Here is a 55,132-nt window from a genome sequence, read left to right as displayed (position 1 = left end):
CCGCGACTTCCGCGGGCTCAATCCGAAGAGCTTCGATGGCCGTGGCAACTATGCCATGGGCATCAAGGAACACATCGTGTTCCCGGAGATCAACTACGACAAGGTTGATCAGATCTGGGGCATGGACGTCATCGTTTGTACGACTGCGAAGACGGACGACGAAGCCAGGGCATTGCTCAAGGCCTTCAACTTCCCCTTCCGCCAGTAACGGCAGCGAGAAAAGGAAAATCTGAAATGGCAAAGACCAGCTCAGTCGAGAAGAACAACAGGCGCCGCAAGCTTGCGGACCAATACGCTGCCAAGCGTAAGGTCCTCAAGGCGATCATCATGGATCAGTCCAAGCCGATGGAAGAGCGTTTCCGCGCTCAGTTGAAGCTTGCGGCACTGCCGCGCAACTCGGCCAAGACCCGCATCCGCAACCGCTGCGAAGTCACGGGACGTCCGCGTGCCTACTATCGCAAGCTCAAAGTATCGCGCATCGCGCTTCGTGATCTCGGCAACAACGGCCAGATCCCGGGCCTGGTCAAGTCGAGCTGGTAAGGAGGACATAACATGTCATTGAGCGATCCTCTCGGCGATATGCTGACCCGCATCCGCAACGCATATGGCCGCAAGAAGTCGAGCGTTTCCACGCCGGCCTCGCGCCTACGTGCCCGCGTCCTCGACGTGCTGAAGGCGGAAGGCTATATCCGCGACTACAGCCAGACCGACTTCGACAACGGCAAGTCCGAAATCGAAATCGAGCTGAAGTATTTCGACGGTGCGCCGGTCGTGCGCGAAATCGCCCGCGTCTCGAAGCCGGGCCGCCGCGTGTATGTTTCGGCGAAGTCGATCCCGCACGTCGCCAACGGCCTCGGCATCGCCATTCTTTCGACGCCGAAGGGCGTGATGGCCGACCACGAAGCGCGTGAACAGAATGTCGGCGGGGAAATCCTCTGCCAGATCTTCTGATTTGGCTGACCTGAAACAAGAGAAGTGACGAGGACAACAAAATGTCTCGTATTGGAAAGAAACCCGTTTCGCTGCCGCAAGGCGTGACCGCGACCGTCGACGGCCAGACCGTGACGGCGAAGGGCCCCAAGGGTGAGCTGAAGTTCGTGGTGAACGACGAAGTTCTGGTCAAGATGGAGGGCAGTGAGATCGCTGTCCAGCCGCGCGACCAGACCAAGACCGCCCGCTCCAAATGGGGCATGTCGCGCACGCAGATCGTCAACATCCTGCAAGGCGTCAAGGACGGTTTCGAAAAGAAGCTCGAGATCACCGGCGTCGGCTATCGCGCCGCCATGCAGGGCAAGAACCTGCAGCTGGCGCTCGGCTTCAGCCATGACGTCGTCTACGAAACGCCGCAGGACATCACGATCACCGTGCCGAAGCCGACGGAAATCACCGTGACCGGCATCGACAAGCAGAAGGTCGGCCAGGTTGCCGCCGAGATCCGCGAATATCGCGGTCCCGAGCCGTACAAGGGCAAGGGCGTCCGCTACGCTGGCGAGAAGATCGTCCGCAAGGAAGGCAAGAAGAAGTAATTTCAACGCCGCGGGGAGCGGCCGCGGGAGGCTTGTCCTACCGCACAGGGTTGCCCCCGTTTTTTGAAGGCAAGGAACTGATATCATGGGCTCGAAAGAATCCACACAACGCCGCGCCCAGCGCGTCCGTCGCCAGATCAAGAAGGTCGCGGGCGAGCGTCCGCGCCTGTCGGTCCACCGCACGTCGAAGAACATCTACGTCCAGCTCATCGACGACGCCAAGGGCCACACCATTGCTGCCGCTTCGACGTTGGAGAAGGATCTCAAGGGTTCGCTCAAGACAGGTGCCGACACAGCCGCTGCCGTGGCAATCGGCAAGCTGATTGCCGAGCGCGCCTCGAAGGCTGGCGTCAAGGAAGTCGTCTTCGACCGGGGACCGTACATCTATCACGGCCGCGTCAAGGCGCTGGCCGAGGCTGCCCGTGAAGGCGGCCTGAGCTTCTAATTCCGCCCCGGCAACCCGCAGAGGTGCCGGATATCATCATCAACCGTGCTTCCGGAAAAAAACAAGGAACAGGATATGGCACAGGAACGTAGGGATGGCGGCCGCGGCCGTGATCGCGAAGAGCGCGACGACGGCATTGTCGACAAGCTCGTCCACATCAACCGCGTCGCAAAGGTCGTCAAGGGCGGCCGGCGCTTCGGCTTTGCGGCACTCGTCGTCGTCGGCGACCAGAAGGGCCGCGTCGGCTTCGGTCACGGCAAGGCGCGCGAAGTGCCTGAGGCGATCCGCAAGGCGACCGAATCGGCCAAGCGCGACATGATCTTCGTGCCGCTGCGCTCGGGCCGCACGCTGCATCACGACGTCGAGGGACGCTGGGGCGCCGGACGCGTTCTGCTGCGCGCCGCCAAGCAGGGTACCGGCATCATCGCCGGCGGCCCGATGCGCGCCGTCTTCGAGACGCTCGGCATGCATGACGTGGTGGCCAAGTCGATGGGTTCGTCGAACCCGTACAACATGGTTCGCGCCACCTTCGACGCGCTGAAGAGCCAGATGCATCCCAAGGATGTGGCTGCCGCGCGCGGCATCAAGTACTCGACCCTTCAGGCCCGCCGCGGCACCGCCGTCGCGGCCGAAGAATAGTCTGATCTGACCAGGGATTTTGACCATGGCCAAGAAAGCAACCAAGACCATCACCGTTGAGCAGATCGGTTCGCCGATCCGCAGGCCGAAGGAGCAGCGCGCGACACTGGTCGGCCTCGGCCTCAACAAGATGCACAAGCAGCGCACGCTGGAGGATACGCCCTCCGTGCGCGGCATGATCGCTGCCGTCCAGCATCTCGTCCGCGTCGTGGACGAGGGCTGAACCAGAGCGCAGGAGAACCCAGATGAAACTCAACGATCTGCGTGACAAGGACGGCGCGACGCATTCCAAGAAGCGTCTCGGCCGCGGCATCGGTTCCGGCTCGGGCAAGACCGCCGGTCGCGGCGTCAAGGGCCAGAAGGCGCGCTCAGGCGTCGCCGTCAACGGCTTCGAGGGCGGCCAGATGCCGCTCTACCGGCGCCTGCCGAAGCGTGGCTTCAACAACATCTTCGCCAAGAGCTTTACCGTTGTGTCGCTGGCCCGCATCCAGGCCGCGCTCGACGCCAAGAAGCTCGACGCCAAGACGACAGTGACGGCCGAAGCGCTGGTTGCTGCCGGTGTCATCCGCCGCGTCAAGGACGGCGTGCGCATCCTCTCCGACGGCGACATCAAGTCGAAGCTCGCGTTCGACGTGGCCGGCGCCTCCAAGGCTGCCATCGAGAAGATCGAAAAGGCCGGCGGTTCGGTGAAGCTGCCGGAAAAGGCAGTCGCCGAGTAACGTCGATTTGAAGCGCGATCGGCAAAAAGTGGGCACCGTTTCGCTTTCGACTGCGCTTTGATCCGACCAATATGGCGGCCGCGTCAACGCGGCCGCTTGCATGTTTGCAGTCCGGAGCTTATCTCGTGAGCTTCGGTGACACGCGCCGCCTGAGCTGCGGGCCATCGAGCGTGACCAAGCGGAGAATCAGGCATGGCTTCGGCTGCTGAACAACTAGCCTCGAATCTGAATTTCTCGGCCTTCGCCAAGGCGGAGGATCTGAAAAAGCGCATCTGGTTCACCATCGGCGCGCTGCTCGTCTATCGCCTCGGCACCTATATCCCGCTGCCCGGCATCAATCCCGACGCTTTCGCCCAGGCCTTCTCGTCGCAGAGCAAGGGCGTGCTTGGCATGTTCAACATGTTCGCCGGCGGCGCCGTGGAGCGCATGGCGATCTTTGCCCTCGGCATCATGCCCTATATCTCCGCCTCCATCATCATGCAGCTGATGACGTCGGTCATCCCGTCCCTGGAAGCGCTGAAGAAGGAAGGCGAGCAGGGCCGCAAGGTCATCAACCAGTACACGCGCTACGGCACCGTGCTTTTGGCGCTGGTCCAGGCCTACGGCATCTCGGTCGGATTGGAAGGCGGCAACGGCATTGTCAGCGATCCCGGCATGTTCTTCCGCATCTCGACCGTCATCACGCTGGTCGGCGGCACCATGTTCCTGATGTGGCTCGGCGAGCAGATCACCGCCCGCGGCATCGGCAACGGCATTTCGCTGATCATCTTTTCCGGCATCGTCGCCGGCCTGCCGCAAGCCATCTCCGGTACGCTGGAACTTGGCCGCACCGGCGCGCTGTCGACCGGCTTGATCCTGGCGATCATCGTTCTGGCCGTTGTCGTCATCGCGCTGATCGTGTTCTTCGAGCGCGCCCAGCGTCGCTTGCTGATCCAGTATCCGAAGCGCCAAGTCGGCAATCGCATGTTCCAGGGCGACACGTCGCACCTGCCGCTCAAGCTCAACACCGCCGGCGTCATTCCGCCGATCTTCGCCTCTTCGCTGCTGTTGTTGCCGGCGACGGTCGCCGGCTTCTCGCAGACCACCAACATGCCTGCCTGGGCCAGCACTGTCCTGGCCGCGCTCGGCCATGGCCAGCCGCTGTACATGGCGTTCTACGCGGCGATGATCGTGTTTTTCGCCTTCTTCTACACGGCGATCGTCTTCAACCCGAAGGACACCGCCGACCAGCTCAAGAAGCATTCGGGTTTCATTCCGGGCTACCGTCCGGGCGAGCGCACCGCCGATTACATCGACTATGTCCTCACCCGCATCACCGTCGTCGGCGCCATCTATCTGGTGCTGGTGTGTCTGCTGCCCGAATTCCTGATTTCAGCGACTGGCGTACCGTTCTACCTCGGTGGCACATCGCTTCTGATCGTGGTCAGTGTAACGCTCGATACGGTGGCGCAGATTCAGGGTCACCTGATCGCGCACCAGTATGAGGGCCTGATCAAGAAGTCGAAGTTGCGCGGGGGGAAGAAGGCCAGATGAGGTTGATATTGCTTGGGCCGCCAGGGGCGGGCAAGGGGACGCAAGCACAAAGACTGGTAGAAAAACACGGCATACCCCAACTCTCCACGGGCGATATGCTGCGCGCTGCCGTCCGGGCCGGCACCGAAGTCGGCAAGCGCGCCAAGGCGGTGATGGACGCCGGTGAACTGGTCTCCGACGCCATCGTCAATGCCATCGTGGCCGAGCGTATCGATCAGCCCGATTGCGCAAAGGGTTTCATCCTTGACGGATACCCGCGTACCCTGGTGCAAGCGGACGCGGTTGAATCAATGCTCTCGGATCGCGGCCTGAACCTCGATGCTGTCATCGAACTTGTCGTCGACGACAAGGCTCTCGTTGGTCGAATCGTCAAGCGCGCCGAAGAGACCAAGGCCGCGGGCCTGCCGGTGCGCAAAGACGACAATCCGGCGGTGTTCGAAGAGCGCCTGAGGGAGTACTACAAGAAAACCTCGCCGCTGATCGGCTACTATTATGCCAAGGGCAAGCTGAGAGGTGTCGATGGCATGGCCGACATCGATGCGGTGACGCAACAGATCGAATTGGTGCTCACGGCCGCGACCCAAGGGGCGGCCCAAGGGTCTGCGTACGGAAAATAGACGATTGCGCTTGACTGGAGCGGTTCGCTGGGGTATGGCGGCCCGTCTTCCTATCAGGCATGAGGCTTGCTTGCCCGCAAGGGCAAGGCAGCCGCTTTGAACTGGAAACTCCCGCATGGGCCGGCCTCCACCGGACGCGGGGCAACTTTGATAGCGCCGGCTTGTCCGGCCCATATGGAGAAGAGAAGAACATGGCTCGTATAGCCGGCGTTAATATTCCGACCAACAAGCGCGTCGTCATTGCGCTTCAGTACATTCACGGCATTGGCAAGAGCTTCGCCCAGGAGATCGTCGACAAGGTCGGCATCCCGGCCGAGCGCCGCGTCAACCAGCTGACCGACGCGGAAGTGCTGCAGATCCGCGAGACGATCGACCGCGACTATCAGGTCGAGGGCGATCTGCGCCGCGAAGTCTCGATGAACATCAAGCGGCTCATGGACCTTGGCTGCTATCGCGGCCTGCGTCATCGCCGCTCGCTGCCGGTTCGCGGCCAGCGCACGCATACCAATGCGCGCACCCGCAAGGGCCCGGCCAAGTCGATCGCCGGCAAGAAGAAGTAAGTGAGCGAATAGCGATTAGTTCCTAGCGAATAGGGTTCCACTCACTATTCGCCACTCACTATTCGCTTTTGCTGGTGGAGCCGCTGGCATTACGGCGGTGTAGAGATCAACTGAAAGGACCATCATGGCCAAGGAAGCCACTCGTGTTCGCCGTCGCGAACGCAAGAATATCTCGTCGGGCGTTGCCCACGTCAATTCGACCTTCAACAACACGATGATCACCATCACCGACGCGCAGGGCAATTCGATTGCCTGGTCGTCGGCGGGAGCCCAGGGCTTCAAGGGGTCTCGCAAGTCGACTCCGTTTGCTGCCCAGATGGCTGCCGAGGACGTTGCTAAGAAGGCTCAGGAACATGGCATGCGCATGCTCGAGGTCGAGGTCTGCGGACCCGGCTCCGGTCGTGAATCGGCGCTGCGCGCGCTGCAGGCGGCCGGCTTCACCATCACCTCGATCCGTGATGTGACGCCGATCCCGCACAATGGCTGCCGCCCGCGCAAGAAGCGCCGGGTCTAAAAAATTACCGAACGCCGCGCGAACGCCAGCAGCGTTCCTCCGCGGCATTCCAGGTCGCCCGCCGCGATTGGATGGTGGCGGGTCAACGGAAGGAAAGCATCATGATCCAGAAAAATTGGCAGGAACTGATCAAGCCGAACAAGATCGAGTTCTCGTCGAAGAAGAAGACGCTGACCACGCTGGTTGCCGAGCCGCTCGAGCGCGGTTTTGGTCTCACCCTCGGCAACGCGCTGCGTCGCGTGCTTCTGTCTTCGCTGCGTGGCGCGGCTGTGACCGCCGTGCAGATCGACGGCGTTCTGCATGAATTCTCGTCCATCGCCGGTGTGCGCGAGGACGTGACTGACATCGTCTTGAACATCAAGGAAATCGCCATCCGCATGGAAGGCGACGGCCCCAAGCGTATGGTCGTGCGCAAGCAGGGCCCGGGCGCCGTTCTCGCCGGCGACATCCAGACGGTAGGCGACGTCGAGATCCTCAACCCCGACCACGTCATCTGCACGCTGGACGAAGGCGCTGAGATCCGCATGGAGTTCACCGTCGATACCGGCAAGGGCTACGTGCCGGCCGAGCGCAATCGCGCCGAGGACGCGCCGATCGGCCTTATCCCGGTCGACAGCCTCTACTCGCCGGTCAAGAAGGTTTCCTACAAGGTCGAGAACACCCGAGAGGGCCAGGTCCTCGACTATGACAAGCTGACCATGACGATCGACACCGACGGTTCGATCTCCGGCGAGGACGCGGTGGCTTTCGCCGCTCGCATCCTACAGGACCAGCTTGGCCTGTTCGTCAATTTCGACGAGCCGCAGAAGGAAGTCGCGGCCGAGCAGGTGACCGAGCTCGCCTTCAACCCGGCGCTGCTCAAGAAGGTCGACGAGCTCGAGCTTTCGGTGCGTTCGGCCAACTGCCTGAAGAACGACAACATCGTCTATATCGGCGATCTGATCCAGAAGACCGAAGCCGAGATGCTGCGCACCCCGAACTTCGGCCGCAAGTCGCTGAACGAGATCAAGGAAGTCCTGGCGGCGATGGGCCTGCACCTCGGTATGGAAGTGCCGGATTGGCCGCCGGAAAACATCGAAGACCTCGCCAAGCGTTACGAAGATCAATACTAAGTTTGATCCCGAACCGAGGGTCAGCGCAGCAAAAAGTTGCAGACTTTTCGGATAAGATCATGCGGCTAACCAACTGAGGCTTAAGCCTCTTGAACCCGGAATGAAGGAGAAGAGCCATGCGCCACGGATTTAAAGGCCGCCGGTTCGCCCGCAGCATAAGCCATCGCAAGTCGATGTTTGCAAACCTTGCCGTGTCGCTCATCGAGCACGAGCAGATCGTGACCACATTGCCGAAGGCGAAGGATCTGCGTCCGATCGTCGAGAAGCTGGTGACGCTCGGCAAGCGCGGCGATCTGCATGCCCGCCGCCAGGTGATTGCCCAGATCGGCAATGAAGGCGTCGTCAGGCGCCTGTTCGACACCATCGCGCCGCGTTACGCAACCCGCAATGGCGGCTATCTGCGCATCATGAAGGCGGGCTTCCGCCACGGTGACAATGCAGCGATGGCGGTCATCGAGTTCGTCGATCGCGATACCTCGGCCAAGGGCGCCGGCGACCGTGCCCGCATCGAGGCCGAAGGCGTCGACGAGGAAGCCGCGGCCGCATAAGGCTCGGCTGTTCCTGAAAGAGTTCAAAGGGGCCCGCGGGCCCCTTTTTGCATTCCGGCAGCGCCAGGGAGCATTTGCGGTGATTTTCCAGGCTCGGCGCATGCCTTTCCGGGAAAATAATTCAATTTCATCGCCTTAGCCTTTCATTTTGCACAATCGTCGGGACAATGGCGCCCGACTTGGAGGATTCGGAATGCGCGTCAAACGGCTGTCCCTTGTTCTACTCTGTGCCTTGATGGCGCTGGCACTCGTGCCGGCGGCCAGGCAGGCGCTGGCTCAGGACACCAAGGCCGATCCCGGTCTGTCCGATGTGCTGACCGACATGCTGCGCGGCGCCGAAGGCGAAAATGCCACCTCCGGTCCAGACAAGCGCGTGCCATTCGGCCGCGAGGAGGTGCAACTGTCCTTCGCGCCGCTGGTCAAGGAGACGGCGCCGGCCGTGGTCAATGTCTACGCCTCGCAAACGGCCAAGATGAGGTCGCCGTTCGACGGCGATCCGTTCTTCGAAGAGTTCTTCGGCCGTTCGCAACCGCGCGCGCAGTCCTCGCTCGGCTCCGGTGTGCTGGTCGATCCGACAGGCGTCGTGGTCACCAATTTTCACGTGGTCAAGGACGCCGACCAGGTCAAGGTCGCGACTGCGGACGGGCGTGAATTCGACTCAAAGGTGCTGCTCAAGGACGAGACGCTTGACCTCGCTGTGCTCAAGATCTCCGCGGACAAGCCTTTTCCGGTCGTCGCCATCGGCGATTCCGACGCGCTCGAGGTCGGCGACCTGGTACTGGCCATCGGCAACCCGTTCGGTGTCGGCCAGACCACCACCAGCGGCATCGTTTCGGCGGTTGCCCGCAGCCACATCGGCGTTTCCGACTCTAGTTTCTTCATCCAGACCGATGCCGCGATCAATCCCGGTAATTCCGGCGGCGCGTTGATCAACATGGGGGGCCAACTGGTCGGCATCAACACGGCGATCTACAGCCGTAGCGGCGGTTCGATCGGCATCGGATTTGCCATTCCCTCCAACATGGTTCGCGCATTTGCCGATGCGGCCAAGGCCGGGCGCGATTTCTTCGAGCGGCCCTATATCGGCGCCGAATTCGAGCGCGTGACGCCGCAGATCGCCGAATCGCTCGGCATGGAGACCTCGACCGGCGCGCTGGTCTCGTCCGTCGAAGAAAAAGGGCCGGCGGCCACGGCGGGACTCAAGGCCGGCGACGTCGTGCTGTCACTCAACGGCACGCCGGTCGAGAGTATCGAGGCGCTGGATTACCGGATGGCGACGCTGTCGATCGGCACCAATGCCAGCTTCGCCGTCCTGAGCAAGGGCAAGCAATCGACGTTCGACATCGCGCTGGAGCGCGCGCCGGAAGGGACAAAACTCGCGGAAGTAACGCTGCGCGGTCGCAGCCCGTTTTCCGGTGCCAAGGTTGCGGACCTGTCGCCTCGGCTCGCCCAGCGGCTCGGCATCCGCACGGACATCAAAGGTGTTACCGTGGTCGACATCAATCGCGGTTCGCCCGCGGCCGGTTTCGGCTTCCAGCCGGGCGACATCGTGCGCGAGGTCAATGGTTTGACCATCGACACGGCCGCGACCCTGGAAGAGGCCGCCAGCCAGGAAACGCGCTGGTGGCGCTTTACCGTCGAGCGTGGCGGGCAGATACTGCGCCAGGTGTTGCGGTATTGAGCTCGAACCTCGATCTTCGGACGAGATCGCGCTCCAACGAAAAAGAAGCGCATGGCCGATCTGTTCAGTGTCGACGAACCGGAAAAGGCGCCGCCCGGCAGGCCGCTGGCCGATCGACTACGCCCGAAGAACCTTGGCGAGGTCGTTGGCCAGGAGCATCTGACCGGACCCGACGGCGCACTGACGCGGCTGATCGGCTCCGGCTCGCTCGGCTCGATGATCTTCTGGGGGCCGCCCGGAACGGGCAAGACCACGGTCGCGCGGCTGCTTGCCGGCGAAACCAGCCTTGCCTTCGAACAGATATCGGCGGTGTTTTCTGGCGTCGCCGACCTGAAGAAAGTGTTCGAGGCGGCGAAGCTGCGCCGCTCCAATGGTCGTCAGACGCTGCTCTTCGTTGACGAGATCCATCGCTTCAACCGCGCCCAGCAGGACAGTTTTCTGCCTGTGATGGAAGACGGCACCGTCGTGCTGGTTGGCGCAACCACCGAGAACCCATCCTTCGAGCTGAATGCCGCGCTTCTATCCCGCGCCCGCGTGCTGGTCTTCCATTCGCTCGGTGAAGACAGCATCGCGCAATTGCTGGCGCGGGCGGAAGAGACCGAGGGCAGGGCGCTGCCGCTCGACGACGAGGCGAGGGCGATGCTCGTCCGCATGAGCGACGGCGATGGCCGCGCGGCGCTGACGCTGGCCGAAGAGGTCTGGCGCGCCGCCAAGTCAGGCGAGGTGTTCGGCGCCGAGGGCCTGCAGCGCATCGTCCAACGTCGCGCTCCGATCTACGACAAGGGCCAGGACGGCCACTACAATCTGATCTCGGCGCTACACAAATCGGTGCGCGGTTCCGACCCCGACGCGGCCCTCTATTATCTCGCCCGCATGTTCGACGCCGGCGAGGATCCGCTCTATCTCGGCCGCCGGCTGGTGCGCATGGCGATGGAGGACATCGGGCTTGCCGACCCGCAGGCACTGGTCATCGCCAACGCCGCCAAGGATGCCTACGATTATCTGGGTTCGCCGGAGGGCGAACTCGCCTTCGCCGAGGCTGCCGTCTATCTCGCCAGCGCGCCGAAATCCAATGCCGTCTACACCGCATTCAAGGCCGCGACGCAGGCAGCGAAGGAGTTCGGCTCGCTGCTGCCGCCCAAACACATCCTCAATGCGCCGACCAAGCTGATGAAAGAAGAAGACTATGGCGCGGGCTACCGTTATGACCACGACGAGCCCGACGCTTTTTCAGGCCAGGATTATTTCCCGGAAAAGATGGGCCGCCACACGTTCTACGATCCGCCCGAGCGCGGCTTCGAACGCGATATCAGGAAACGGCTCGACTATTGGGCGAAGCTGCGCGGCGAGCGGGGAAAGTAGGCTTGCCGAGCTCTTGAGTTTCGACACGAAAGATCCTCGGGGCACTCTTCAACCATCGTCCTATAGCAGCATCGGTCAGCAATCCCGTAAAACGCAATGCGAGCAATGCTGCCGGGAGGTTGAAGCAGCAGCGTCGTGCTTCGGGAGGATGAGTGAGCGGACAGCCCGCCCATCATGCGGATGTTGTACAGGCGGCCATCGCCACCAGCGATGCCGCCCGTTCAGCGCTGGTCGCCTCCTGGAGGCGCTCGCTTACATTGCATGGGCTCGATCCGGCCGAGCGAAAAGCGCCGAGACGCCTGACTGAAGGTGAGCTCAGGCAGGCGCGGCAGCGAATGGAGCCACTGCTTCGTGCGGCGGATGCGAGCCTCGATCGCCTCTACTTGGCAGTCGGCGGCATCGGTTGCTGTGTGATGCTTGCCGATCCCGAAGGTATTCCGGTCGAACGCCGAGGTGCTGCCGCGGATGACGACACGTTCGACGAGTGGGGCCTGTGGACAGGCACGGTGTGGAGTGAAGACAGCGAAGGCACCAACGGCATCGGTACTTGCCTTGCCGATCAGCGCCCCCTTACCATTCACCGCGACCAGCATTTCTTCTCGCGCAACACGCTGCTCAGTTGCATGACCGCGCCGGTCTACGATCACGAAGGCAAAGTGGCGGCTGCGCTCGACGTGTCGTCATGCAGGTCGGATCTGACCGAAGACTTCGTCAACCTGATCTCGGTGGCGGTGGGCGATGCGGCCCGGCGCATCGAGGCGGATAATTTTCGTCGGGCCTTTTCGAATGCCCGCGTTCTGCTGGCGCCGGTCGCCGAGTGTAGTGCCAGCGCTCTTATAGCTGTCGATGCCGACGATCTCGTGGTCGGTGCGACGCGTTCGGCGCGACTGGCTCTCGGCATCACTCAACAGATCCTGACGAGAGGATTGCCGGCCGCCGACGTCCTCGGCGACTTCAACGCGGCCGAAGAACTGGGCGAGGCAGAGCGCGGCGTGGTCCAGCGGGCGATCACGCGCACCGGTGGCAACGTCTCGGCGGCCGCACACAATCTCGGCATTTCGCGCGCCACGCTCCATCGCAAGCTTGCCCGGTTCGGCATTCGGCGACCGCACTGAGTTTTCCGGCGCTGACTGTCGCAAAACTGCGACAGTCAGCGTCTGCAACTGGCTGGCCAGGGCTGACAAACCCCGGGTCATCGGCAACTCTTCCTCGTGATGCGACACATTCCGTGGCGCCGTTTCCTGGGAGGAAGACAATGAACAAGGTGGAATTTTCCCGCACGGCCAAGGTTCCCTTCGCCAAGCGCTACGATAACTACATCGGCGGCAACTGGGTCGCCCCGAACTCCGGAAGATATTTCGACAACATCTCGCCGGTGAACGGTCGTCCGCTGTGTGAGATTGCCCGCTCCGACGCCGCCGACATCGAGGCTGCGCTCGACGCCGCACACAGGGCAAAAGATGCCTGGGGCAAGACGGATGCCGCCGCTCGTGCGCTGATCCTCAACCGCATCGCCGACCGCATGGAGGAAAACCTCGATCTCCTCGCGCTGGCCGAAACCTGGGACAATGGCAAGCCGATTCGTGAGACGACGGCGGCCGACCTGCCGCTCGCCATCGACCATTTCCGTTATTTCGCCGGTGCATTGCGCGGCCAGGAAGGCAGCCTCTCGCAGATCGATGACGATACCGTCGCCTATCATTTCCACGAGCCGCTCGGAGTGGTTGGCCAGATCATACCTTGGAACTTCCCGTTGCTGATGGCCTGCTGGAAGCTGGCGCCGGCACTTGCCGCCGGCAACTGCGTGGTGTTGAAACCTGCCGAACAAACGCCTGCCGCGATTATGTTGTGGGTCGACCTGATCGGCGATCTTCTGCCGGAAGGCGTGCTCAACATTGTCAACGGCTTTGGCCTCGAGGCGGGCAAGCCGCTCGCCTCGTCGAACCGCATCGCCAAGATCGCCTTTACCGGCGAGACCTCGACCGGTCGGCTGATCATGCAGTATGCCAGCCAGAACCTGATCCCGGTCACGCTGGAACTCGGCGGCAAATCGCCCAACATCTTTTTCAAGGACGTGACAGCCGAGGATGACGACTTCTTCGACAAGGCAATAGAAGGCTTCGTCATGTTCGCGCTCAACCAGGGGGAGGTCTGCACCTGCCCGAGCCGTGCGCTGGTGCATGAGAAGATTTACGACCAGTTCATGGAGCGCGCGCTGAAGCGCGTCGAGGCGATTGTCCAGGGCGACCCGCTCGATCCCGCGACCATGATCGGAGCGCAGGCGTCGTCTGAACAGTTGGCGAAGATCCTGTCCTATTTCGACATCGGCCGACAGGAAGGTGCCGAGGTCCTGGCCGGCGGTTCGCAGAACCATCTGCCCGGCGACCTGGCAGGCGGCTACTATGTCCAGCCGACTGTGTTCAAGGGCCACAACAAGATGCGCATCTTCCAGGAGGAGATCTTCGGGCCGGTGGTTTCGGTCACCACCTTCAAGGATGATGACGAGGCGCTCTCGATCGCCAATGACACGCTCTATGGGCTGGGGGCTGGTATCTGGAGCCGCGACGCCAACCGCTGCTACCGCTTCGGCCGCGCCATCCAGGCAGGTCGCGTGTGGACCAACTGCTACCATGCCTATCCGGCGCATGCGGCGTTTGGCGGGTACAAGCAGTCGGGCATCGGCCGCGAGACCCACAAGATGATGCTCGATCACTATCAGCAGACCAAGAACATGCTGGTCAGCTACAGCCCGAAGAAGCTCGGCTTCTTCTGATCGATTCCCACGCTGGAGTGCGTGGCTTCTTCAGACAGATCATACGCGATCCTTGAAAGGGCGCGGCTGCAATGGCCGCGCCCCGATCATTTTAGGATGTCAGCACGCTTGACGAAGTTTCGTCGGGGAGGTCTCCGCCACGTCGCGAATTTCCTCGACGGCTTCGCGATTTCCTCGGCCTCGTGCTCGATTTCGCGACGCTATGGGAGCGTGGCGCGACGCAGCCGACGTTCGGATACGCCATGGCCAGCCTCATTGGCGCGATCATCGCTTGTTTCTTGGTGTTTGGCTCGCAAGAAGCCTGCCTTAATGCTATTGCCCCGCTTACAGCGCCGCGCATCGCTTAGGACGCGCAAGGGACGCTGTAGCACTTTGATTTGCGCATGACCCTTTCCGAGGTCGATTTCATTTCAGGTCATGCGCTGGAAACGGGTAAAGCGAGACAATGGCAGGCATTGAACAGATCACAGTGGAGGCCGGCGAGGCGGGCATGCGGCTCGACCGCTGGTTCAAGACCCATTTTCCAGGTCTTGGCTTCGGCCATCTGCAGAAGCTGCTGCGCTCCGGCCAGATCCGTGTCAATGGTGGCAGGGTGAAGGCCGATACCCGCGTCGAGCCGGGTCAGATGGTCCGCATTCCGCCGCTCGAAGTGGACAAGAAAGGCGAGAGCCCGCTCACCGGTCACTCGATCCGCAACCAGGGCGACGCCGACGTTCTGGCCAAGATGCTGATCCATGAAGATCCGAAAGTGTTTGTCTTCAACAAGCCGGCCGGCCTTGCCGTCCAGGGAGGCTCGGGCGTCACCCGCAACGTCGACGACATGCTGGAAGCCTGGCGCAGCCAGAAAGGCGAGAAACCGCGTCTGGTGCATCGGCTCGACCGCGACACATCGGGCGTTCTGGTCGTCGCCCGTACCAGACTCGCCGCCATGAAGCTTGCCGAGGCGTTCCGAGCGCGTGAGACCAAGAAGACCTACTGGGCGCTGGTCAAGGGCGTGCCGCCCAAGCGCGAGGACAAGATCTCGACCTGGCTGATCAAGGAGCCGACGCCAGACGGCGACCGCGTGCGCGTCGCCAAGCATGGCGAAAAGGGTGCCGACCACGCGGTGTCTTACTACCGGGTCGTCGAGCAGGCGGCGCAAACCCTGTCATGGCTGGAAATGGAGCCCTATACCGGCCGCACCCACCAGCTTCGCGTCCATGCCGCACATATTGGCTGCCCGATGATCGGCGACCCCAAATATTTCGAGGCCGACACCAATTGGGATTTTCCCGGCGGCATGCAGAACCGCTTGCATTTGCACGCGCGCCGTATCGTCATCCCGCATCCCGACAAGGGTTCTATCGACGTCACCGCGCCGATGCCGCCGCATATGCGCCAAAGCTGGAACCTGCTCGGCTTCGACGAGCAGAGCGCGGAGGACTAGGGCCTGTGGGCATCGCCACCGATACACTCGACCGTCGCGACGCGGTCGACATGGCGGCGGCCGCCATCATGGTCGGACTGACCTTTTCCTGGGGACTGAACTACGTCGCCGCTAAAATCTCCTATGCCGGCTACGATCCTGTTTTCCTGTCGATCGCGCGGTCGGTCATTGGCGGGCTGTGCGTTCTCGTCTGGTGCCGCTGGCGCGGCATTGCGCTGTTCACCCCCGACGGAACGCTTGTCGCCGGCATTCTTGCAGGCGCGCTTTTTGGTTTCGAATTCCTGTTTCTCTATGTTGGGCTCGAACAGACAACAGTCGCGCGCAACACCTTGCTGGTCAACACCATGCCGTTCTGGGTGCTGGTCGGCGGGCATTTCCTGCTGGGCGAACGCATCACCGCGCGCCGGCTCGTCGGCCTTCTGCTCGCATTCGCCGGATTGGTCGCGGTGTTCTCAGACCAGTTGGGCGCCGACAATGGTGCGACACTGACCGGTGATCTGCTCAGCCTCGGCGCCGGCATTCTCTGGGCCTTGACCTACATCGTCATCAAGCGGACGAAACTGGCGGAAACGAGCGCCGAGAAATTGCTGCTCTATCAACTGGCCGGCGCTGCCGTGGTAGGCGCCATGGTGCTGCCTTTCGCCGGGCCGCCCGTTCGCAACTTCGCCGCCTTGCCGACCTTGGCTCTGCTTTTCCAGGCTGTCTACATCGTCGCCTTCACCTATGTGCTGTGGTTCTGGCTGCTGCGGCGCTATCCGGCATCGGGCCTGTCGAGCTTCACCTTCCTGTCGCCAGTGTTCGGCGTGCTGTGCGGTGCCATCTTCTTGAACGAGTCGCTGACCGTTCGTATTTTTCTGGCACTCGGCCTCATCGCAGCCGGCTTGATCATCGTGAATCGGCCGGCCCGAAAACAGATCCCCGGATGAAAGGCTCCGGCATGCGCGATATCCTCAACGACCTCGAAGCGGGAAAGCAGCTTTCCGATCCGGATCCGGTACGCCGTGCCCAGATCCAGATGAAGACGCACCTGCCGAAACGCTTCTACAAGGCCGTCTCGGTCGCACCCACTGACGATGGTTTTGCCGTTCATCTCGATGGCAAGCCGGTTCGCACGCCGGGCAAGGCGCTGCTGGTCCTGCCGACCGAAAAAGCTGCCGCTCTGGTTGCCGACGAGTTCGCCGTGCAAGGTGAGACCATCGACCCGGTGACGATGCCAGTCATGCGTCTGGTCAACACCGCCATCGATGGTGTCGCCAGCGACCCGCAAGCGGTGCTGGAGGACATCCTGCGCTTCGCCTCGTCCGATCTGCTCTGCTATCGCGCCGACACCCCACAAGGGCTGGTCGACCGGCAGAACGAATATTGGGATCCGATCCTCGACTGGGCACGGAGCGTGCTCGGCGCCCGGTTCCGTCTCGCCGAAGGGATCATCCATGTCGAGCAGCCGCGCGAGACCATCGCGGTGCTCGGCGTTCATCTTGCTCAGCGTGCCGACCCGCTGCGGCTGGCGGCCATCCATGTCATGACGTCGCTGACGGGATCGGCGCTGCTGGCGCTAGCAGTCGATTTTGGTGAACTTGACGGCGACGCAGCCTGGACCGCCGGCCATGTCGACGAGGATTGGCAAGCCCAGCACTGGGGCCATGACGCGGAGGCTGTCGCACGCCGCTCGGCCCGCAAGCGCGACATGATGGCCGCAGTCTGTCTTCTCGAGGCGCTCAAAGCCTGACCGCAATCGCCGCCCTTATTCATTTCCGCATTGCACATTAGAGCGACGTGCGTCCAGTTGGACGCATAAAGTACGCTTTAATACTTTGAATCCATGCATCGTGCTTTCCGAAGATTGATTCCGATCTTCGGGCCGATGCATTGAACCAAAGTCATAATCCCAAAGGCGGCCTGCCGCTGGGCGGCGCTTTCTGTCATTTCTTGCGGCGATAGCTGCCCAAGTTCGTGTCCATAAGGACGACACCGCGCAGAATCAAAGACAGCGAGATATGACGGAGGACGAATTCATGGCAATGACATTAACCGTCGGCGAAACAAGCCGCGGGATGACGCGGGAAGAGAAGAAGGTCATCTTCGCTTCCTCGCTCGGCACCGTTTTCGAATGGTACGATTTTTATCTCTACGGTTCGCTGGCGGCCTTTATCGGCGCCACTTTCTTCAGTCAGTATCCGGAAGCGACGCGCAATATCTTCGCTTTGCTGGCTTTCGCTGCAGGCTTCCTGGTGCGCCCGTTCGGCGCGCTGGTGTTCGGCCGTTTCGGCGATCTCGTCGGCCGCAAATACACCTTTCTTGTCACCATCCTGATCATGGGTAGCTCGACATTCCTGGTCGGCCTGCTTCCTAGTTCCGCGACCTGGGGTATTGCCGCTCCCATCATCCTGATCGCATTGCGCATGTTGCAGGGCCTGGCCCTCGGTGGCGAATATGGCGGGGCGGCAACCTATGTTGCCGAACACGCACCCGACGATCGCCGTGGCTTCTACACCTCGTGGATCCAGACAACGGCAACGCTCGGCCTGTTCCTGTCGCTGATCATCATTCTCGGCGTCCAGGCGATGTTGAGCAAGGAAGACTTCGCCGCCTGGGGCTGGCGCATTCCGTTCCTCGTCTCGATCGTCCTGCTCGGCGTATCGGTCTGGATTCGTCTGTCGCTGAACGAATCGCCGACCTTCCAGCGCATGAAGGAGGAGGGCAAGGGATCGAAAGCGCCGCTTTCGGAAGCTTTCGGACAGTGGAAGAACGCCAAGATCGCCATTCTGGCCCTTCTTGGCCTGACCGCTGGCCAGGCTGTGGTCTGGTATTCGGGCCAGTTCTACGCGCTGTTCTTCCTGCAGAACGTGCTCAAGGTCGACCTGCAAACGGTCAACATCCTGATCGCGATTGCGCTGGCGCTAGGCTCGATCTTCTTTGTCGTGTTCGGCTGGCTCTCCGACAAGATCGGCCGCAAGCCGATCATCATGGCGGGACTGGCTCTGGCGATCGTCACCTACTTCCCGCTGTTCAAGGCATTGACCTGGGCAGCCAATCCGACACTGGCTGCCGCGCAGCAGGACACGCGTGCGACGGTCACCGTGGCGCCCGGCGACTGCAAGTTCCAGTTCAACCCGGTAGGCACGGCCAAGTTCACCACGTCGTGCGACATCGCCACGTCTTTCCTGGCCAAGAGCTCGGTGCCTTATGACATCGTCACAAGCGCGGCGCCCGGGACCCCGGCAACGGTCAAGATCGGCAACGAGACGGTCGAATCCTACGACGCCACCGCTGCCGGCGATCAGGCCAAGGCCAAGGACGCTGCCTTCACCAAGGCGGTCAGCATGGCACTCAAGGATGGCGGCTATCCACTGAAGCGCGCCGCTTCCAAGGTGACCGACCAGAAGCTTGATGCCTTCGTCGCGGCCAATCCCGAACTGAACCTCGATGCAGCGGTCATCCGCGCCGGCGAGAAGGCGACGGTTCCGCTTGACCAGGCGGTCAAGGACAAGCTGCTGACGGCCGATGAGGCCGCCGGCGCCACCGATGTGACCGTCTACAACATACCGGCATCCGGCCCGTTCTCGATGTTTGCCGATCCGGCACAGGTCAACTGGACAAAGATCGTCGGCATCCTGTTCATCCTGGTCCTTTATGTGACCATGGTCTACGGGCCGATCGCGGCGATCCTGGTTGAGATGTTCCCGACCCGCATCCGCTACACCGGCATGTCGCTGCCCTATCACATTGGCAATGGCTGGTTCGGCGGACTGCTTCCGGCGACGGTCTTCGCCCTGAGCGCGGCCAGGGGCGATATCTACTATGGTCTCTGGTACCCGATCGTGATCGCGGCGATGTCGCTGATCATCGGCGTCATCTTCGTCAAGGACACGCTGGGAACGGACCTGCACGCCAAGGATTAGCGTGAAGATACCTGAACATCAGAAACCCGGCGCGAGCGATCGCGCCGGGTTTTCATTTTCAACGTTCGCAACGACGTGGCGGAGAAAGGAAGGGGCTCAGCTCTTGCGGGCCTGTTCCGCTTCCTCGATGGCTGCGTCATGATACCAGCCGCTGCCGAAATCCGTGGTGATATTGCGCAACAAGGCAAGCTCTGCCGCAAACTTAGCCTTTCCGCTTAAATTTGAGGCAGACTTGCGTGCTGCCACCGGAAACATCAGGATCTTGGCCGACTGACGGGTGGAAGTGATTTCCATTGTCTGTCTCCTTTCGTATGCCGAACCCTACCGATTCAACTTTTCACCAAGATAGGTTCTGCAATCCGTTTAAGCAATATGCATACGAAAAGATCAGTATTTGCCCAAGATTTATGCAATATCTGCTTTTGATTGATCTTGGCGCATTGCTTGGACGGCTTGGCGGGTTAGCCGGCATGTCGCATCATTTTTGCCGCACCTCTCGAGCCGAGAATGGCACACGATTTGCATTTTAACGAACCGGCAGGTCGGCTGCTGGATGGTTCGGCACGCGCCGGCGTCATCCAGAAGTTCGGTTTATCAAGCAACGAGAGGTCAGAATGACGAAGTACAAGCTCGAGTATATTTGGCTCGATGGATACACCCCGGTTCCCAACCTTCGGGGCAAGACCCAGATCAAGGAATTCGCCGAGTTCCCGACGCTGGAGCAGTTGCCGTTGTGGGGCTTCGATGGCTCTTCGACGATGCAGGCCGAGGGCCACTCGTCCGACTGCGTCCTGAAGCCGGTCGCCGTCTATCCGGATCCGGCCCGCACCAACGGCGTGCTCGTTATGTGCGAAGTGATGATGCCGGATGGCGTGACGCCGCATGCGTCCAACAAGCGCGCCACCATCCTCGACGACGAAGGCGCCTGGTTCGGCTTCGAGCAGGAGTATTTCTTCTACAAGGACGGCCGCCCGCTCGGCTTTCCCGAGAGCGGCTATCCCGCGCCGCAGGGTCTGTACTACACCGGTGTCGGCTACTCCAACGTCGGCTCTGTCGCGCGTCAGATCGTCGAGGAGCACCTCGACCAGTGCCTCGCGGCCGGCATCAACCACGAGGGCATCAACGCCGAAGTGGCCAAGGGCCAGTGGGAATTCCAGATTTTCGGCAAGGGCTCGAAAAAGGCCGCTGACCAGATGTGGATGGCCCGCTACTTGATGCAGCGCCTCACCGAGAAATACGGCATCGACATCGAGTATCACTGCAAGCCGCTCGGTGACACCGACTGGAATGGCTCCGGCATGCACGCCAACTTCTCGACCGCCTATATGCGCGAAGTCGGCGGCAAGGACTATTTCGAGGCGCTGATGGCCGCCTTCGACAAGAACCTAATGGATCACATCGCCGTCTACGGGCCAGACAACGACAAGCGTTTGACCGGCAAGCATGAAACCGCGCCATGGAACAGGTTCAGCTACGGCATCGCCGACCGCGGCGCCTCGATCCGAGTGCCGCATTCCTTCATCAACAATGGCTACAAGGGCTATCTCGAGGATCGCCGCCCGAACTCGCAGGGCGACCCCTACCAGATCGCTTCCCAGATCCTGAAGACGATCGCCAGCGTGAGCACGGCCGAGAAGAAGGCCGCAGCTTGAGCGTTCGTCATGGCGTGGACGCCTTCCGTCTGCGCCGTGACCACTTCTTGTCACGCCGGCCCTTGCCGGGAGATGACAGCACAAATAAAAACCCCGGCGTCTCCGCCGGGGTTTTTCTTTGGTCCCTTGGTCGCTCAGACCGAATAATACATGTCGTATTCGACCGGATGCGGGGTCATTTCGAAGCGCATCACTTCGGCCATCTTGAGTTCGATATAGCTGTCGATCTGGTCGTCGTCGAACACGCCGCCGGCCTTCAGGAAGCCACGGTCCTTGTCGAGGCTCTGCAGCGCCTCGCGCAGCGAGCCGCACACGGTCGGGATCTTCTTCAGTTCCTTCGGCGGCAGGTCGTAGAGGTCCTTGTCCATCGGCTGTCCCGGATGGATCTTGTTCTTGATACCGTCGAGGCCGGCCATCAGCATGGCGGCAAAGGCGAGGTAGGGGTTTGCGCCCGGATCGGGGAAGCGGACCTCGACGCGTTTGGCCTTCGGCGACGAGCCGAACGGAATGCGGCAGGAGGCAGAGCGGTTGCGCGCCGAATAGGCGAGCAGCACCGGCGCTTCATAGCCGGGCACCAGGCGCTTGTAGGAGTTGGTCAGCGGGTTGGTGAAGGCGTTGATGGCCTTGGCGTGCTTGATGATGCCGCCGATGTAGAACAGGCAGCTCTCCGACAGGCCGGCATATTCATTGCCGGCGAAGGTCGGCTTGCCGCCCTTCCAGATCGACTGGTGGACATGCATGCCCGAGCCATTGTCGCCGAAGACCGGCTTCGGCATGAAGGTGGCCGTCTTGCCATAGGCATTGGCGACCTGGTGCACGACATACTTGTAGATCAGCATCTTGTCGGCGTTGCGGACCAGCGTGTCGAACTTGATGCCGAGCTCGTGCTGGGCAGCGGCGACTTCGTGGTGATGCTTTTCGACCCGCACGCCCATTTCGGCGAGCACGGTCAGCATTTCCGAGCGCATGTCCTGCGCCGAATCGATCGGCGGCACCGGGAAATAGCCGCCTTTGGTCCGTGGACGATGGCCGAGATTGCCGGTCTCGTAGTCTGTGTCGTCGTTGGACGGCAATTCGGTGGAATCGAGCTTGAAGCCGGTGTTGTACGGGTCGGCCTTGTACTTGACGTCATCGAACACGAAGAACTCGGCTTCCGGGCCAACGAATATCTGATCGCCGATGCCCTCCGCCTTCATATAGGCTTCGGCCTTCTTGGCGGTGCCGCGCGGGTCGCGGTTGTAGGATTCTCCGGAAATCGGATCGAGAATGTCGCACAGGATGACCATGGTCGACTGTGCAAAGAATGGGTCCATATGCACCGTCTCGGTATCGGGCATCAACACCATGTCGGACTCGTTGATCGCCTTCCAGCCGGCGATGGAGGATCCGTCGAACATGACGCCGTCGGCAAACATGTCTTCCTCGACCTCGACGACGTCCATCGTCACGTGCTGCAGCTTGCCCTTCGGGTCTGTGAAGCGCAGGTCGACGAATTTCACGTCGTTGTCCTTGATCTGCTTCATGATGTCTTTGGCTGTCGTCATGTCATGTATCCCTGTGTGATGACGTTTCGAGGAGATGATCTGAAATCAGAAACCTCAGACCGCGTCTATCCCTGTTTCGCCGGTGCGGATGCGCACCACTTCCTCGATGTTGGAAACGAAGATCTTGCCGTCGCCGATGCGGCCGGTCTGGGCCGCCTTGCGAATGGCTTCGATCGCGCCTTCGACCGCGTCGTCGCCGAGCACGACCTCGATTTTCACCTTGGGCAAAAAATCGACAACATACTCGGCGCCACGATAGAGTTCGGTATGGCCCTTCTGGCGGCCAAAACCCTTGGCTTCCGTAACGGTGATGCCTTGCAGCCCGGCCTCCTGAAGCGCTTCCTTCACTTCGTCTAGCTTGAACGGCTTGATGATCGCTTCGATCTTTTTCATGTAAAAAGTGGCCTCCACTGCCAAAAAAGACGGGTTGTGAGCCCCGCTTGCGCCTCCTTCAAGCACGAACTGTGCCAATTTGAGGGGATTCGAAGCGGTATCACGCGATTTCGATGCCATGCCGCGTTGGGACGTAAATTCGCGTCATTCGCTGCGTTGGATGCGTCATGGACACTGGGAACCTACACATTGTCAGTCCTTCCGTCCGCACAATAATTGAGCAGATAGCGCACTTCGCAGGCAATTATGCGTCGGCGACGCCATTTTCCCCGACGATGTGCCCGCAAGTCGAGCCCATCTCGTCACAGTTTGCTTCGAACTGAAAACTAGACAATGTTTGACCACAAGGATCGGGCTTAAGCCAATGCGGATCGGCAATCCATGAGCAACGAACTTTTGTCTCCGGCGGAAATGAGCGAGGCCGACCGGCTGGCGATCGCCACCGGCCCGCTGGCCGGCATAGACCTTATGCGCAACGCCGGTGCGGCGGTCGCTTCAGCGGTGCTCGGACGTTATCCGGCGGCACCTGTCCACGTGCTTTGCGGACCCGGCAACAACGGCGGCGATGGCTACGTCGTGGCCAGCCTGCTGCATGACAGCGGCGTCGACGTAAACGTGTGGGCGTCCGGCTCACTCAGGGCCGGCAGCGATGCGGCGCTCGCTGCCCTGGAATGCCCGGTCGAACCTCGACCGCTGTCGGCGTTTGCCGCCGAAGCGGGAGCGATCGTGGTCGACGCGCTTTATGGGGCAGGGCTGTCCAAGCCGCTGGCTGGCGATGCCGCCAGAGCGGTCGAGGTCGCGACAGAATTGAACCTGCCTGTCGTCGCGGTCGATCTGCCCTCAGGCGTGTCAGGCGAGAGCGGCCAGAGTCTCGGCCAGGCATTCCGCGCCCGGATCACGGTGACGTTCGCGCGAAAAAAGCCCGGCCATCTGCTGTTGCCCGGGCGCGAGATGTGCGGCGAGCTGGTGCTCGCCGATATCGGCATAGGCGACGGCATCATTGCGCAGCTTGAACCGCGGGCCTTCGAGAACACCCCGTCGCTTTGGATAGGGAATTTCCCGATTCCAGCTGTCGACGCCCATAAATACAGGCGCGGCCATGTCGGCGTCTTTTCCGGCGGGCCGTCGGCGACGGGTGCTGCACGGCTGTCGGCGCTTGCCGCGGCGAGAAGCGGGGCAGGGGCGGTGACCGTGCTGTCGCCGGCGAACGGGATGCAGGTGAATGCCGCGCATCTGACCTCGATCATGCTGCGCAAAAGCGACAACATCGCGGACGTACAGAAATTCATCGGCGACCGCCGGCCGTCGGCCCTCGTCCTCGGCCCCGGATTTGGCGTGGGTGAAAAAGCCCGCGACTTTGGCCTCGCCGTGCTGGGCGCCGAACAGCGGCAGGACGGCAGGATCGACGGACTGGTGCTCGATGCCGACGGCATAACCTCGTTCCGCAGTACGCCGGACGTTTTGTTCGAAGCCGCCCGTCGTCCGAACGCGCCGGCGCTGGTGCTGACGCCGCATGAGGGCGAATTCGCCAGACTGTTTCCAGACATCGCCAAAGACAAGAACCTGTCCAAGCTGGCCAGGGCGCGCACTGCCGCCAAGCGCGCCGGCGCAATGATCGTCTACAAGGGCGCGGACACGGTGATCGCGGCGCCCGATGGCAGGGCGGCGATCAACAGCAATGGCGCGCCATGGCTGGCCACCGCCGGTTCGGGCGACGTGCTGTCGGGCATCACAGCCGGGCTGCTGGCGCAAGGCATGCCGGCTTTCGAGGCCGCCTGTGCGGCGGTCTGGATCCATGCCGAGGCCGGCAGCCGTTTCGGACCAGGGCTGATCGCCGAGGACCTGCCGCTGGCGCTGGTGCCGGTGCTGCGCGAGCTTACCGAGACCCGTAACGGGGCGGCCCCTCGATGAACCGCCGGTTCGCGCTGCTTGCCGCAATCTTCGTCGCCGTTTTCATGGCGCATACCGCGCGCGCCGAAGGTCCCGTGACCATCGTCGACGATCCGGCCGTGCTCGCCGCCCTCGACGCCAAGGGTTTTGGCTTCGCCGGCATTTTCGGCGTCGATGGCAAAGGCGACCTGAAGACGCTCTATGACAACGCCTGCTTATCACCAGATCGTCGAAACGGTTGCCGGCGATGTCGCTGCGCTGCGGGCCGAGATGAAGGCCGGCGGGCGGCCGCTCTACGAGGTCACCGACGGCAATGTCGGCCGCATCATGGACATGCGCTGGCTGAAGACCGACGCCGCGCGCTTCCGGCTGGTCGGCGTCGTCAACCGGCTCGACCGGCGCGATTTCACCGAGATACGAGGCGACGGGCGCTGCGGCGAGGTACGATTCATCTATCGCCTTGCCTACAGCTTCAAGAAGAACGGCAAGGTTCTGGCCTCACGCCTGCCGTTCAATTTCAATGCGGTCTACAGCGCCGCGGCGGACGCCGATGGCGGCTGCGTCGGTGTGGCCGGGCGCTGGACGCCGCAGCTCGACGAGGCCGTCGATACCAGCTGGCTCGTCGGCGGGCCGCTGGAAAAGGCCGGGCTGGGCTTCAAGCAGCTCGAGCTCAACGCTCAGGTGGTGCGCTTTCCCTCCGGCCAGGAAACCGAATTCGGCGGGCAGGCAGCCTATCTCATGCGGATTTTCGGTATCGATAGGGAGACGGTCAGCGAGAAGCCGCTGGAGAACACACCCGACACGGCGCGGCTTGCCGAAGACGCCGCGCTGAAAGCGAAACTCGCCGGCTATATCAGCGCCAATCTCGCGGCAGTCGACCTCGGCGTCTATGATATCCCAGACGAATTCCTGGCGAAGAAGGCCATCTCGTGGTCGACCTTCGGTAGTGCGAGGCTGGCCAATCACCCGTTCACGCCGCTGTTCCAGCCCACGGATTTTTCCGGGCTCGACTATTCGGCTTTGAAGCTGGTGCGCACGCCGGAAGCGCTGGTCGAGCGGCTGGACAATGGCGCCTGCCAGGGTTGCCATCAGGCGGGTTCGACCGCCGGTTTCCATTTCATCGGCCTCGACGATAAGACGACGTCGCCGCTGAACCGCATCGAGGTCGGCATCTCGCCGCATCTTCATGCCGAGATGCCGCGGCGCGAGGCCTGGCTGCGCGCAACCGTCGAGGGCAAGGAGCCGAATCGCTTCCGCCCGCTCTCCTTTGCGCCTCGGGCTAATTGGAAGGATACCGGCGATGTCGCCTACGTGCCGGCCGGGATGGCGATGCCGTGTCTGATGCCGGAGGACGCGGCCCGCTTCGGCTCGACCTGGCAATGCGGCGGCGGCACTGTCTGCACACCGCTAGCCACCGCGTCGGGCGTGCGGACGAAACTGGCGCAGTGCCTGTTGCCCAAGGACAGCGAAAAGATGTTTTCCGGCCATCCATGCCTGACCGGCTCGATCGCCAGCAACGGCACGCAGCCTTTCAACGACCGCTACAGCATATCAAGCCAGTTCGCGGCCTTCGCGCCTGGCATTTCGCGCACCGCCTACACTTGCCGGCCGCCGAAGATCGGCGTGCCCGCCGGCATCGCCTATCGCGGCTGCGACGACAAGGACCGCGCCTTTGCCGCCTTCAAGCCGGGCAAGCCGACGCCGAGCGAAATCTGCGGGCTGGTTGGCGGGAAAAAGTTCGACATCTGCGTGGCGACCAACAATTTCGACCAGTGCCTTAGAGGCGCGGTCAACCGCGGTAACCGGCCGGCCTGCTCGGCCGATCGTTTCTGCCGCGAGGATTATATGTGCCAATCGCTGCCATCAGACACGCCGGGTATCGGCAAGGTGAAGGGCATCGGCTTCTGCTCGCCGACCTACTTTATCTTCCAGATGCGCATAGACAACCACGCGACACCTTGGGCGGGCGCTGTCCGCGCGGCGATGGGAGCGGGGTTCGGCGCGGCGGAAGTGGAGTGAGCTTTTGCAGCGGCCGCTTTCGCGCTGCGATGTCACAGCGGAATGTTGTCGTGCTTCTTCCAGGGGTTCTGCATGTCCTTGTTGCGCAGCATGCGGAGCGCTCGCGCAATGCGACGGCGGGTTGAATGCGGCATGATCACCTCATCGACATAACCGCGCTCGGCGGCGACGAAGGGCGACAGGAAGCGATCCTCGTAAGCCTTTGTATGTGCTGCGATTTTATCCGCGTCGCCAATGTCCTTGCGATAGATGATCTCGACCGCGCCCCTGGCGCCCATCACCGCGATCTGCGCCGTCGGCCAAGCATAGTTCATGTCGCCGCGCAGATGCTTTGACGCCATCACGTCATAAGCACCGCCATAGGCTTTTCTGGTGATGACGGTGATCTTCGGAACGGTCGCCTCGGCATAGGCGAACAAAAGCTTGGCGCCGTGCTTGATCAGCCCGCCATACTCCTGCGCGGTGCCGGGCAGAAAGCCCGGAACGTCGACGAAGGTGACGATCGGAATCGAGAAACAGTCGCAGAAGCGTACGAACCGCGCCGCCTTGCGGCTGGCGTCGGAATCGAGCACGCCCGCCAGCACCATCGGCTGGTTGGCGACGAAGCCGACCGTACGGCCTTCGACGCGCCCGAAGCCGGTGACGATGTTTTTCGCAAAATTCTGCTGAATCTCGAAGAAGTCACCCTCGTCGGCAACTTTAAGGATCAACTCCTTGATATCGTATGGCTTGTTGGCATTGTCGGGGATCAGCCGGTCGAGCGACAGATCGTGATCGGCGACCGACTGGTAGCATTCGATCTCGGGAATCTCCGCCGTGTTGGAAGCGGGCAGCAGATCGACCAGCCGGCGCATCTGTAAGAGCGCCTCGACGTCGTTGTCGTAGGCGCCATCGGCGATCGAGGACTTCGTCGTGTGGACCGAAGCGCCGCCGAGGCTCTCGGCAGTCACCGTCTCGTTGGTGACGGTCTTCACTACGTCCGGCCCGGTGACGAACATGTAGGAGGTGTCGCGCACCATGAAAATGAAATCCGTCATCGCCGGCGAATAGACGTCGCCGCCGGCGCAAGGGCCCATGATCAGCGAAATCTGCGGAATGACGCCGGAGGCGAGCACATTGCGCTGGAAGATCTCGGCATAGCCGCCAAGTGCCGCCACGCCTTCCTGGATGCGGGCGCCACCGGCGTCGTAGAGGCCAATGATCGGCGCGCGGTTGCGCAGCGCCATCTCCTGCACCTTGACCACTTTTTCGGCATGCGCTTCGGAAAGCGAGCCGCCGAACACGGTAAAATCCTTGGCGAAGACATAAACCGGGCGGCCGTTGACGGTGCCCCAGCCGGTGACGACGCCGTCGCCGGCGATCTTGGTCTTCTCCATGCCGAAATCGGTCGAGCGGTGCTCGACATACATGTCGAACTCCTCGAACGAGCCCTCGTCGAGAAAGACGTCGATGCGTTCGCGCGCGGTGAGCTTGCCCTTCTTGTGCTGGGCGTCGATGCGGGCCTGGCCGCCGCCCATGCGCGCCATGTCGCGGCGGCGCTCGAGTTCCTTCAGCACGTCCTTCATCGGTCGACCCCCAAACGGAAAGCTGCATTTCGTGGTAATCATGCCGGCAGGGGAGCGCAAGCGCCGCTTTTGTGATGGCTTTTGCTGCGGTGCAGCATCGAGCCCCTTGCATTCCGCGGCGAACTGGGCCATATGCGGCGGCATAGGCGCTTGGGCTGGGAGTATCCGGCCTTCTCGACGAATGAGACTGGTTGCGTCTGTTTTCCCTCTTTCCGACACATCGGCAAGGCGGCGAAAAGCCCCGCGGCATGACGCCTGCGGGCACGACAGCGCAGCCGTGCGGACGACAACGTCCGCCGCCTTGTCGTTTCATGACAGTTTTTTCGACGGCAGGTTGCGCCCTGCCGCCATGATGTTTGCGGCCAGGAGCCGCGTGAAAGAAGAATATTTTGACCAACGAAAACACTTTGCCCGGTACAGATGCTGGGGAACTCTCCGGTTTCGCAGCACTTGGAATTACGGGCGCGCTGCTCAAGGCCACCAATGCCGCCGGCTTCACCGATCCGAAGCCGATCCAGGCGCAGGCGATCCCGCCGCAGCTGGAAGGCCGTGACATTTTCGGCATCGCCCAGACCGGTTCCGGCAAGACCGCGGCGTTCGCGCTGCCGATCCTGTCGAAGATCATCGGGCTCGGCACCAAGCGCCGGCCGAAGACCGCCCGTGCGCTGATCCTGGCGCCGACACGCGAACTCGCCGTGCAGATCGAAGAGACGATCAAGGTGCTCGCCAAGGGCGCGCATGTCTCGACAGCACTCGTGCTTGGCGGCGTCTCGCGCTTCAGCCAGGTAAAGAAGGTCGCTCCCGGCGTCGACGTCCTTATCGCTACGCCCGGCCGGCTGACCGACCTGGTGCGTGAGGGCGACCTCGTGCTTGCCGACACCAAATGGCTGGTTCTGGACGAAGGCGACCGCATGCTCGACATGGGCTTCATCAACGACGTCAAGCGCATCGCCAGGGCGACCGCGCCGGACCGTCAGACTGTGCTGTTCTCGGCAACCATGCCGGCCGAAATCGCCGAACTGGCCAAGGGCCTGCTGAAGAACCCGATTCGCGTCGAAGTAGCGCCGCAGAGCACTGCGGCGGCGGAGATCGTGCAGGGCGTCGTCTTTGCCCGCACCAAGCAGAAGCGCCAGGTGCTGTCGACGATGCTCGCCGACGAGGCGATGAAGTCCGTCATCATCTTTTCGCGCACCAAGCATGGCGCCGACAGGGTGACCAAGGACCTCGAACGCGACGGCTTCAAGGCCGCCGTCATCCACGGCAACAAGTCGCAGAATGCCCGCCAGAAGGCGCTGAACGATTTCCGCGAGGGTTCGGTGCGCATTCTTGTGGCGACCGATATCGCGGCGCGCGGCATCGATGTGCCCGGCATCAGCCATGTGGTGAATTTCGACCTGCCGGACGAGGCGGAGAGCTATGTCCACCGCATCGGCCGCACCGGCCGTAACGGCATGGACGGCATCGCCATCACGCTTTGCGATCCGTCCGAAAACAGCAAGCTGCGCCAGGTCGAGCGTATCATCCGCACCAAGCTGCCGATCGTCGCCGATCATCTCGGAAGCCCCGATCCGCAGCGCAATCCCGCCGAAAAGAACGAACGCTTCGAGCCGGCCAATGATCGCAACGACCGCAATGGCCGTCGCGACGGCAGGCGGCCCGGCGGCCAGAACAACGGCAAGAAGCGATTTGGCGACAAGCCGGCCTTTGCCGGCGAACGCAAGCCGGAAGGCGTCAAGCCCTTCAAGGGCAACAACAAGCGCCGTTTCGGTGGCAAGCGGCCCGCGGCACGGGCTGCGTAACCAGACAGTTGCATCCGGCCGGGCTGTTGAGCTTGGGCAACGCTGATATAGGGCAGGGCGATCGAAGCGATGCTTCGGTCGCCCTTTTCCTTTCGTGGCACGCGCCTGCTATTCAGTGAGCGCCTTGACCCACACCACGATCCGCTGCGCGAGGAAAGCGGTGGTCGCTGGCGACAGCGCGTCGCCGGCAATGACGTGGTCGTCCCGATCGCCGGTATCGTCGACCGGCACCAGTTCGTGCGCGGCGCCCCAGCGTCCGGCTATTTCGCGGGTGCGGTCCGGCCGCACGATCTTGTCCGAATCCGAAAAGATGAACAGGGCAGGGACGCTCGCCTTTTCCACCGGCGCGCCATAGGCAAGCTCGGTCAGCGCCACCATCGGCAGCGTCGCCGCGATCGGATAGCGGTAGGTCCAGAATTTCTCGTGCAGCGCATTGCGCGGCACGAAGCTGCGCTCCTTGCCGGCGACCAACTCGGCGATCTCTCGGCCCCAAGGCATGGTCAGGAGTTCGGCGCCGGAAGCCTTGACGCCGAAATTCGGCGAGATGAATGCGATTGCCGCCACCTCGTTCGATCCGCCCGGCCGCGTCGCTGCCCATGCCGCCAGTGAGCCGCCGGTGGAAGTGGCGATGACGATCACCTTGTCGCCGATTGCCCGGCCGATAGCGAGCGCTTCCTCATAGTCGTTGATCCAGGCATTGATACTGCCTTCGGCCATAGCGGCACCGTCCTGTCCGTGGCCGGTGAGGCGGGTGTAGAAGAGATTGGCGTCGAGCTGGTCGGCCACCTCGTCGGGCAGCGGACGAACCTCACCCTTCGACGCTGAGAAGCCATGGATATAGACGATCGCGAGCGGCGTCCTGGCATGGACCATCGGATTGGCCCAGATGATTTCCTTCTCCAGCCCGCCGTGGATGCCAGGTACGGCCGCCTCCTTGCGTGCCAGATAGGCTTGCGGGTCATCGCCGATCACAGAAGGATCGAAACGGATCGTGGTGTCGGCCTGGACACGTGGGCCAAGCACGAAGCCAAGGACAAGAATGACGGCGAGACCCAATACCGCAAGCACGATCCGTCGCCCCATCGCAAACTCCACGCAACAATTCTCAACCTATGGCCGCAACCGCAAACACACAACGGGCCGTCCACCGCTTATGGCATCGTCAACTTCACGAACGGCTCTATTCGCTCGGCGGCTTGCGGTCGAAATTCAGCGGGCGTGCCTTCCAGCGGGTCACCGTGCTGATCACCCATCGGCAGAACGGTCTCGGCAGGATTCTGAGCAGCTTCAGGCCCCAGCTCAAGCGGCGCGGGAAGGTGACTTCGAAGCCGCCTGACTTGATGCCGCGCGCCATGCGGCGCGAGGCACGATTGACGGGCATCAGCCCAGGCATCGGAAGCAAATTCTTCTCGGTCAGCGGCGTGTCGACGAAGCCCGGATTCATCACCTGGATGCGGACGTTCATCTTGTCAAAATCGTATTTCAGCGATTCCGCCAGTATATTTATCGCCGCCTTGGTGCCGCCATAGGCGGCCGTGGTTGGCCAGCCGAAATAGGCGGTCACCGAACCGACCAGGACGATATGGCCACGCGCGCGGATGCGCATGCGTTCGATGACCGGCACCAGGCCGTTGATGACGCCGAAATAATTGACGTCGAAGGACTGGCGAAACCCGCGGACGCTGAGGTCTTCGCCGGCGGTCGCAATATAGTTGCCGGCATTGAAGACAGCCAAGACGATCGGGCCGAGATCCTTCTCGATCGCCGCGACTGTCTTTGCCATGCGCTTCTCGTCGGTGACGTCGCAAGGATAGGCCGTGACATGGCCAGGCATCTGCGCCGTCTCGACGATAAGCGAGTCGATTGGATCGTCGTCGAGTGCCGTCACCGCGACGGCATAGCCCTGAGCCGCAAGATCCTTGGCCAATGAACGGCCGATGCCGCTGCTGCCGCCCGTGATCCAGGCGGCGCCGTGCTTCGGGTTGGCCCGATAGAGTGTCATGCTGTGCCCTGCGACTTTTTCTTAGCTGTGCTCTACCGATGAAGAAATCGAATGAAAAGAGTACTTTTCAGCGCAAGCATCCAAATGAATGCCGGAACGCGACATCTGTTTCGGGAATTGCGATCCCAGAAATGCCGCTGGACCAGACAAATTCTAGCCTTGAAACCGAAGCTTCGGGTTTCTAGGGTTTGGCCGCACGCATAAAGGAATCTCCATGCCCCGTTCTGTGATCGACGCGATCGGCAACACGCCCTTGATCCGCCTCAACAAAGCCTCGGAAGAAACCGGCTGCGAGATCCTGGGCAAGGCCGAATTCATGAATCCGGGCCAGTCGGTCAAGGATCGCGCCGGGCTGTTCATCATTCGCGACGCCGAGCAGCGCGGGCTCTTGAGGCCGGGCGGCGTTATCGTCGAGGGGACGGCCGGCAACACCGGCATCGGATTGACGCTGGTCGCCAAGGCGCTCGGCTACCGCACCGTGATCGTTATTCCCGACACGCAGAGCCAGGAGAAGAAGGACACGATCAAATTGCTCGGCGCAGAACTGATCGAGGTTCCGGCGGTACCCTACAAGAACCCCAACAATTATGTGAAACTATCCGGCCGCCTGGCCGAGCAGATGGCGCGGTCCGAACCGAACGGCGCGATCTGGGCCAATCAGTTCGACAATGTCGCCAACCGTGACGGCCATACCCGCACCACGGCGGAAGAAATCTGGGCCCAGACCGGCGGCAAGGTCGACGGTTTCGTCTCGGCGGTCGGCTCCGGCGGAACGCTGGCCGGCGTCGCCTTCGGGCTGAAGGCCAGGAGCAGGAACGTCAAGATCGCGCTCGCCGATCCGCTGGGTGCGGCGCTCTACAGTTTCTACACCAGCGGTGAGCTGAAATCCGAGGGCAGCTCGATCACCGAAGGCATCGGGCAGGGGCGGATCACCGCCAATCTGGAAGGATTCACGCCGGATTTCTCCTTCCAGATTCCGGACGAGGATGCACTGCCGATCATCTTCGACCTGATCCAGGAGGAGGGCCTGTGCGTTGGCGGCTCGACCGGCATCAACATTGCCGGCGCGATCCGGCTGGCGCGAGAACTGGGTCCCGGCCACACCATCGTCACCGTGCTTTGCGACTACGGCACGCGCTATCAGTCGAAACTGTTCAACCCGGAATTCCTGCGCCAAAAGAAGCTGCCGGTGCCAGGCTGGATGGAACAACGGAGCACAATTTCGGTGCCGTTTGAAAAGGTCGCGTGATGGTGCACAAGACGGAAGCGCTGTTTCGCGACGACGCCTATCTCAGGACGGCTGACGCCATGGTTGTCGCTGTCAACGATCGTGGCGGCATCATTCTGGACCGGACGATCTTCTATGCCACGTCGGGCGGACAGCCGGGCGATACGGGCACCCTCGAACGCCCCGACGGCAGCTTGATCGCTGTTGCCGCCACCATCACCGGCGAGACTAAGGACGAGATCATCCATGTGCCGCCGCCCGAGCAGTCGGCCCCGGTCGTGGGCGAGCGGGTCAAGCTCGCCGTCGACTGGCAGCGTCGGCATCTGCTGATGCGCATGCACACAGCCTGCCATTTGCTCACCGTCGTCTGCCCGTTCCCGATCACTGGTGCCGCGGTTTCCGAGGACGACAGCCGTATCGATTTCGACATACCGGATGCCAGCTTCACCAAGGAAGGCGTGACGGCCAGGCTGATGGAACTGGTGCGGGCCGACCACCGGGTCTTCACCCGGCTGATCACCGACGAGGAACTGGCGGCCAATCCGGGACTGGTGAAATCCAAGAACGTTCGGCCGCCCGTCGGCACGGGCAAGATCCGCCTGGTCTGCATTGGTGAGAATGCTTCGATCGACAGCCAGCCTTGTGGCGGCACCCATGTGAAGAGCACTGGCGAGGTCGGCGAGATCCATGTCGGCAAGATCGAGAAGAAGGGCCGCGAGAACCGACGCTTCCGAATACGCTTTGGACCGATGCCGGCGGCCTGATAGATAAAGCTTCGCCTAGCAGGCAGGAGAAAAAGAATGGCCGAAGACAGTCCTTTCACCATCGATGCGGATTGGCTGCAGAAGCGTCTTGGCGAACCCGGCCTGACGATCGTCGACGCGTCCTGGTATCTGCCGGCACAAAAGCGCGACGCACGCGCCGAGTATGACGCGGCGCACATTCCGGGTGCGCGGTTCCTCGATCAGGATGCGATCTCGGATCCCGATTCCCCACTGCCGCACACGCTGCCGTCGCCGCAGCATTTCGCCCAGTATGTCGGCGCGATGGGCATCTCGGCCGACGACACCATCGTTGTCTATGATGGTCCGGGGTTCTTCTCGGCGCCGCGCGCGTGGTGGATGTTCCGTGTCATGGGCGTGTTCCAGGTCTACATATTGGATGGCGGCTTCGATCGCTGGAAAGCGGCGGGACGGCCGGTGACGGCGGAGCCGACGAAGATCGCGCCTTGCGTTTTTCATGCCGACTTCGATGCCGCTCGCGTCGCCAGCCTTGCCGACATGCGCCGGATCGTCGGGACGAGGGAAAGCCAGGTCGCCGACGCCCGGTCTGCCGGCCGTTTTGCCGGTACCGAGCCGGAACCTCGCGCGGGCATTCGCTCAGGCCATATGCCTGGCGCGCGCAATGTGCCGTCATCGGTGCTTGCTGAAAACGGCGAGCTGTTGTCGAAAGACCGCTTGCGCAAAGTGATCGAGGACGCTGGCATCGACCTGTCCAAACCGGTCGTCACCTCGTGCGGTTCAGGCATTACGGCGGCCGCGATCACGCTGGCGCTCGAGACGCTTGGCCATGCCGACAACAAGCTCTACGACGGCTCATGGACGGAATGGGCTGGGCTTTCCGATACGCCCGTCGTGACGGGCAAGGACTGACGGTGATGGAGAACGGAGCGCTGGAAGACATCGAGGTCACGGTGACGTTTCTCGAAATGCATGTGCCGCCGGCCTATTCGCCGCCGGTGCCCTACAACCGCCAGATCGCGCTGCTGAAGACCAAGGACATTCCGCTGCATTTCTACCGCTACCTGATGGACCGGGTGGGCCGCAAATGGCACTGGGTCAATGTGCTGAGGCTGAGCGACGAGGAGCTTTCCGCGGGCGTCCACCGCGAGGACCGTGACATCAGGGTGCTGTATCTCGATGGCGCGCCGGCCGGCTTCTTCGACCTCAAGCCGCATCTGCCGGAGGAAGTGGAACTCGCCTATTTCGGCATGATGGAGCACGCGACCGGGCAAGGCATCGGCCGCTGGTTCCTGGGTGCGGCGATCGCCGCCGCCTGGTCGCACGGTCCAAGGCGAGTGACGGTGCAGACCTGCACGCTTGATCATCCGGCGGCATTGCCGCTCTACCAGAAACTCGGCTTTGAGCCGGTGGCGCAAAAGAAGGAGATCGTGCATCCAATGGCTTTCGCCGAGCGCGCCGCCAGCGTCATGCGGCCGTGATTTTTCCCGAAAGCTGAACCTTTCGTTCATCAAAGTTTCAGCTTGTCTTTGCCATCTTGCCGGCACCATCAATGGGCTGAGGCCTCGAAGGAGAAAAGACATGCTGACCCGACGCACATTTGCCGCTGCGGTTATTGCGGCACTCGCCATGCCGACGCTTGCCGCCGCCCAGGCGACCACGCCGTCGGCCGCGACGATCGAGCGCCAGCTCGAGGCGGCGCCCCGGGTGAAGCTGCGTCCCAATCAGCGCGTCACCATCCGCGAATTCAAGAGGCGGCCGGACCTGCGGCGCATGGCCCGCTCGATCGATATCCAGTCGATCAATTTCGCCTTCGGCTCGGCGGCGATTTCCAGCTCGCAATACGACAAGATCGAAAACATCGCCGATGCGCTTCAGCGCATCCTGCGGCGTGACCGCGGCGCCCGCGTGCTGATCGAGGGCCATACTGACGCGGTCGGCTCCTTCCAGTCGAACCAGATCCTGTCCGAACAGCGCGCCGCCTCGCTGAAGCGCACCCTGGTGCGCGAATTTGGCGTGCCGCGTTATGCGCTGGAAACCGTCGGCTACGGCGAGGAATTCCTGCTGGTGCAGACGCAGAACGAGAACTGGCGCAATCGCCGGGTGACGCTCCGCCGCTTCGACGACTTCATCCGCTGAGCCTGTCCGAACCCGCATTGGGCGCCATCTGAAGGCGTCTTCTGCGCTTCCGGTGGTCACGGCCTGATTTCGGCACAGGCCCAGTCCCGGCAGTCTGGATCAACACTCAAAAGACAGCCCGGATTGAATGAGCAGGGCTCTTTCCATATCGCTGGCCTTTTCAAGGCGCGATTGGAGAACCAGGCGATGACAATACGGGTGGTGATGGCCGGTGCGACCGGCTGGGTCGGCAAGGCGCTGGTTCCGGCGATCGGAGCGCAAGGCGACATGGCGTTGGCCGGGGCTGTGTCACGCAGCGGCGCGGGGCAGGATTCCGGCCTGCTGGTTGGTATGCCGGCCAATGGCGTCACCGTTTCCGCCTCGCTGGCCGAGGCCCTGAAGGTGCCGTCGGATGTGCTGGTCGACTACACCAAGCCGCACGTGGTGAAGGACCATGCGCTGCTTGCCATCGAAAAGGGGCGGCATGTGGTGATCGGCACATCGGGGCTCGGGGCCGCCGACTATGCCGAGATTGATGCTGCGGCGCGCGCCAACAACGTCGGCGTCATTGCGGCCGGCAATTTTTCGATCACCGCCACGCTGATGAAGCGCTTTGCCCTGATGGCAGCGAAATACGTGCCGGATGTCGAGGTCATCGACTATGCCAGCGCCAAGAAGCCCGACGCGCCGTCCGGCACTGCGCGCGAGCTTGCCGAAGCGCTGGCCGACGTTCGCAAGGCTTCGACCGCGCGGCCGGTCTCGGAGGTCTCCGGTGTACCGGGAACGCGCGGTGCGGCGGTCGGCATGGGCGAGGGGGTTCAGGTGCATGCGCTTCGCCTGCCATCCTACATCCTGTCCTGCGAGGCGCTGTTCGGCCTGCCCGACGAGCGGCTGACCATTCGCCACGACGCCGGCTCGTCCGCTGCTCCTTACGTGGCGGGTACGCTGCTTGCCATCCGGCGGGTGCAGGAGGTCACCGGGCTGGTGCGAGGCCTCGACGCGCTGATGGACTGATAGACTCGGCAGGAATCGGGTGGGAAGCGGTGGCGCAGCGGCGTAATTTCCGGTCGACGATACCGGAGATTTTGCCATGACCATCCAGTTCAAAGCCTTGCCCACGGAAAATGTGAGAGCCTTGCAGCGCGGCGGGCCGGACGCCTATGGCCTGATACCAGAGCGGAAAATATCCGACGGAGACGGCGTGCCCTGCCGCCATTGCCTGAAGAACGTGGCCGCTGGAGAAGCCTATCTCATCCTGGCCCACCGGCCATTCCCGGAATTGCAGCCCTATGCCGAGACCGGGCCTATCTTTCTGCACGCCGAGGAATGCGAGCGCGCCGCCGAAGCCGAGGTGCTTCCCGAGATGCTCGAAAGCACCGACTATATCGTGCGCGGCTACGGCAAGGACGACCGCATCGTCTATGGCAGCGGCGGCGTCATCCCGACGGGCGCTATCGCGGCGCGGGCGGAAACCTTGTTCGAGCGCGGCGACATCGCCTATGTGCATGTCCGCTCGGCTCGCAACAATTGCTACCAGTGCCGGATCGAGCGCGCCTGACGATCCGGGCGGCATTCGTCGCAGCTGTCGTACGCTTGTCGCAATGATGCGTTACGGAATAATCGTCGATCGATTTGCCGACCGCGGATGAACCGGCGGGAAGTCTCGATATCAGAGGAAGCGGGGCTTTGGCTCCGCTTTTTTGTTGCCCGGATTTCCAGCGCCGTACCTTTTCCGAACAAAGAAAAAGCCCGCCGGAATGACCGGCGGGCTTTGACTGTTGTCTGGACGGTTCTAGTTGAACTTGTACTTCGCACCGATACGAACGGTGTGGAACGAAGGCGTGGAGGTGAGGCTGTCGTCCGGCGCTCCGATTTCCGACGAAAAATCCTTCTCGGAGAACTGCGAATAGCGGTACTCGAGGCCGACGGTCACGTTGCTGGACATGGCCGTTTCCAGACCACCACCCACCGAGAAGCCGCTGGAGTCCCAATCGAGGATATCGCCGATGGGTGAAGATGCATTCAGATCGAAGTGCTGCCAGCTGTAGCCGCCGAGCACGTAGGCGAGGGTTGACTCGTTGACTTTCATACCGACACGGCCAAGCACATCGAAACCGTAATCAGTATCCAGGTTAATGGATCCGCCCGGAACTTTCAGCTCCGAAGTCATGCCGGAGTAGCGAGCGTCAACCATGACACCTGCCACCCAGTTGCCGAAATCATGGTCGTAGCCGACGTTCAATTCGCCAAATACGCCTTCGCCGCCGAGCCCGTTGAACTCGAGGCCAGCCGGAGGAACGTCGATCTGATGCACCGACGCACCCGCACCGACGGCACCGCCGACGTAGAAGCCTGTCCAGTTGTAGGCAGGGGCTTCAAAGGAGGCGACGCCGCCATTCTGGGCGCCAAAGCGATAGTTGGCCGCAACCTGGAACGTATGCCGCGACGTGTCGAGCTCGAGGGTGCCATCCGGCGCACCGAGATCGGCAAGAAGATCATCCTTGGTGCCGAAGCGGGTGTAGCGATATTCGGTTTTGATGGTCCAATTGCTGTTGACGGCCGTTTCAACGCCAGCGCCGACGAAGTAGCCGCTCTGGTCCCAATCGAAATCAAAACCTGCGTTCGTGTCGAGTTTGTATTTCTGCCAGGAATAGCCGCCGAGCACGTAGCCCAAGGTGTTTGGCGTGAAGAGGTAACCAGCCCGCAAACCAGCGTCGAAGCCGTAGGTCTCCTGGACCGAAGCATCCAATCCAGCAACGTCGAGCGTGGTTTCAATGTTGCCGACATGGGCGTCCAGAAGTCCGCCGATCAGGAAGCGCGGCGACACCATATAGTCGTACCCAACGGTCAGTTCACCGTAAACGCCTTCACCACCAATGCCATTCAGCGAGAAGCCAGGAAGGAAATCACCGCTGAGTTCGTGGACATTGGCCCCGGCGCCAACGCCAAAGCCGACATAGATGCCGCTCCAGTTGAAGCCCGATGTCTCGACGACCGGCACGACCGCGTCGGCGGCATGGGAAGCCGACCCGAGCGCCAGAACGGAAACTGCGCCAAGAAGAAGAGATTTTGCGAATACTTTGATGGTCATTAGCCCCTACCTTATTAAAACCCGATATGCTCCTAGCATCGGCTCACGGCGGTGGCTGTAACAAAAAAGCCACAGAAAAGGCATATTGCACGCAAAACGCGCAAAGCCGTTCAACCGACCGTAATCCGTGAAATTGCCTGTAGAAAAGTGGGCCGCCGAGGGTGTCGGCGGCTCTGTCGGCAGAAGGATCAGCGGCGGGGTTCAGGCGGCGAGAACGGCCTTCGGCTCGACCAGCTCATAGCCGAGTGCTTCGGCCACCGCGCGGTTGGTGATCTTGCCCTTGTGGACATTGAGGCCGTTGCGCAGATGATGATCGTCGACCAGCGCCTTCAGGCCCTTGTCGGCAAGCTGCAGGCCGTAATACAGCGTCGCGTTGTTGAGCGCGTGGGCCGAAGTGACCGGCACCGCGCCCGGCATATTGGCGACGCAATAGTGGATGACGCCGTCGACCTCATAGGTCGGCTCGGCATGAGTCGTGGCGTGCGAAGTCTCGAAGCAGCCGCCCTGGTCAATGGCGACGTCGACCAGCACGGCGCCTTTCTTCATGCCCGACAGCATTTCGCGGGTAACGAGTTTCGGCGCGGCGGCACCCGGGATCAGCACGGCACCGACGACGATGTCAGCCGAAAAACATTCCTCTTCCAGCGCCTCGACAGTCGAGTAGCGGGTGTGGGCGCGGCCGCCGAAGATATCGTCGAGCTGGCGCAGGCGAGGGATCGAGCGGTCGATGATGGTGACGTCCGCGCCAAGGCCGGCCGCCATCCGGGCGGCATGCAGGCCGACGACGCCGCCGCCGAGCACCGTGACCTTGCCGGGCAGCACGCCGGGCACGCCGCCGAGCAGCACGCCACGACCGCCATTGGCCTTCTGCAGGGCGGTGGCGCCGGCCTGGATCGACAGGCGTCCGGCGACTTCCGACATCGGCGCCAGCAGCGGCAGGCCGCCGCGGTCATCGGTGACCGTCTCGTAGGCGATGGCCGTCACGCCGGAGGCCAGCAAGCCCTTGGTCTGCTCCGGATCCGGAGCGAGATGGAGATAGGTGTAGAGGATCTGGCCGTCGCGGAGCTGGACCCATTCCTCGGGCTGCGGCTCCTTGACCTTGACGATCATGTCGGACTTGGCGAACACATCGGCGGCCGTCTTGGCGATGGTGGCGCCGGCGGCACGATAGGCGTTGTCGTCGGCGCCGATGCCGGCACCGGCTCCCGCCTCGACCAGCACTTCGTGGCCATGCGCGACATATTCGCGGACCGAGCCCGGCGTCAGGCCGACGCGGTACTCATGATTCTTTATTTCCCGGGGGCAGCCGACGCGCATTTTCTTCTCCTGATCCGGCCCTGCTGGGCACGTTCCCTCTTTAGAGGTAGTGAACCACGAATCGTTGCGTAAGTGTTTGCGAATACGCTTGCGTAGGAGCGCGCGGCTCGATAATCGTTGCGAAAAATAGCCGGATTGTCGCAGGAATCCCGAAAAATGCCGCTCGACAGGATTGATATCGCCATTCTCGAAACATTGCAGAAGGATGGGCGGATACCCAATGCGGCGCTTGCCGAGAAAGTCGGCCTGTCGCAGTCGGCCTGCTCACGGCGGCTGGACAATCTGGAGAAATCCGGAACCATCCGCGGCTACCACGCCCGGCTTTCCAACGCGGCCCTTGGCCACCAGATGACGGCGATCGTGCATATATCGCTGTCGGGGCAATTCGAGAAGACGCTGTCGGATTTCGAGGCAGCAATAAAGCGCTGCCCGAATGTCCTGTCCTGCCACCTGATGTCGGGTGAATACGACTATATCCTGCGCATCGCGGCAAAGGACCTCGTCGACTACGAGCGCATCCACAAGGAGTGGCTGTCGGCAATGCCGCATGTGACGAAGATCAATTCGTCCTTCGCCTTGCGCGAGATCGTCGACCGCACGGCCGTGGGGATGAAACCGGAACTTGCCTAATGCATGTGGCGCAAAAGTGTGCAGCGGTTTTGCGATAACGACATGCATAAAAACAAGAACTTAAAGCGCGTCGCATGAATCCTTTAAGGGATTCATGCGACGCGCTTTAGGCCTTGAAGGCCTCTGTCACCACTTGGTCCATCGGGATGTCATGCGGCTGCGGGTAGATGGTGGCGATGCGCTGCAATTCGTAGCCGACACCGATGACCAGCGGCTTGAACGGCATCGCCGCCAGCGTGCGGTCGAAGAAGCCGCCGCCATAGCCTAGGCGAAACTGTCCCGGGTCGATGCCGACGATGGGCGAAATGACGGTGTCGGGCAGCACCGGATCGCCTTCGGCTGGGATCGGGATATTCCAGACGCCTTTCTCCAGCCGGTCGCCCGGTGCGTAGGCGCGGAAGATTAGCGGCCGGCCTTTCTCGACGACAACAGGCAGTGCGGTACGGCCGCCGCGCTTATTGATGGAAGCCATCCAAGGGCGCAAATCCGGCTCGCCGCGGAACGGCCAGTAGAGGCTGACCATGCGGCCGGCGTTGTCGCCGATCACCGCGTCGAGGCTTTCGGCGATGCGCTGCGACATTGCCGTTCGCGCGTCAGCCGAGACAGCGAGGCGGGCCGCAATCAGCCGCTCGCGCTCGGCCTTGCGCCAACGTTTCACGTCGGTCCAGTCGGATAGGGGCGCCCGGAATTCCGGGTCGAGCTCGTGCATGAAGCAAGGCGGCGAGGAATATTGCCCCGGACCGTCGTCGTCATGATCGCTATCCAAGTTCCACTCCTGTCGTCTGTTTCGATGAAATTATACGCGGCGGCAGGATAGGGCATGTACATTCGCGACATCTTAGGCCGGGCAGTCGGCAAAGTCGGATATTGTTGCGGTGCACAAAAATACCTATACCAGCCTTGGCGAAATTGCTCTCCAGCCTGCTGTTCCGGCCAGCCTGCTGTTCCGGCCAACCTGCTCTCCCGGAGTGAATGAGATGAACGAACCCAGCCATCATGTCGTCGTCGTCGGGGCGGGGTTTGGGGGTCTCGAATTCACCCGCGCGCTCGTCGGCGCGCCGGTGCGCATCACCATGATCGACAAGCGCAACCACCATCTCTTTCAGCCGCTGCTCTACCAGGTGGCGACTACGGCGCTCGCCACCTCGGAAGTCGCCTGGCCGATCCGCCATCTCCTGCGCAAGCGCAAGGACGTGACGACGCTGCTCGCCACCGTCAACGGCGTCGACCGCGCCGGCAAACGCGTGCTGCTCGAGGATGGCGGCGCGGTCGCCTATGAAACGCTGCTGCTGGCTACCGGCGCCCGCCATGCCTATTTCGGCCACGACGAATGGGAGCCTTTCGCGCCGGGGCTGAAGACGCTGGAGGACGCCACCACCATTCGACGGCGCATTCTGCTCGCCTTCGAGCTGGCCGAGCGGGAGACGGATCCCGCCAAGCGCCAGGCGCTGCTGACACTGGCGATCGTCGGCGGCGGACCGACCGGCGTGGAACTGGCCGGTACCATTGTCGAACTGGCGCACGTCACGCTGCGCCGCGAATTCCGCAACATCGATACGCGACAGACGCGTGTGGTGCTGATTGAGGCCGGCGACCGCATCCTTCCCAATTTCGCGCCGAAACTCTCCGACTATGCCAAGAAGGCGCTCGAGCGGCTTGGCGTCACGGTCGAACTCGGCCGGCCCGTTACACGCTGCGATGCCGAAGGCGTCGTCTTCGGTGAAACGCACCTGCCGGCCAGGACAATCCTGTGGGCGGCGGGGGTCGCCGCTTCGCCGGCCGCCGAATGGCTGGGGGCGGCGGCGGATCGCGCGGGCAGGGTGCTGGTCGAGCCCGACCTGACCGTGCCGGGGAGCCCGGAGATTTTCGTCATCGGTGACGCTGCACACGCCCTGCGGCCCGATGGCCGGATGGTGCCCGGCGTAGCACCCGCCGCCAAGCAGCAGGGTTGGCATGTCGCAGCGACGATCAAGGCCCGGCTTGTCGGCGATGCAACCCCGCGTCCTTTCCGCTACAAGCATGACGGCGATCTGGCGACGATCGGCAAGCGCGCCGCCGCTATCGATTTCGGCTGGATCAAGCTCACGGGGTGGCCGGCCTGGTGGCTGTGGGGTCTCGCGCACATCTACTTCCTGATCGGCTTCCGTAACCGGCTTGCGGTTTCGCTGAGCTGGCTATGGATCTACGTGACAGGTCAGCGCAGCGCGCGGCTGATCACCCAGGGCGACGACGACAAGAGCTGACGTTTGCCAAGTACCGCATCACGCTTTGAAAGCGCGCTTTTGCGAAAGCGAGGTTTTGCGCGTCGATTTGAAACCGCAGCGCGGTATCCGTCGCCTTCACGCAGACGGGCCAAAACGCCGCTTGATCACCGGCATGACAAGGTCCAGCGCATCCGTGGAAATGCCGCCGGAATAGCCGTCAGGCAACTGGTCGATCAGTTCGGGATCGTCGAGCCCTTGCGAAAAGCCGCTGCCGGCATAGGGACCGAGCAGGTAGATGCGGGTGTCGACGCTATCCATCCGGTCCAGAAAACGGTCTGGCCAGCCCCATAGCCATCGGGCGACGTTGATCGGGATGAGCAGGGTGTCTCGCCGGCACGCCTCCGGAACGTAGCCGCTCCAGCCGAGCGCTGCATAGCGCAGGATGCATCGGGTCAGCGACGCGCGGCTCAGCGTATGCATGTCCGGCAGCGCCGCCTTGACCGCCGCGACCGGCCTGTCGCCGCCATAGACTGTCAGGCTGGCACGCTCGGCTGGCACCAGCGTGGCGAGCCAGGCGGCCAGCGCCTCGCCTTCCCCTGGGTCGTTGCTCTTGATGTTGATGTTGAAACGGCGGTTGGGGAAGCGCTGCAGGACCTCGTCCAGTGACGGCATCATGCCGATCCCCTTGCCGCGAAACGGGAAGGTCTTGCCGCCATCCGCCGTGTACCCATAGCCCACATCGAGCGTCCTCAACTCGGACATGGCATGGGCGCGCGTTTCTCCCTTGCCTTCGGTGCGGCAATCCAGCGTCCAGTCGTGGAAGACCGCGAACTTGCCGTCCGTGGTCGGGTGGACGTCGAGTTCGAGCGCGTCCGCTCCAAGTGCGAAGGCGGCTTCCATCGAGGGAATCGTGTTTTCAAGGAAAGGATGGCGGGGCGGCAGCATGCGCTCGGCCGTGCAGGTGTCGGAACCGAGATCCTTGCGGTCGAAATCCTGCGCCAAGCCGCGATGCGCAAGCACGGCCGGGGTGCCGGCTGGACGGCTCGACAGCAGCGAGCTGTTGTTGAGCCAGATGCCGCCCGCAGCGACAACAACAATGGCAATGAGGGGGATTGTCCGTTTGCGCATGATGTGATTCCGATCCTTGCGCCGCATCTTGCGTCGGGATCGGACTTTTTCACGGCAATCGCCCAATGATGCGATGGCCCAAATCAGGGCGATGACGTCGCCGGCCTAGGCCCTGTAAACCACTTGGCGGACATCGATGTAGCTGGCGCGAAAGCCGGCTTCGCAATAATGCAGGTAAAACTCCCAGAGCTTCTTGAAGCGGTCGTCGAAACCGAGAGGGACGATTTTTTCCCATGACGCCCAGAAGCGCTCGCGCCATTCGGCGAGCGTGCGCGCATAGTCGTCCGGGAAAATGCGCTCGCGCAGATGAGCAAGGCCATGGTCTTTGCCCAGCGTCTTCAGGATCGACGGCGTCGGCAGCATGCCGCCCGGGAAGACATAGCGCTGGATGAAATCCGGCCGGGCGCGATAGGTGTCGTAGGCTTTCTCGTTGATGGTGATGATCTGCAGGCCTGCAGTGCCGCCAGGCCGCAGGCAATCCTTCATCTTGCCGAAAAACACCGGCCAGTACTTTTCGCCGACCGCCTCGAACATCTCGATCGAGGCGATGCGGTCGTAGGATCCGATTTCGTCGCGGTAGTCTTGCAGCTTGATGTCGACCTTGTCGGCAAGACCGGCCTTCTGGACGCGCGCTCTGGCGAAATCATGCTGCTCGCGGCTGATGGTCAATCCGGTGACGCGGCAGCCGAACTCGCGCGCGGCGAACTCGGCAAAGCCGCCCCAGCCGCAACCGATTTCCAGCACGTGGTCTTTCGCGCCGATGCCCGTGTCCTTGGCCAGCGCGCGATACTTGGCGGCTTGCGCGCTTTCCAGATCGTTGGCGCCGGTCGTATAGAGCGCCGACGAATAGGTCATGCTCGGATCCAGCCATTCCTTGTAAAAGGCGTTGCCGAGATCGTAATGCGCCGAAATGTTGCGCTTCGAACCGGTGCGGGTGTTTTGGTTGAACCAGTGGCGGGCACGCTGGACGGCGTTGATCAGCCAACTGGCGCCGCCGGCGATGCGCTCTCCGATTTCCGAATTGACCACGAAAAGTTCCAGGAAACTGGTCACATCGGGACTGTCCCAATCGCCGTCCATGTAGGATTCGGCGATGCCGATGGTGCCGCCTGTGAAGGCGCGGCCGGGCAAGCGCCAGTTCTTGAGCACCAGTTCGGCGTCCGGACCCGGCGCCTTCCCGCCGACGAGGACGGCGCGGCCGTCCGGCATCCTCACCTTGAGCGAGCCACGCGGCAGGTTCATCGCCGCCGACAACACCATGCGCGCCTTGGCCGGCAGGCCTTTGACGGTTTCGGCGAAATTGAATTCGTCTAGCCTGACCGCGTCGCCCGACGCAATGTCGGCATGTTCATTGTAACCCATGTCACGCCCCCGGACCTCTGCGGAGTCGGCGCGAAAATGGCCGGTTTCCGCACTCTCGCGCAGTTCATTCGCCGGGTTCGACGCTCTCTGGTCCAGATAGCTCACCGTTCGGTACGGCGGGCCCGAACGAAAGTACACCCTTTGACCAGAGCTACGGCACTTCCCGGTGAACCCCGCCGCCAATCTTCCACGTCATCGATCCGAACTTCAAGAGGCAAGGCGGGAACTGGCTGGGCCAAGCGTCGGCCTGCGGCCTTCGACGACTTCACAACGTCAAGGCAAGCAGACCGAGCAGAAAGATTTCGGGGGAGGGCGCTGGTCAACGCGGAATCACTATGGTTGCAGCCGCTCCCATGCGATAGTTTTAGCCATGCGTTATGTTATCGTCATCTGCGCCGTCACGTTCTTCCTGATCTGGGACGGACTCTACAATCAGGGCAGCTATCTCGACACCACCGTCAGGGAGATAACGCGCATCGTGCGCTACATCACCAGCCTGGTGTAGCTTTCTTTTCCCCGCACGTTGTCGGCGCGACATCGTGCCGGTTGACGCGACCGTTTTGCCCACACAAAACACGTTTGCATATCGATCGAGGAGGCTGGATTGATCCGGCATATCGTTTTTTTCAGCGCGCGGCACAAAGCGGATGTCGAGGCCGTACGCACGGGCTTGCTGGCGCTGGGCGACATTCCCCATTCCCGTTTTTTCGAAGTGACGCTCAACACCAAGGTCGACCCGCTTTCGAACGAAATCGACGTCGTCGTCTATGCCGAGTTTGAGGATGATGCCGCTCTGGCCGCCTACAAGGCGCATCCGCTCTATGCCGAGACGACCAGCCAGGTCAAACCGCTGCGCGAATTGCGATATTCGGCGGATATTGTGGCGGCGACCTGAAGAGAAATCGCCGAAGCGGGAGCAACGTGCTTCCCTTACTCCGTCTGGGCGGCAGTCGGCTCGGTCGGATCGGCGCCCGGCCGCTTGGGCGCGTTCCAGACCAGCATGGCAAGAACAGCTATCGCGACGACCGCGGCCGCTATGAACAGGATATTCCTCATTTGGATGACGTAGGTTGGTTTCCGGCAGCTGCAAGTATTCTGGAGCCCCGCGTAGCAGGCTTCGCGATCGGCCGTATTGATCCTTGCGGCGTCGGGCGAGGCTCTTGAACCAACGTCCGGAATGATGCACACCGCGCCGGCATGACCGAGACAATGCTAGCAGGCCCACATTCGCCAGGCGCTTATCCGCTTGACCATCTTGTGCTGCCGACCGCGAGCCTCGACGTGGCGCGGGCGCGGCTCGATTCGCTTGGCTTTGTCGTGGCGCCGACCGGCATCCATCCTTTCGGAACGGAAAACTGCTGCGTCTTCCTTGAAGACGGCACCTATCTCGAGCCGCTGGCGGTGGGCAACGCGCAAGCGGCGGCGAAAGCGATCGCGGACGGCAACGTCTTCGTCGCGCGCGATCATACCTACCGCGGCAAGCGTGGCAGTGAGGGTTTTTCCGCCCTGGTGCTGGGTACCGGGAACGCGGAAGCCGATCACGCGCGCTATGTCGAAACCGGCCTGTCGGCCGGAGACATGCTGAGCTTTTCGCGCGCCGTCACCGACGCGGCGGGAAAGAGCGACACGGCATCGTTCAAACTGGCCTTTGCCTCCGGCGCTGGGGCGACGGACGCATTCCTGTTCGCCTGCGAGCGGATCAATGCGCCGAAAGTGGACCGCGCCGCGTTGCAAATCCACGCCAATGGCGCGACCGGCATCATCGAAGTCGTGGCGGTCAGCGACGAGCCCTCCGAACAGCGCCGACTGATTTCAATCGCGGCGCGCAGTCCCGCCGCCGGGCAGGGGAGCAGCATCGCGTTTGGCCTGTTGAACGCAACCTTGACCCTGCTTGACCCCGTCGCTTTCGAAAAGCGCTTCGGCATGGCTGCCGGTGCGCCGTCGGAACTCTGCTTCGCGGCGATAGTCTTTTCGGTTCGCCGCGCAGACGCCGTTGCAAAGCTGCTTGCAGCCCGTTCCGTCGAACACGACATACGCGGCAATGATATTGTCGTGCGGCCGGCATCCGGGCAGGGTGCGGCCTTCATTTTCCGGGAGATCGCATGAGCAAGCCCAATTCCTCCGTCACTGTCGGCAACGTCGTCTTCGGCAACACCGCGCCGATGTCGCTGATTGCCGGCCCGTGCCAGCTTGAATCGCGCCAGCACGCCTTCGACATGGCTGGCGCGCTGAAGGAATTGACTGAGAAGCTGGGGCTGGGTCTCGTCTACAAGACCAGCTACGACAAGGCCAACCGCACCTCGCTTGGCGGCACGCGCGGCGCCGGGCTCGATGCGGCGCTGCCCGTGTTCGACGATCTGCGCAAGGCGTTTTCGCTGCCGATCCTGACCGATGTCCATACCGAGGAACAGTGCGCGGTCGTGGCGCCGCATGTCGATATCCTGCAGATTCCGGCTTTCCTCAGCCGCCAGACCGATCTGCTGATCGCGGCGGCACGAACCGGCAAGGTCGTCAATGTGAAGAAAGGCCAGTTCCTCGCACCGTGGGACATGAAGAACGTCGTCGCCAAGATCACCGGTTCCGGCAACGCCAATGTGCTGGTCACCGAACGCGGCGCATCCTTCGGCTACAACACGCTGGTATCCGATATGCGCGCTCTGCCGATCATGGCCGAGATCGGCGCGCCGGTGATTTTCGACGCTACGCATTCGGTGCAGCAGCCGGGCGGGCAGGGCGGCTCCACGGGTGGCGATCGGCGCTTCGTAGAGACGCTGGCGCGCGCCGCAGTGGCGGTCGGTGTCGCCGGCGTCTTCATCGAGACGCATCAGGATCCCGACAATGCCCCCTCCGACGGCCCCAACATGGTGCCGCTGAAGGATCTTCCGCCATTGCTGGAAAGGTTGATGGCGTTCGACCGCGTCGCCAAGGGCTGAACATACCCCAGGCCCGGGTCGGCGTCGAAAAGTCTGGAACTTTCATCCGCGCCTCTCATTGTCAATGCATAGCGTCAACGACAAGGAGAAGCACACCATGACGACCCAGACAGGACACACTGAAGCCATCGCTGCCTCGCGTGTCATCGGCACATCCGTCTACAACACGGAAGGCACGCACATCGGCGACATCGAGGATGTCATGCTCGATAAGTTGTCGAACGGCATCATGTTTGCCGTCATCGGCTTTGGCGGATTTCTCGGCATCGGCGAGAAGTACCATGCCATTCCGTGGGCGAGCCTCGACTATGACGAAAACAAGGGCGGCTACGTCGTGCCGTTCACGAAGGAGCAACTGAAGACTGCTCCCGCCTATTCGATCAACGAATTGACGGGCGCCGACGGTGAAGCGGCACGCGACGCTTCATACAACTATTACAAGGTCGAACCCTACTGGCATTGACCTTGATCTGCCGGAATCAAAAAGGCCCCCGGTTGAACCGGGGGCCTTTTTTGCGGGATATCTACTCCGCCTGAAGGGTCGACAACTCTACCGCGCCTTGTTGCGACTGCTGGGTGTCACACGACGTCAGGAATGCCGCCGCGATCAGGAACAAACTCACGATACCGCTCAACTGGGACATGGCGAAACTCCTCCTGTTTCGCCCCGCGCGACTGCAAGCATAAACCAGAAAGCCGCAGGCCGCCATGACTTATGATGACATCAATTTCGTGCTTCGTGAATCGCCAGCGCGGAGGTTGCGGCAATATTTGCAGACGCCCCGATTGCGTTTTGCGGCACTTTGGCTAAGACGTGCGCGACGCTTCGTCAGATCAATCGGGGACATCGCAAATGACCGCCATCATCGACATTGTCGGGCGTGAAATCCTGGACAGCCGCGGAAATCCGACCGTCGAGGTCGACGTCGTGCTCGAAGACGGCTCGATGGGCCGCGCTGCGGTGCCCTCTGGCGCCTCGACCGGTGCCCATGAGGCGGTCGAACTGCGCGACGGCGGCGCCCGCTACCTCGGCAAGGGCGTCCTGCGGGCGGTGGAGGCCGTCAATGGCGAGCTGTTCGAGGCGATCGGCGGCATGGAAGCCGAGAACCAGATCCACATCGACCAGACCATGATCGAGCTCGACGGCACGCCCAACAAGAGCCGGCTCGGCGCCAACGCCATCCTCGGTGTGTCGCTGGCTGTTGCCAAGGCCGCGGCGGAAGCGGCTGGCCTGCCGCTCTACCGCTATGTCGGCGGCACAAAGGCGCATGTGCTTCCGGTGCCGATGATGAACATCATCAACGGTGGCGCCCATGCCGACAACCCGATCGACTTCCAGGAATTCATGATCCTGCCGATCGGTGCGCCGACGCTGTGCGACGGCGTGCGTTGGGGTTCGGAAATCTTCCACACGTTGAGGAAGAAGCTGAAGGATGCTGGCCACAATACCAATGTCGGTGACGAGGGCGGCTTCGCTCCTAACTTGAAAAGCGCGCCCGCTGCGCTCGATTTCATCATGGAATCGATCGAGAAGGCCGGCTTCAAGCCGGGCGAAGAGGTTGCGCTCGGCCTCGACTGCGCCGCGACCGAATTCTTCAAGGACGGCAACTACGTCTATGAAGGCGAGAGGAAGACCCGCGATCCGAAGGCCCAGGCCAAATATCTGGCCAAGCTCGCCGCCGACTATCCGATCATCACGATCGAGGATGGGCTGGCCGAAGACGACTGGGACGGCTGGAAAACGCTGACCGACCTCATCGGCAAGAAGACCCAGCTGGTCGGCGACGATTTGTTCGTCACCAACACGGCGCGGCTGCGCGACGGCATCCGTATGGGCGTCGCAAATTCGATCCTGGTCAAGGTCAACCAGATCGGCTCCCTGACCGAAACGCTTGACGCCGTCGAGACCGCACACAAGGCCGGTTACACCGCCGTCATGTCGCACCGCTCAGGCGAAACCGAAGATTCGACCATCGCCGATCTCGCCGTCGCCACCAATTGCGGGCAGATCAAGACAGGTTCGCTGTCGCGCTCGGATCGCATGGCCAAGTACAACCAGCTCATCCGCATCGAGGAAGAACTCGGCAAGCAGGCGCTCTACGCCGGCAGGTCGATCGTGAAAGGCTGAGCCCACAGAAATATCCGGAAGCGAAAGGGCGGGGGCATCCTCGCCCTTTTTGTTTCAACATTGCCAAATCCAGTCGCGCGTAACCGTCCATTAAGCACAATTGGGCGAGAAAGGAGGCTAGGTCGAAGAGTGTTAGAGCGTTTGCGCGTCCAAGAGGACGCACGGCGCTCTAAGGGATTTGGATCATGTGGACACGCCAGCACAAGCACAGAAATACCGGTCGGCTGATCATTCCCTCGCTCTGCGTAGCATTCCTGGCTTATTTCGGCTTTCACGCCTATCATGGCGAATTCGGCATCTATTCAAAATATCGCTTGGAAGCCGAAACCGTCGATCTGCAAGGTAAGCTCGATGCCGTCAAGGCGCGCCGGATTGACCTAGAGCGGCGCGTTCAGCTCCTGCATCAAGGCACGCTGGAGAAAGACATGCTCGACGAGCAGGCGCGCAAGGCGCTCAACATGTCCCATGCCGACGAAATCACCATCATGTTACCGGCCTCTGCAAGATAACCGAATTTCAGTTAATCGCCAATATTGTCAATGATTTTAATCTCTTAGATGCATGTCAGCCATGCATTTTTCGGCATGGCGAAACGCTTTCCCGCGTGTTAGCCTCCTCCAAATCGGTGGGGAGAACTGATCTCCCTCAGTGTCCGCAAGAGACGCCAACAGGGAGTGATGCATGGCCACCGCCGCCAGAAAAGCGCCTGCCAAATCCAAATCCAGACCCGACGGTAAATCGGCGGGGCTTTCGGCTCCCAAGCCTGTCGACTTCACCAAGGACGAGGAGCTTGACGCCTACCGGCGCATGCTGCTTATCCGCCGCTTCGAGGAAAAGGCCGGCCAGCTTTACGGCATGGGCTTCATTGGCGGCTTCTGTCACCTCTATATCGGTCAGGAAGCGGTTGTCACCGGCATGAAGATGGCGCTGGTCGATGGCGACCAGATGATCACCGCCTACCGCGACCATGGTCATATGCTGGCGATGGAACTGTCGCCGCGCGGCGTCATGGCCGAGTTGACCGGGCGCCGCGGCGGCTTGTCGAGGGGCAAGGGCGGCTCCATGCACATGTTTTCCAAGGAGAAGCATTTTTACGGCGGCCACGGCATTGTCGGCGCGCAGGTTTCGCTCGGCACGGGCCTTGCCTTCGCCAACCGCTACCGTGACAACAACAATGTGACGCTGACCTATTTCGGCGACGGCGCCGCCAATCAGGGGCAGGTCTATGAGAGCTTCAACATGGCCTCGCTGTGGAAGCTGCCTGTGATCTACATCATCGAGAACAACCGCTACGCCATGGGCACCTCGGTTTCACGGTCGTCGGCCGAGACGGATTTTTCGCACCGCGGCGCCTCCTTCAAGATCCCGGGCATTCAGGTCGACGGCATGGATGTCCGCGCGGTCAAGGCCGCCGGCGATCTCGCAACCGAATGGTGCCGCGCCGGCAAGGGGCCGCTGATCCTCGAAATGCAGACCTACCGCTATCGCGGGCACTCGATGTCCGATCCGGCAAAGTACCGCTCCAAGGAGGAAGTGCAGAAGATGCGCTCCGAGCGAGACCCGATCGAGCAGGTCAAGGCGCGGCTGCTCGAGAAGAAGTGGGCGGATGAGGACGAGCTCAAGACCATCGACAAGGAGGTTCGCGACATCGTCGCAGACGCCGCCGAATTTGCCCAGAACGACGCGGAGCCGGATCCGTCCGAGCTCTGGACCGACATCGTACTGTAACGAGAGGGCAAGGACATGCCGATCGAAATTCTCATGCCCGCTCTCTCGCCGACGATGGAAGAGGGCAATGTTTCCAAATGGTTGAAAAACGAGGGTGACAAGGTCGCCGCCGGTGACGTCATCGCCGAGATCGAAACCGACAAGGCGACGATGGAAGTCGAGGCCGTCGACGAAGGCACGCTCGCCAAGATCGTGGTCCCTGCCGGCACCGAAGGTGTCAAGGTCAACGCGGTGATCGCCGTGCTCGCGGTCGATGGCGAGGACATTGACAAGGCAGGCGAGGGCATCGGCGAAGAACCAGTCAAGGCTGAAACGGCGACCACAGAGCCTGCCAAGGCTGAAGCGGCTGCGCCGGCCAAGAGCGAGGCGGCAGCACCTGTTGCCGCCGCCCCGCGGACTGAAATCGCCGCCGATCCGGACATCCCGGCCGGTACGGAAATGGTCTCGACCACGGTGCGCGAAGCGCTGCGCGATGCGATGGCGGAGGAGATGCGCCGCGATGGCGACGTCTTCGTCATGGGCGAGGAGGTCGCTGAATACCAGGGCGCCTACAAGATCACGCAAGGGCTGCTGCAGGAATTCGGGCCGCGTCGTGTCGTCGACACGCCGATCACCGAACACGGTTTTGCCGGCGTCGGCGTCGGGGCGGCGATGGCCGGCCTGAAGCCGATCGTCGAGTTCATGACCTTCAACTTCGCCATGCAGGCGATCGACCAGATCATCAACTCCGCCGCCAAGACGCTCTACATGTCCGGCGGGCAGATGGGCGCGCCGATCGTCTTTCGCGGGCCGAACGGCGCGGCTGCCCGCGTCGCCGCCCAGCATTCGCAGTGCTATGCCGCGTGGTACAGCCACATTCCCGGCCTGAAAGTGGTGATGCCCTACACCGCCACCGACGCCAAGGGACTGCTGAAGGCCGCGATCCGCGACCCGAACCCGGTCATCTTCCTCGAGAACGAAATCCTCTACGGCCAGTCCTTCGACGTGCCGAAGATGGACGATTTCGTGCTGCCGATCGGCAAGGCGCGCATCCACAAGTCAGGCAAGGATGTGACGATTGTCTCCTTCGGCATCGGCATGACCTACGCGGTGAAGGCTGAAGCCGAATTGCGCGGCATGGGCATCGATGCCGAGATCGTCGACCTCAGAACCGTCCGTCCGCTCGATTTCGACACCATCATCGCCTCGGTCAGGAAGACCAATCGGCTGGTCGTGGTCGAGGAAGGCTTTCCGCAGAGCTCGGTCGGCGACCATATCGCCAACCAGGTGTCGCAGCGCGCCTTCGATTTCCTCGACGCGCCGGTCATCACCATTGCCGGCAAGGACGTGCCGATGCCCTATGCGGCTAACCTCGAAAAACTGGCATTGCCCAATGTCGGCGAGGTCGTCGAGGCGGTGAAAGCCGTGACGTACCGGGGTTAACGAGATGTCGCGCGAACTAGAAGTTCCCGCGGTAGTCGTCGAGAATAGCGAATTCGATGAAATACTCCGCGTCTGGATTGGTTCGGACGCGGTCATCACGATGCAAGACCACTTTGGACCAAACGCTCACAACTGGGGCATGGTGCTCGCTGATGTCGGCATGCACATAGCCAGGATGAGACTGGAAAAAGATGACATCCCTGAAATCGAGACGCTTCAGGCATTGGAAGAAGGCTATCGAGGCAGAATGTCGGAGCAGTTCAATATCCAGCACCGTTCGCTAACCGGGCGGAACTGAGGAGGAAAAATGCCGATCAACATCACCATGCCGGCCCTGTCGCCCACGATGGAAGAGGGCAATCTTTCCAAGTGGCTGGTCAAGGAAGGCGACAGGGTTTCGCCGGGCGACGTGATCGCCGAGATCGAGACCGACAAGGCGACGATGGAAGTCGAAGCCGTCGACGAAGGCACGGTCGCCAAGCTGGTCGTTCCGGCCGGCACCGAAGGCGTCAAGGTCAACGCGCTGATCGCCGTGCTCGCGGCCGAAGGCGAGGATGCAGGAGCTGCCGCCAAGAGCGGTGACGGCGCTGCCGCGCCGGCAAAGGCCGAGGCTCCGAAAGCGGATGCTCCCAAAGCTGAGACACCAAAGCCGGAAGCGCCGGAGCAGGAACCTGCCGCCGCACCTGCGCCCAAGGCGGAAGCGGCTCCGGTCGCCAACGGCCATGCAAGCGGGGAGCGCACCTTCGCCTCGCCGCTTGCCCGCCGCATCGCCCGGGAGGCCGGTGTCGATGTCTCGGCGGTGGCGGGCACCGGCCCGCATGGCCGGGTCGTCAAGGCCGATGTGGATGCAGCGATTTCCAGCGGCGGCGCCAAGGCGCCCGC

Annotated in this window: 58 protein-coding genes (2 of these 58 only partly in view); 46 read left to right on the top strand and 12 right to left on the bottom strand. The window is 62.2% G+C overall.

The features are described from left to right. The 22 genes from rplE to IQ26_RS10375 all read left to right on the top strand — a co-directional run. A protein-coding gene (gene rplE, locus IQ26_RS10485; protein WP_145716565.1) for a 50S ribosomal protein L5 crosses the window boundary here: on the top strand, positions 1–208 show its 3' end. 371 nt of this gene lie to the left of the window's left edge; only the last 208 of its 579 coding nucleotides appear in the window; the start codon falls outside the window, past its left edge; the stop codon is at positions 206–208. Between the two features lie 26 nt (positions 209–234). Continuing rightward, entirely contained in the window at positions 235–540 is a 306-nt protein-coding gene (gene rpsN, locus IQ26_RS10480; RefSeq protein WP_126042429.1) for a 30S ribosomal protein S14, read from the top strand. A 12-nt stretch (positions 541–552) separates the two neighbouring features. Next, entirely contained in the window at positions 553–951 is a 399-nt protein-coding gene (gene rpsH, locus IQ26_RS10475) for a 30S ribosomal protein S8 (RefSeq protein WP_126042427.1), read from the top strand. Positions 952–992: 41 nt separating this feature from the next. Next, complete coding sequence (rplF, locus tag IQ26_RS10470) at positions 993–1,526, top strand: 50S ribosomal protein L6 (protein ID WP_023799285.1); 534 nt, start codon at positions 993–995, stop codon at positions 1,524–1,526. Positions 1,527–1,611: 85 nt separating this feature from the next. Then, entirely contained in the window at positions 1,612–1,971 is a 360-nt protein-coding gene (rplR, locus tag IQ26_RS10465) for a 50S ribosomal protein L18 (RefSeq protein ID WP_126042423.1), read from the top strand. 75 nt (positions 1,972–2,046) lie between these two features. Continuing rightward, positions 2,047–2,610 (top strand): 30S ribosomal protein S5, encoded by a 564-nt coding sequence (rpsE, locus tag IQ26_RS10460; RefSeq protein ID WP_126042420.1) that lies wholly within the window; start codon positions 2,047–2,049, stop codon positions 2,608–2,610. A gap of 25 nt (positions 2,611–2,635) precedes the next feature. After that, positions 2,636–2,833, top strand: a complete 198-nt coding sequence (gene rpmD / locus IQ26_RS10455) for a 50S ribosomal protein L30 (RefSeq protein ID WP_006205449.1) — start codon at positions 2,636–2,638, stop codon at positions 2,831–2,833. Between the two features lie 22 nt (positions 2,834–2,855). Beyond that, the gene (gene rplO / locus IQ26_RS10450) at positions 2,856–3,329 is read left to right on the top strand and encodes a 50S ribosomal protein L15 (RefSeq protein WP_145716563.1); all 474 of its coding nucleotides are present in this window, start codon (positions 2,856–2,858) and stop codon (positions 3,327–3,329) included. 192 nt (positions 3,330–3,521) lie between these two features. After that, a complete protein-coding gene (gene secY, locus IQ26_RS10445) occupies positions 3,522–4,862 on the top strand; it encodes a preprotein translocase subunit SecY (protein ID WP_145716561.1) in 1,341 nt (446 codons plus the stop codon). After that, complete coding sequence (locus IQ26_RS10440; RefSeq protein WP_145716559.1) at positions 4,859–5,479, top strand: adenylate kinase; 621 nt, start codon at positions 4,859–4,861, stop codon at positions 5,477–5,479. The genes secY and IQ26_RS10440 overlap by 4 nt, the downstream gene beginning before the upstream one ends. A 191-nt stretch (positions 5,480–5,670) precedes the next feature. Then, a complete protein-coding gene (rpsM, locus tag IQ26_RS10435) occupies positions 5,671–6,039 on the top strand; it encodes a 30S ribosomal protein S13 (RefSeq protein ID WP_023799280.1) in 369 nt (122 codons plus the stop codon). 124 nt (positions 6,040–6,163) lie between these two features. Then, complete coding sequence (gene rpsK, locus IQ26_RS10430) at positions 6,164–6,553, top strand: 30S ribosomal protein S11 (protein WP_023799279.1); 390 nt, start codon at positions 6,164–6,166, stop codon at positions 6,551–6,553. Positions 6,554–6,654: 101 nt separating this feature from the next. After that, positions 6,655–7,665: a DNA-directed RNA polymerase subunit alpha gene (locus IQ26_RS10425; protein ID WP_006333400.1), complete on the top strand. Its 1,011-nt coding sequence runs from the start codon at positions 6,655–6,657 to the stop codon at positions 7,663–7,665. Between the two features lie 116 nt (positions 7,666–7,781). Beyond that, positions 7,782–8,213: a 50S ribosomal protein L17 gene (rplQ, locus tag IQ26_RS10420; RefSeq protein WP_145716557.1), complete on the top strand. Its 432-nt coding sequence runs from the start codon at positions 7,782–7,784 to the stop codon at positions 8,211–8,213. Between the two features lie 193 nt (positions 8,214–8,406). Then, complete coding sequence (locus tag IQ26_RS10415) at positions 8,407–9,894, top strand: DegQ family serine endoprotease (RefSeq protein WP_145716555.1); 1,488 nt, start codon at positions 8,407–8,409, stop codon at positions 9,892–9,894. A 51-nt stretch (positions 9,895–9,945) separates the two neighbouring features. Continuing rightward, positions 9,946–11,256, top strand: a complete 1,311-nt coding sequence (locus IQ26_RS10410; RefSeq protein ID WP_145716553.1) for a replication-associated recombination protein A — start codon at positions 9,946–9,948, stop codon at positions 11,254–11,256. A gap of 152 nt (positions 11,257–11,408) precedes the next feature. Then, complete coding sequence (locus IQ26_RS10405) at positions 11,409–12,371, top strand: GAF domain-containing protein (RefSeq protein WP_145716550.1); 963 nt, start codon at positions 11,409–11,411, stop codon at positions 12,369–12,371. A gap of 140 nt (positions 12,372–12,511) precedes the next feature. Continuing rightward, a complete protein-coding gene (adh, locus tag IQ26_RS10400; protein WP_145716548.1) occupies positions 12,512–14,029 on the top strand; it encodes an aldehyde dehydrogenase in 1,518 nt (505 codons plus the stop codon). A 445-nt stretch (positions 14,030–14,474) separates the two neighbouring features. After that, positions 14,475–15,455, top strand: a complete 981-nt coding sequence (locus tag IQ26_RS10390) for an RluA family pseudouridine synthase (RefSeq protein WP_145716546.1) — start codon at positions 14,475–14,477, stop codon at positions 15,453–15,455. Between the two features lie 50 nt (positions 15,456–15,505). Continuing rightward, on the top strand, positions 15,506–16,381 hold the full coding sequence (locus IQ26_RS10385) for a DMT family transporter (RefSeq protein ID WP_162457919.1): 876 nt from the start codon (positions 15,506–15,508) through the stop codon (positions 16,379–16,381). An 11-nt stretch (positions 16,382–16,392) separates the two neighbouring features. After that, entirely contained in the window at positions 16,393–17,184 is a 792-nt protein-coding gene (locus IQ26_RS10380; protein WP_145716542.1) for an ATP12 family chaperone protein, read from the top strand. Between the two features lie 286 nt (positions 17,185–17,470). After that, on the top strand, positions 17,471–19,357 hold the full coding sequence (locus IQ26_RS10375; protein ID WP_145716540.1) for an MFS transporter: 1,887 nt from the start codon (positions 17,471–17,473) through the stop codon (positions 19,355–19,357). A gap of 96 nt (positions 19,358–19,453) precedes the next feature. On the opposite strand, the gene IQ26_RS10370 is transcribed toward IQ26_RS10375, so the two are convergent. Beyond that, positions 19,454–19,651, bottom strand: coding sequence for a DUF2735 domain-containing protein (locus IQ26_RS10370; RefSeq protein ID WP_145716538.1), 198 nt, complete (start codon positions 19,649–19,651; stop codon positions 19,454–19,456). Positions 19,652–19,971: 320 nt separating this feature from the next. On the opposite strand from IQ26_RS10370, the gene IQ26_RS10365 reads away from it, so the two are divergent. Further along, positions 19,972–21,009 carry a glutamine synthetase beta-grasp domain-containing protein gene (locus IQ26_RS10365; RefSeq protein ID WP_145716536.1) on the top strand — a complete coding sequence of 346 codons (1,038 nt, stop codon included), beginning with the start codon at positions 19,972–19,974 and terminating at the stop codon, positions 21,007–21,009. 134 nt (positions 21,010–21,143) lie between these two features. Here IQ26_RS10365 and glnA read toward each other — a convergent pair whose 3' ends face one another. Further along, complete coding sequence (glnA, locus tag IQ26_RS10360) at positions 21,144–22,553, bottom strand: type I glutamate--ammonia ligase (protein ID WP_145716534.1); 1,410 nt, start codon at positions 22,551–22,553, stop codon at positions 21,144–21,146. A 54-nt stretch (positions 22,554–22,607) separates the two neighbouring features. Next, positions 22,608–22,946: a P-II family nitrogen regulator gene (locus IQ26_RS10355; RefSeq protein ID WP_145716532.1), complete on the bottom strand. Its 339-nt coding sequence runs from the start codon at positions 22,944–22,946 to the stop codon at positions 22,608–22,610. A gap of 381 nt (positions 22,947–23,327) precedes the next feature. Here IQ26_RS10355 and IQ26_RS10350 point away from each other — a divergent pair, with 381 nt between their 5' ends. Both IQ26_RS10350 and IQ26_RS10345 read left to right on the top strand, forming a co-directional pair. Beyond that, positions 23,328–24,857: an NAD(P)H-hydrate dehydratase gene (locus tag IQ26_RS10350; protein ID WP_145716529.1), complete on the top strand. Its 1,530-nt coding sequence runs from the start codon at positions 23,328–23,330 to the stop codon at positions 24,855–24,857. A 180-nt stretch (positions 24,858–25,037) separates the two neighbouring features. After that, positions 25,038–26,855: a hypothetical protein gene (locus IQ26_RS10345; protein WP_240547051.1), complete on the top strand. Its 1,818-nt coding sequence runs from the start codon at positions 25,038–25,040 to the stop codon at positions 26,853–26,855. Between the two features lie 32 nt (positions 26,856–26,887). On the opposite strand, the gene IQ26_RS10340 is transcribed toward IQ26_RS10345, so the two are convergent. Then, a complete protein-coding gene (locus IQ26_RS10340; protein ID WP_145716527.1) occupies positions 26,888–28,420 on the bottom strand; it encodes an acyl-CoA carboxylase subunit beta in 1,533 nt (510 codons plus the stop codon). A gap of 389 nt (positions 28,421–28,809) precedes the next feature. Between IQ26_RS10340 and IQ26_RS10335 the strand changes: the two genes are divergently transcribed. After that, on the top strand, positions 28,810–30,219 hold the full coding sequence (locus IQ26_RS10335) for a DEAD/DEAH box helicase (protein WP_145716525.1): 1,410 nt from the start codon (positions 28,810–28,812) through the stop codon (positions 30,217–30,219). A 108-nt stretch (positions 30,220–30,327) separates the two neighbouring features. Here IQ26_RS10335 and IQ26_RS10330 read toward each other — a convergent pair whose 3' ends face one another. Together IQ26_RS10330 and IQ26_RS10325 are read right to left on the bottom strand one after the other, a co-directional pair. After that, on the bottom strand, positions 30,328–31,302 hold the full coding sequence (locus IQ26_RS10330) for an alpha/beta hydrolase (RefSeq protein ID WP_145716523.1): 975 nt from the start codon (positions 31,300–31,302) through the stop codon (positions 30,328–30,330). A gap of 97 nt (positions 31,303–31,399) precedes the next feature. Beyond that, a complete protein-coding gene (locus tag IQ26_RS10325; RefSeq protein WP_145716521.1) occupies positions 31,400–32,221 on the bottom strand; it encodes an SDR family oxidoreductase in 822 nt (273 codons plus the stop codon). Between the two features lie 214 nt (positions 32,222–32,435). Here IQ26_RS10325 and IQ26_RS10320 point away from each other — a divergent pair, with 214 nt between their 5' ends. The 7 genes from IQ26_RS10320 to IQ26_RS10290 all read left to right on the top strand — a co-directional run bounded on the left by IQ26_RS10320 (position 32,436) and on the right by IQ26_RS10290 (position 37,865). Continuing rightward, the gene (locus tag IQ26_RS10320; protein WP_145716519.1) at positions 32,436–33,470 is read left to right on the top strand and encodes a cysteine synthase A; all 1,035 of its coding nucleotides are present in this window, start codon (positions 32,436–32,438) and stop codon (positions 33,468–33,470) included. Next, positions 33,470–34,213 carry an alanyl-tRNA editing protein gene (locus IQ26_RS10315; protein WP_145716517.1) on the top strand — a complete coding sequence of 248 codons (744 nt, stop codon included), beginning with the start codon at positions 33,470–33,472 and terminating at the stop codon, positions 34,211–34,213. Before IQ26_RS10320 ends, IQ26_RS10315 begins: the two co-directional genes overlap by 1 nt. 36 nt (positions 34,214–34,249) lie before the next feature. Next, positions 34,250–35,101 (top strand): 3-mercaptopyruvate sulfurtransferase, encoded by an 852-nt coding sequence (gene sseA / locus IQ26_RS10310; protein ID WP_145716515.1) that lies wholly within the window; start codon positions 34,250–34,252, stop codon positions 35,099–35,101. A 5-nt stretch (positions 35,102–35,106) separates the two neighbouring features. Then, positions 35,107–35,670, top strand: coding sequence for a GNAT family N-acetyltransferase (locus IQ26_RS10305; protein ID WP_145716513.1), 564 nt, complete (start codon positions 35,107–35,109; stop codon positions 35,668–35,670). 100 nt (positions 35,671–35,770) lie between these two features. Next, the gene (locus IQ26_RS10300; RefSeq protein WP_145716510.1) at positions 35,771–36,328 is read left to right on the top strand and encodes an OmpA family protein; all 558 of its coding nucleotides are present in this window, start codon (positions 35,771–35,773) and stop codon (positions 36,326–36,328) included. Between the two features lie 186 nt (positions 36,329–36,514). Beyond that, positions 36,515–37,321, top strand: coding sequence for a 4-hydroxy-tetrahydrodipicolinate reductase (dapB, locus tag IQ26_RS10295; RefSeq protein WP_145716508.1), 807 nt, complete (start codon positions 36,515–36,517; stop codon positions 37,319–37,321). Positions 37,322–37,397: 76 nt separating this feature from the next. Next, positions 37,398–37,865: a DUF1203 domain-containing protein gene (locus tag IQ26_RS10290; RefSeq protein ID WP_145716506.1), complete on the top strand. Its 468-nt coding sequence runs from the start codon at positions 37,398–37,400 to the stop codon at positions 37,863–37,865. A 234-nt stretch (positions 37,866–38,099) separates the two neighbouring features. On the opposite strand, the gene IQ26_RS10285 is transcribed toward IQ26_RS10290, so the two are convergent. Together IQ26_RS10285 and ald are read right to left on the bottom strand one after the other, a co-directional pair. Continuing rightward, positions 38,100–39,398, bottom strand: coding sequence for an outer membrane protein (locus tag IQ26_RS10285; RefSeq protein ID WP_145716504.1), 1,299 nt, complete (start codon positions 39,396–39,398; stop codon positions 38,100–38,102). Positions 39,399–39,599: 201 nt separating this feature from the next. Continuing rightward, on the bottom strand, positions 39,600–40,715 hold the full coding sequence (ald, locus tag IQ26_RS10280) for an alanine dehydrogenase (RefSeq protein ID WP_145716502.1): 1,116 nt from the start codon (positions 40,713–40,715) through the stop codon (positions 39,600–39,602). A 156-nt stretch (positions 40,716–40,871) separates the two neighbouring features. Here ald and IQ26_RS10275 point away from each other — a divergent pair, with 156 nt between their 5' ends. After that, complete coding sequence (locus IQ26_RS10275; protein WP_023675099.1) at positions 40,872–41,345, top strand: Lrp/AsnC family transcriptional regulator; 474 nt, start codon at positions 40,872–40,874, stop codon at positions 41,343–41,345. A 106-nt stretch (positions 41,346–41,451) separates the two neighbouring features. Here IQ26_RS10275 and IQ26_RS10270 read toward each other — a convergent pair whose 3' ends face one another. After that, the gene (locus IQ26_RS10270; protein ID WP_162457918.1) at positions 41,452–42,054 is read right to left on the bottom strand and encodes a 5-formyltetrahydrofolate cyclo-ligase; all 603 of its coding nucleotides are present in this window, start codon (positions 42,052–42,054) and stop codon (positions 41,452–41,454) included. Between the two features lie 268 nt (positions 42,055–42,322). Between IQ26_RS10270 and IQ26_RS10265 the strand changes: the two genes are divergently transcribed. Then, on the top strand, positions 42,323–43,588 hold the full coding sequence (locus IQ26_RS10265; protein ID WP_145716498.1) for an NAD(P)/FAD-dependent oxidoreductase: 1,266 nt from the start codon (positions 42,323–42,325) through the stop codon (positions 43,586–43,588). A 96-nt stretch (positions 43,589–43,684) separates the two neighbouring features. Here the strand turns inward: IQ26_RS10265 and IQ26_RS10260 are convergent, their stop codons facing one another. Together IQ26_RS10260 and IQ26_RS10255 are read right to left on the bottom strand one after the other, a co-directional pair. Further along, positions 43,685–44,677 (bottom strand): glycerophosphodiester phosphodiesterase family protein, encoded by a 993-nt coding sequence (locus IQ26_RS10260; protein ID WP_145716494.1) that lies wholly within the window; start codon positions 44,675–44,677, stop codon positions 43,685–43,687. Positions 44,678–44,782: 105 nt separating this feature from the next. Continuing rightward, complete coding sequence (locus IQ26_RS10255; protein ID WP_145716490.1) at positions 44,783–46,039, bottom strand: SAM-dependent methyltransferase; 1,257 nt, start codon at positions 46,037–46,039, stop codon at positions 44,783–44,785. A 370-nt stretch (positions 46,040–46,409) separates the two neighbouring features. Between IQ26_RS10255 and IQ26_RS41055 the strand changes: the two genes are divergently transcribed. Together IQ26_RS41055 and IQ26_RS10250 are read left to right on the top strand one after the other, a co-directional pair. Further along, positions 46,410–46,544, top strand: a complete 135-nt coding sequence (locus IQ26_RS41055) for a hypothetical protein (RefSeq protein ID WP_276316413.1) — start codon at positions 46,410–46,412, stop codon at positions 46,542–46,544. A 99-nt stretch (positions 46,545–46,643) separates the two neighbouring features. Next, positions 46,644–46,934 (top strand): Dabb family protein, encoded by a 291-nt coding sequence (locus IQ26_RS10250; protein ID WP_145716486.1) that lies wholly within the window; start codon positions 46,644–46,646, stop codon positions 46,932–46,934. A gap of 35 nt (positions 46,935–46,969) precedes the next feature. On the opposite strand, the gene IQ26_RS41050 is transcribed toward IQ26_RS10250, so the two are convergent. Continuing rightward, a complete protein-coding gene (locus IQ26_RS41050; RefSeq protein ID WP_276316412.1) occupies positions 46,970–47,095 on the bottom strand; it encodes a hypothetical protein in 126 nt (41 codons plus the stop codon). Between the two features lie 141 nt (positions 47,096–47,236). Here IQ26_RS41050 and IQ26_RS10245 point away from each other — a divergent pair, with 141 nt between their 5' ends. The 9 genes from IQ26_RS10245 to IQ26_RS10205 all read left to right on the top strand — a co-directional run. Next, entirely contained in the window at positions 47,237–48,145 is a 909-nt protein-coding gene (locus IQ26_RS10245) for a VOC family protein (protein ID WP_145716482.1), read from the top strand. Further along, on the top strand, positions 48,142–48,972 hold the full coding sequence (gene kdsA, locus IQ26_RS10240) for a 3-deoxy-8-phosphooctulonate synthase (RefSeq protein ID WP_145716479.1): 831 nt from the start codon (positions 48,142–48,144) through the stop codon (positions 48,970–48,972). The genes IQ26_RS10245 and kdsA overlap by 4 nt, the downstream gene beginning before the upstream one ends. Positions 48,973–49,069: 97 nt before the next feature. Continuing rightward, complete coding sequence (locus tag IQ26_RS10235) at positions 49,070–49,435, top strand: PRC-barrel domain-containing protein (protein ID WP_145716477.1); 366 nt, start codon at positions 49,070–49,072, stop codon at positions 49,433–49,435. A gap of 390 nt (positions 49,436–49,825) precedes the next feature. Further along, positions 49,826–51,100: a phosphopyruvate hydratase gene (gene eno, locus IQ26_RS10230; protein ID WP_145716475.1), complete on the top strand. Its 1,275-nt coding sequence runs from the start codon at positions 49,826–49,828 to the stop codon at positions 51,098–51,100. 185 nt (positions 51,101–51,285) lie between these two features. Further along, positions 51,286–51,609, top strand: a complete 324-nt coding sequence (locus tag IQ26_RS10225; protein ID WP_145716473.1) for an FtsB family cell division protein — start codon at positions 51,286–51,288, stop codon at positions 51,607–51,609. 172 nt (positions 51,610–51,781) lie between these two features. Beyond that, entirely contained in the window at positions 51,782–52,828 is a 1,047-nt protein-coding gene (gene pdhA, locus IQ26_RS10220; RefSeq protein ID WP_145716470.1) for a pyruvate dehydrogenase (acetyl-transferring) E1 component subunit alpha, read from the top strand. Positions 52,829–52,843: 15 nt separating this feature from the next. Continuing rightward, positions 52,844–54,250 (top strand): pyruvate dehydrogenase complex E1 component subunit beta, encoded by a 1,407-nt coding sequence (locus tag IQ26_RS10215; protein ID WP_145716468.1) that lies wholly within the window; start codon positions 52,844–52,846, stop codon positions 54,248–54,250. Between the two features lie 4 nt (positions 54,251–54,254). Continuing rightward, positions 54,255–54,548 carry a DUF5076 domain-containing protein gene (locus tag IQ26_RS10210; protein ID WP_145716465.1) on the top strand — a complete coding sequence of 98 codons (294 nt, stop codon included), beginning with the start codon at positions 54,255–54,257 and terminating at the stop codon, positions 54,546–54,548. A 9-nt stretch (positions 54,549–54,557) separates the two neighbouring features. Continuing rightward, positions 54,558–55,132: the 5' end (the start) of a pyruvate dehydrogenase complex dihydrolipoamide acetyltransferase gene (locus tag IQ26_RS10205; RefSeq protein ID WP_145716463.1), read on the top strand. It continues 796 nt past the right edge of the window; the window shows 575 of its 1,371 coding nt (coding positions 1–575); it begins with the start codon at positions 54,558–54,560; the stop codon falls past the right edge of the window.

The sequence above is a fragment of the Mesorhizobium tianshanense genome (assembly GCF_007830515.1).
GTDB classification, from domain to species: domain Bacteria; phylum Pseudomonadota; class Alphaproteobacteria; order Rhizobiales; family Rhizobiaceae; genus Mesorhizobium; species Mesorhizobium tianshanense.
Note: the sequence above shows the minus strand (reverse complement) of the source record. Positions and strands in the feature narration are given on the sequence as shown.

Excerpts from the sequence above, each read along its gene's own strand:
- rpsN (WP_126042429.1), top strand. The coding sequence starts at position 235 with ATGGCAAAGACCAGCTCAGTCGAGAAGAACAACAGGCGCCGCAAGCTT.
- rpsH (WP_126042427.1), top strand. The coding sequence starts at position 553 with ATGTCATTGAGCGATCCTCTCGGCGATATGCTGACCCGCATCCGCAAC.
- rplF (WP_023799285.1), top strand. The coding sequence starts at position 993 with ATGTCTCGTATTGGAAAGAAACCCGTTTCGCTGCCGCAAGGCGTGACC.
- rplR (WP_126042423.1), top strand. The coding sequence starts at position 1,612 with ATGGGCTCGAAAGAATCCACACAACGCCGCGCCCAGCGCGTCCGTCGC.
- rpsE (WP_126042420.1), top strand. The coding sequence starts at position 2,047 with ATGGCACAGGAACGTAGGGATGGCGGCCGCGGCCGTGATCGCGAAGAG.
- rpmD (WP_006205449.1), top strand. The coding sequence starts at position 2,636 with ATGGCCAAGAAAGCAACCAAGACCATCACCGTTGAGCAGATCGGTTCG.
- rplO (WP_145716563.1), top strand. The coding sequence starts at position 2,856 with ATGAAACTCAACGATCTGCGTGACAAGGACGGCGCGACGCATTCCAAG.
- secY (WP_145716561.1), top strand. The coding sequence starts at position 3,522 with ATGGCTTCGGCTGCTGAACAACTAGCCTCGAATCTGAATTTCTCGGCC.
- IQ26_RS10440 (WP_145716559.1), top strand. The coding sequence starts at position 4,859 with ATGAGGTTGATATTGCTTGGGCCGCCAGGGGCGGGCAAGGGGACGCAA.
- rpsM (WP_023799280.1), top strand. The coding sequence starts at position 5,671 with ATGGCTCGTATAGCCGGCGTTAATATTCCGACCAACAAGCGCGTCGTC.
- rpsK (WP_023799279.1), top strand. The coding sequence starts at position 6,164 with ATGGCCAAGGAAGCCACTCGTGTTCGCCGTCGCGAACGCAAGAATATC.
- IQ26_RS10425 (WP_006333400.1), top strand. The coding sequence starts at position 6,655 with ATGATCCAGAAAAATTGGCAGGAACTGATCAAGCCGAACAAGATCGAG.
- rplQ (WP_145716557.1), top strand. The coding sequence starts at position 7,782 with ATGCGCCACGGATTTAAAGGCCGCCGGTTCGCCCGCAGCATAAGCCAT.
- IQ26_RS10415 (WP_145716555.1), top strand. The coding sequence starts at position 8,407 with ATGCGCGTCAAACGGCTGTCCCTTGTTCTACTCTGTGCCTTGATGGCG.
- IQ26_RS10410 (WP_145716553.1), top strand. The coding sequence starts at position 9,946 with ATGGCCGATCTGTTCAGTGTCGACGAACCGGAAAAGGCGCCGCCCGGC.
- adh (WP_145716548.1), top strand. The coding sequence starts at position 12,512 with ATGAACAAGGTGGAATTTTCCCGCACGGCCAAGGTTCCCTTCGCCAAG.
- IQ26_RS10390 (WP_145716546.1), top strand. The coding sequence starts at position 14,475 with ATGGCAGGCATTGAACAGATCACAGTGGAGGCCGGCGAGGCGGGCATG.
- IQ26_RS10385 (WP_162457919.1), top strand. The coding sequence starts at position 15,506 with ATGGCGGCGGCCGCCATCATGGTCGGACTGACCTTTTCCTGGGGACTG.
- IQ26_RS10380 (WP_145716542.1), top strand. The coding sequence starts at position 16,393 with ATGCGCGATATCCTCAACGACCTCGAAGCGGGAAAGCAGCTTTCCGAT.
- IQ26_RS10375 (WP_145716540.1), top strand. The coding sequence starts at position 17,471 with ATGGCAATGACATTAACCGTCGGCGAAACAAGCCGCGGGATGACGCGG.
- IQ26_RS10370 (WP_145716538.1), bottom strand. The coding sequence starts at position 19,651 with ATGGAAATCACTTCCACCCGTCAGTCGGCCAAGATCCTGATGTTTCCG.
- IQ26_RS10365 (WP_145716536.1), top strand. The coding sequence starts at position 19,972 with ATGACGAAGTACAAGCTCGAGTATATTTGGCTCGATGGATACACCCCG.
- glnA (WP_145716534.1), bottom strand. The coding sequence starts at position 22,553 with ATGACGACAGCCAAAGACATCATGAAGCAGATCAAGGACAACGACGTG.
- IQ26_RS10355 (WP_145716532.1), bottom strand. The coding sequence starts at position 22,946 with ATGAAAAAGATCGAAGCGATCATCAAGCCGTTCAAGCTAGACGAAGTG.
- IQ26_RS10350 (WP_145716529.1), top strand. The coding sequence starts at position 23,328 with ATGAGCAACGAACTTTTGTCTCCGGCGGAAATGAGCGAGGCCGACCGG.
- IQ26_RS10345 (WP_240547051.1), top strand. The coding sequence starts at position 25,038 with ATGACAACGCCTGCTTATCACCAGATCGTCGAAACGGTTGCCGGCGAT.
- IQ26_RS10340 (WP_145716527.1), bottom strand. The coding sequence starts at position 28,420 with ATGAAGGACGTGCTGAAGGAACTCGAGCGCCGCCGCGACATGGCGCGC.
- IQ26_RS10330 (WP_145716523.1), bottom strand. The coding sequence starts at position 31,302 with ATGGGGCGACGGATCGTGCTTGCGGTATTGGGTCTCGCCGTCATTCTT.
- IQ26_RS10325 (WP_145716521.1), bottom strand. The coding sequence starts at position 32,221 with ATGACACTCTATCGGGCCAACCCGAAGCACGGCGCCGCCTGGATCACG.
- IQ26_RS10320 (WP_145716519.1), top strand. The coding sequence starts at position 32,436 with ATGCCCCGTTCTGTGATCGACGCGATCGGCAACACGCCCTTGATCCGC.
- IQ26_RS10315 (WP_145716517.1), top strand. The coding sequence starts at position 33,470 with ATGGTGCACAAGACGGAAGCGCTGTTTCGCGACGACGCCTATCTCAGG.
- sseA (WP_145716515.1), top strand. The coding sequence starts at position 34,250 with ATGGCCGAAGACAGTCCTTTCACCATCGATGCGGATTGGCTGCAGAAG.
- IQ26_RS10305 (WP_145716513.1), top strand. The coding sequence starts at position 35,107 with ATGGAGAACGGAGCGCTGGAAGACATCGAGGTCACGGTGACGTTTCTC.
- IQ26_RS10300 (WP_145716510.1), top strand. The coding sequence starts at position 35,771 with ATGCTGACCCGACGCACATTTGCCGCTGCGGTTATTGCGGCACTCGCC.
- dapB (WP_145716508.1), top strand. The coding sequence starts at position 36,515 with ATGACAATACGGGTGGTGATGGCCGGTGCGACCGGCTGGGTCGGCAAG.
- IQ26_RS10290 (WP_145716506.1), top strand. The coding sequence starts at position 37,398 with ATGACCATCCAGTTCAAAGCCTTGCCCACGGAAAATGTGAGAGCCTTG.
- IQ26_RS10285 (WP_145716504.1), bottom strand. The coding sequence starts at position 39,398 with ATGACCATCAAAGTATTCGCAAAATCTCTTCTTCTTGGCGCAGTTTCC.
- ald (WP_145716502.1), bottom strand. The coding sequence starts at position 40,715 with ATGCGCGTCGGCTGCCCCCGGGAAATAAAGAATCATGAGTACCGCGTC.
- IQ26_RS10275 (WP_023675099.1), top strand. The coding sequence starts at position 40,872 with ATGCCGCTCGACAGGATTGATATCGCCATTCTCGAAACATTGCAGAAG.
- IQ26_RS10270 (WP_162457918.1), bottom strand. The coding sequence starts at position 42,054 with ATGCACGAGCTCGACCCGGAATTCCGGGCGCCCCTATCCGACTGGACC.
- IQ26_RS10265 (WP_145716498.1), top strand. The coding sequence starts at position 42,323 with ATGAACGAACCCAGCCATCATGTCGTCGTCGTCGGGGCGGGGTTTGGG.
- IQ26_RS10260 (WP_145716494.1), bottom strand. The coding sequence starts at position 44,677 with ATGCGCAAACGGACAATCCCCCTCATTGCCATTGTTGTTGTCGCTGCG.
- IQ26_RS10255 (WP_145716490.1), bottom strand. The coding sequence starts at position 46,039 with ATGGGTTACAATGAACATGCCGACATTGCGTCGGGCGACGCGGTCAGG.
- IQ26_RS41055 (WP_276316413.1), top strand. The coding sequence starts at position 46,410 with ATGCGTTATGTTATCGTCATCTGCGCCGTCACGTTCTTCCTGATCTGG.
- IQ26_RS41050 (WP_276316412.1), bottom strand. The coding sequence starts at position 47,095 with ATGAGGAATATCCTGTTCATAGCGGCCGCGGTCGTCGCGATAGCTGTT.
- IQ26_RS10245 (WP_145716482.1), top strand. The coding sequence starts at position 47,237 with ATGACCGAGACAATGCTAGCAGGCCCACATTCGCCAGGCGCTTATCCG.
- kdsA (WP_145716479.1), top strand. The coding sequence starts at position 48,142 with ATGAGCAAGCCCAATTCCTCCGTCACTGTCGGCAACGTCGTCTTCGGC.
- IQ26_RS10235 (WP_145716477.1), top strand. The coding sequence starts at position 49,070 with ATGACGACCCAGACAGGACACACTGAAGCCATCGCTGCCTCGCGTGTC.
- eno (WP_145716475.1), top strand. The coding sequence starts at position 49,826 with ATGACCGCCATCATCGACATTGTCGGGCGTGAAATCCTGGACAGCCGC.
- IQ26_RS10225 (WP_145716473.1), top strand. The coding sequence starts at position 51,286 with ATGTGGACACGCCAGCACAAGCACAGAAATACCGGTCGGCTGATCATT.
- pdhA (WP_145716470.1), top strand. The coding sequence starts at position 51,782 with ATGGCCACCGCCGCCAGAAAAGCGCCTGCCAAATCCAAATCCAGACCC.
- IQ26_RS10215 (WP_145716468.1), top strand. The coding sequence starts at position 52,844 with ATGCCGATCGAAATTCTCATGCCCGCTCTCTCGCCGACGATGGAAGAG.
- IQ26_RS10210 (WP_145716465.1), top strand. The coding sequence starts at position 54,255 with ATGTCGCGCGAACTAGAAGTTCCCGCGGTAGTCGTCGAGAATAGCGAA.